Origin of the sequence: Aquimarina litoralis (assembly GCF_039523995.1) — a bacterium.
Taxonomy (GTDB): domain Bacteria; phylum Bacteroidota; class Bacteroidia; order Flavobacteriales; family Flavobacteriaceae; genus Aquimarina; species Aquimarina litoralis.
Genome location: NZ_BAAAGE010000001.1, coordinates 1,886,767 through 1,944,437 on the forward strand (window position 1 = coordinate 1,886,767; position 57,671 = coordinate 1,944,437).

Here is a 57,671-nt window from a genome sequence, read left to right on the forward strand (position 1 = left end):
GATCTGAGATACCTTTTAGAGGTGTCTTTACATCAATCAATGATCCTTTAGATCCAACATCCGATACTTTCGATCCGCTAGAAGAATCAGACCGATACAATATCAATCAGCAAAAAACTGTACAAACCAATAAACTAGATGCCAAACTAGATTATTATTATGTTTTGAATAAAAAGAGCAACTTAAACTTTACCTTAGGATCTACACTAAGTACACAGAATTTTGATTCCTCTATTTTTCAAATCTTAGATAATGGAGACCAGAATACTTTTGATGCTGAAGAGTTTACCAACGATGTTACGTATAACTTTAGAGATGTTTTTGCGAGTGTACATTATAAGTTTATTACTGGTATTTTTACCTTCAATCCAGGCGTGAGTCTTCATAATTATAATCTTAGAGACGAACAATTAGGTACCACCATTGATCAAAATGAATGGTTGGTGTTACCTGACTTTTTTGCCTTGGTACAGTTTAAGAAAAGTGAAAGTCTACGTTTTAATTACTCTATTACTGCTAATTATACGGATATCAATAATCTGTCAGAAGGCTATGTGTTTAATAATTATAACTCCTTATCACAAGGAAATAGAAATCTGGAAAATGCATTGTATGATAACTACTCTTTGAATTACTTTAGTTTCAATATGTTTAATTACACCAATATTTTTGCCAGATTGAGTTATAGCAACAGAAGAAATCCGATTAAAAATACAAGTGTAATTACTGGAATTAATAGAGTAAACACACCTATTAATTCTAATCTTGCTGATCAGATTCTAACAGCCAATGGTAATTTTACCAGAACTTTTGGTAAGATCAAAGGGAATCTGAGTGCGGTTCTAAGTTGGTCTAGTTTTAATAATATTGTAAATACGTTGCCTAGTGAGAGTATTAGTCTCACTCAAACCTATCAAACAGAATGGTCTACCAACTTCAGAAAGGGGCCTAATTTTGATTTGGGATATAGTATTACCGTAAATGATTATGACAACAATGGAGCCGAAAGTACTTTCTATACGAGTCGACCATTTGCTCGATTAGATTGGACTTTTGCCAAAGGATTTTTACTAAAATCATCCTACAGTTATTACAATTATAGTGATACACAAACTACCTTAAATGAATATAGCTTTTGGGATGCAGAATTGTTCTATCAAAAACCCGATAGCAAATGGGAATATAAGTTTTGGGTAACAAATATTCTTAATACTGAAAGTATCAACCGTGATAGTTTCAACGAACTGTTTAACAGTACTTCTAGCTACGTTGTGCAACCTAGATATTGGTTGCTTAGCGTAAAATATAATTTGTAATCAAATTACATTAATCATTGTATATGTTGTGCTATGGGTTATCTATAACCTGTAGTGCTTCGTATATGTATAACACCATTAGTATCATCATCAAAAAACACAAAATCATGAATTTACAAGCATGCACATTACTTCTGTTTTTAGGAGTTACAATAGTAGGTTTTGCTCAACAAACAGCCACTATGACGATTGAACCAGGATTTGAAAATACGGATTTGCAAGGACTGGTTAGCTTTGAAAATCTCTTTTTGGATAAACTTATTTTTGAAGGGAAAGCTATTAAAGGTAAATCGTATAGTATCGAAATTATTGAGTATATCAATGGTAAAGAAAGTTCCAGAGAAATACTTTTTGACGGAAGAGAATCTGATATTTTCAATATAAGATCAGAGAAAGAGACAATGAGCTTTTATGCGAAGCTAGATCAAGGAAAACTCAAAATACAAATGCATGGGAATAGATTTAGAAGTAAAAAAATGTATTATGACCTGACGGGCAGTGCAGACATCTATACGCTTAAGGATTTTTTAGGGAGTAAAGAAAAAACGACTATAGACTTAGAAAAGAAACATCCTGTATTGGCTATAATCACTCCAACAGTTCATAAAGATGGTTCTAGTTCCTATTGCGAAGTAGTGCAGTGTGATATTGCTACAGATCAATTGGGGAAGCGTTTTAAAATCCCTCATTATTTTATTGTAAGTATACAGTTTAGATAGCATTTTGATCTTACTAAACATGTAGAGGGTAAAAGTCAAAACAGTTAGATTGAATGTTTTTTGACATGTAAAGGAAGAAAATGTATTGAGATTTTTTGAATCAAAAGAAATTTACGTTTCTTTAAAAAGTGTTTACATAAACATATCTAAGATCACTAAAATCATCATCTCATAAACCATCAACAACATGAAAAAAAATCACAGCTTATATCCAAATATATTTTGGGTAGCTATTTTGTTTAGTATCTCATTTTTTTTCTCTTGCTCTACTAATAATAACAATACTGATATTACTGCAGCAGAGATTCAGGTTTCTTTTACTTCAGAACAGTATGAAGAGGGATTGGACGGTAGGCTAATTGTTTTGATTTCAGAACAGATAGAAAAAGAGCCTCGATTTCAGCTAAGAGATGATTCCAAAACCTGTCAAGCTTTTGGGATGGATGTGACCAATTGGAAAGCAGGTGAACCAATGTCTTTTGATATGAAAGCTTTTGGATATCCAATTCGTAGCTTTGAAGAATTACCGTCTGGAGAGTTTTATGTGCAAGTATTATTTCATAAATACGAAACTTTTAACCGGGCAGATGGTCATACGGTTAAATTACCAATGGATAGAGGAGAAGGACAGCAATGGAATAAAGCGCCAGGAAATCTCTATTCCACTCCTCAGAAAATTACGATTACCGATGGGCAATTTCCTGCAATCAATATACAATTAGATCAAAAGATACCACCAATTACAGCACCAGAGGATACCAAGTATGTAAAACATATAAAAATTAAGAGCAAATTATTAAGTGATTTTTGGGGCAGAGATATGTATCTGGGAGCACATGTATTATTACCTGAAGGATGGGAAACACATCCTGATGTAAAATATCCACTGGCGATCATGCACGGCCATTTTCCGAATGATTTTGGAGGATTTCGAATGACTCCTCCCGATGCTGATTTAAAACCAGAATATAGCGAGCGTTTCGATGTGGAAGGTTATAATGTGATGGTACAGCAAGAAGCCTATGATTTTTATAAAACCTGGACAGGCCCTGATTTTCCTAGAGTTATTGCTATTAAAATACAGCATCCTACACCATATTATGATGATTCATACGCAGTGAATAGTGAAGCACAAGGTCCTTACGGAGATGCGATTACCTACGAATTGATCCCATATATCGAAAAACAATTTAGAGGAATCGGAGAAGGTTGGTCTCGATTTGTGTATGGCGGAAGTACAGGAGGATGGGAATCGCTGGCAGTACAGGTAAAATATCCTAAAGAATATGGAATGTGCTTTGCTGCTTGTCCAGATCCTATCGATTTTAGAGCGTATTGTTTGGTAAATATCTATGAAGACAAAAATGCATATTATAAAGAAGGTGCTTTCAGAAAAACATTAGTGCCCGGTCATCGTGATTATTTGGGTAATGTAGATGCAAGTCTTCGTGATATGAATTATCGCGAACTGGTATTAGGAACCAAAGGTAGATCGGGGCAGCAATGGGATATTTGGGAAGCTACCTATTCGCCAATTGATGAGGAAGGCTATCCGAAAAGAATCTGGGATCGTCTCACCGGTGAAATTGATGCTGAAGTAGCTGCGTTTTGGAAAGAAAACTATGATCTGGCGTATATTCTGAAACGAGATTGGGCAAAACATGGTAAAGATTGGGAGAACAAAATTCATTTGTACTGCGGAGATATGGATAATTATTATCTCAACAATGCTGTATATCTAGCTGAAGAAATCCTATCAGAAACTACTGCTCCCTATTATAACGGCGTGGTAGATTATGGAGATAGAGCCGAACACTGCTGGAACGGCGATCACGAAAATGGTAATCATATTAGTAGACTTAGATACCACCGCATGTTTATTAAAAAATATGTAGAGAAAGTTACCAAAGTGGCTCCCAAAGATGCTGATCTAAAAAGTTGGAGGTATTAACTTCGGCTTTAGTGTCGAATTTTGTACTTAAATACTTATAGAAATGTATTGTATAACTAAATAGAGAGGGGATGTTTATTATCAATCTTACCTATATGGTGGAACTCAAAAAAGTAGACCAATTTTTGAATGACCATGTCGAGTTTCTTAACGAACAATATTCGTTAGGAAATTTCTTAGCATCTGGTCGAAAAGTTCCGAGAACAGGTGGAATTATTTTATCCAATGTACCATCTAAATCCGAATTGGAAAATATTATATCTAAAGACCCTTTCCATAAAAATGAATTAGCTAATTATGAGTTGATAGAATTTATACCTAGTAAGACTTCTGAAGCATTGCAGTTTTTGATAAAGTAAAAATTTTATGTCTACTTCACGGAAAACAGGGTATAGGAGATTATGATAAAGGTATAATTTAGTAGTTAAAAATGGGCAACCAAATTACAGACCAGATAAAAGCCGACCTTTTAAAATCCTTTGAATTTTATGCCAATCCTTAATATACCGGTTATGACCCTGCTCGTCCGGTAGCGAAAATTATTTTTTCGGCTCAAGGCGAAATTACATCACCACCAGACTTAGAGTTTATGGGGTATGGTGGTGGTTCCGAAGGAGAAGCTTTTGATGCTTGCGGAGGATTTAATTTAGAACCATTTTTCCCATTAGATGCAGATGGAGAATATTTTGAAGATGATGATGAAGAATTTATTAGTGAATGTCTGCAAAAAGCAGGTGAAGCAGTGTTGGAAAGTTTACAATCTGTAGCAATAAGCGAGGCATTTTTGAATATTCCTAAAGAAGGTCCTATTGTATTTGTACTGAATATAGTAGATCAAAAAAGCAAGGTGATTTGTAGAATCCATCCAGATGGACAAGTAGAATTACCTCCAAAAAAGGACTAAGCTCTTAGGATCTAGTGTTATAGTATACAAAACATTTAACCTAAATATGCGAAGGAATGTTTTGAAATCTTTTTTACTAGCCTATACCTTTGTTCTGTCATTCTATTTCGATAGCTATTAGGAGTCGAAACATTAACAATGAAAAAAAAAGAACTTATAGCAAAGAAAATCTAATAAAACTTTAGTTAGTAGTTTTTTTATTTCTTAGCTTCTCAATACATCAAAAGTAAGATCCTTTAAATAGTTAAGTAAGTTACAATTAACTAGATGTTAACGTATTGTTTTGGATGGCCCGTATACATTTGGATGTGTAATATTAAATGTATTTTAAATGATTTCAAAAGCAACTTCCATATTTCAATTGATACTTTTGTTATTGGTTACATCTGCCATGCATAGTCAAGAGGCTACAAAAGCTCATAAAGATTCCTTGGATGCGGTAGTAAAAAAATACTATGAATTAAACGTTAAAATTTTTCAGTCCAATTCGACTCCAAAAGATATTGATAATGTATTCGAGCTTTTTACCGAGGATTTTACCTATGTACATCCAAAATATGGAGGCACCTATACACGCCAAAAACTCTATGACGGATACATTAAGAATCAAAAAAGCGGGAGATATTTAGGAACCATAGAAGATATAGAAATCATAAATGAAATTATTGGACTTAATGCTGTAGTTACCCAAAAGAGATTTGTTGAAAATAAAGATGGTGAAATAAAAAAGGGAAAGCCAGAAATGACGCTTTTTGAATTTAAGAACGGAAAAATTTCTCGAATCTTTGAATACTGGTGATTGAAAAATATTTGATAACAAATGGTATTGTTAGATCTAGTATTTTCTAAAATATTAAAATACACAAACCCATATTGTTTTTTTATTTGGGAAATTTGCGTTTCTTTAAACCTTTTGTATATGGGAAATTTGTGACTATTTAGTTTTTGGTAATGTTTACAAATACTTTTAAATAGGAGTACATTCACTAATGTATGTACACCTATGTTATAACGTATTTAGGTTGAACCTCAAATCTTAATCAAAATTTGAAGTCGCTGAATTCTTGAGCAATCAACGGATTTATATTTACATATTTATATTTATTATAAACTTTGTTTGCTAGAACTCTTTCAATTCTTATTTGTTGAAACTTCATCATTTTTCCATCAATTAAAAAACTAGAATCATAAGTAATATATTGGTTGTCCTCATTGATTTTATTAGCAATAGTCGAATACGATTTCACAGTTTTTCGTTCAAACTGATCATAAATCTCTTTTAGGTTTGTATAAAAACCTATAAAACTATTTATTTTTTTACTTGTACTGCTTGAGTTTACCCTATCAATTTCAATTCCTTTAACTATATACAATTTCATAATAATTGAAGTTATTAACAAAAACCAATAATATAATCATCATATTCAAATTTTTGAATAAAAAATATAGATTTTACAAAGCTTTATAAATTAAAATCCTAAAATATAACAGCATATTCTAAAAAATATCAAAAAATACGTTAATAACTGACGATTAAACCTGTTAAAGGTCAAGTGTTTATAATTTATCTTTGTAAGGAGATAATATAACCGGATGTCTAAAAAAAATGAAATAAAAAAGAATATCAAATTCTATAAAAAGGAAATGAAGAAATGGGAATTCAGAATTCTTATATCTTTAATTCTCATATTCTTAGGAATTAGCATTTTCTATTTTTTGTATTTAAAAGCTTATAACTGGGATATCAAAAATATTGAATTTGTAACTTTAGAATACTCGAAATTAAGTCTATTAACACCATTTCTTTTCGGCTTAGGTTTTTCTGCAAAACAGTTTAATTATTATAAGAGGCAATTAGACATGTACAAACTAAAATATACGGAACCATAATTGAAATAGGATAAAACATGTTATAACAATATATGTGTCATAGCAACTTTAAGTTTGATCGATAGTTCACTGTATATTTTTAGTGACCCAGTAATCGCGAAAAAGAAAAATTAGCAATCGCTACGCATAAAAATCCAATAGCAGGGTAACATTTTGCGCTCCTAAGGCACATATATAAAACATTAATCACAATTCTTAGACTCTATGAAAATAACTTACATTTTTCTTTTGATATCGTTGTTAAGCTGTTCAGAAAATAAAAATGAATTTGAACAGTATAGTGAATTTGAACAGAAAGCAATGCTCCAATTTAAAGACAAAGGATATGAAAAGGCTCTGTCTAATTTTGAAAAAGCCATTGATTTAAAACCAAAAGAAAATGTTTCGGTATACTTTTATGCAGCAGCTTCTGCTTTAAAAGCTGGAGATATTGATAAAGCTAAAGAATTACTTATAGCATCCATTCACAACACAAATGCTTCAAAAAACTATTTCTTAAACTTTGATGAGTTTGATAGCTTTAGGAACGAAAAATTGTTTTCTGAGATTGAGAATGATTATCAAAGTCACATATCCGAATTCTACAAAAATTTAGAATATCCAGAAATTTATCACGAAGTAGATAGTCTAGTAAAATTAGATCAAGAAATCCGTAGTAATGGAATGGAACCAAAAGAAATGGTAAAGATTGATTCGTTAAATATCAATAGGTTAATTGAGATAACGAAAAAATATGGTTGGCAAAATAGAGGTTGGTTAATTCTATGGCACCAGCGAAATACTTACGGACAGGATAATTATGTTTGGAACTTTTTTAAGCCGTACATAGATGAACAAATACAAAAAGGGAATATCAAAAAAAGCTTTTGGACAATATTCGAGGAAGAAAGATCCATAATAAAAAATAAGGAACAAGTTTATGGACTATATCACAATCAATTTGACCAATTTCCAGTAAAAGACATCGAAAATATTGATAAAAGAAGAATTGAAAACGGATTACCTCCTCTTTGGTATATGGAAAAAGTTTATGAGATTACTGTACCAGTTGAATATAAAAAACTTGAGTAAGCAAGAATCAATATTTGATTTTCTTAGATGCCTGTACAGAAGACTATTAAAAACAATTAAAACTAAAAATGAGCGTTCTGGATGTATACAGCAGCTTTAATGAAATCTACGCTTTTTGGTTTTTTCGTTATTAAAAAATATTACACCAATCTTCAGTTTTTTCTAATTATCTTTTTACTCACTTCTTATATGACCAACGCACAGGTTACATTAAGAATAGAACCAGGTATACTTTTAGATACCGATTCTAATAATTTGGGATTGTTACTAAACGCGGAACCAAACGTAAAAGCTTCCGAAAAATCCACCATTGGATTACGATTTGGAATTTCAATAAATCCTCATAAAATTAGATTGGATTGTAGTTTACCATATTTCATAGATGAATTAGATGATAATGGTGTAATTTCTTTTGTTCCGACCTATGATTATAATATTAATAACAAATACTATAGCCCCTATATAGGAGTTGGCCTTGGCTATTATTTATTTAATAATGTGGATGTGTCTAACAGAAATAGTAGCACTTCAGACGTGTTGGAAGGAAGTGTGAAAAATCAACTAGGTTTTCTATTGCGAGGAGGATTAGATATTGGAAATGTAAGATGCGGATTAGAATACAATTTTATGCCTAATGCTGATATCAAAATTCAAAGCGAACAAAAAATCGGGATTATAAATAATAGTTATCTAGGACTATTTATTGGAATAAAAATAGGTGGAAGGAAAATTAAAACTAATTATTCTGGAAATATTTAATAGCAAAATAATTTTCAAAAAACGAATCACTGATAACAATTATGATGCTAAACACTATTGCATAAGCATGTTAATCAGTGCTGATATTTCTAACAAGCAAGACTAGGTAGAAACTATCTGGTTTTTAGTAAAAAATACTCGATACAATATTTTCGTTACTTAAAGTTTTATTTCAATTATATGTACATTACAAAATTTAAAAAATTATGGGTAACATATGGATCAGATCTGATACTTTTAGTCTCTAATTTTTTGCTTATCTAGTGTTTGTATTATTCACAAATAACTTTAATCTCACTAATTCATGAAAAAGAATTATTTAATCTTAACGTTCTTCCTTTGGATGTCGTTTCATCTAAGAGCTCAAACACTTAATATAGAAGCAAGACTGCTTAATCTGCCAGATGTTACGTTTGAAAAGGTTATATCTTCACGTAATTCGAAGATTACCTATAAATTAAAAGTCAAGCAGCCTATTGACCATGCTGACCCCAAAAAAGGATTTTTCTTCCAGAAGGTATTCCTTACTCATAAAGGATTCGATAGCCCAACTGTGCTTATAATCCAAGGATATCAGGCAAACAGAAATCGTATACATGAAGTTACAAAACTATTAAATGCGAATCAGCTGAATGTAGAACATCGGTTTTTTGGAGAAAGTAAGCCAGACTCTTTAAATTATAAATATTTAAACTTACAACAAGTAACTTCTGATTTGCATCATATAAGAATGTTATTTGATAAAATATATCCCACAAAATGGATCAGTACAGGAATTAGTAAAGGAGGATCCACAACAATATTTTACAAATATTTTTATCCTAATGATGTGGATGCTAGTATATCCTATGTAGCCCCATTAACCAACTCGTTTGAGGACAAAAGGATTTATAAGTTTTTAGATTCTATAGGTACAAAAGAGTGTCGTGAAAAAATCAAAAAACTGCAATTTCGATTGCTTAAAAGTAGAGAAGAAGTCGTTCCCATACTGCGCCAGTATAGTGAGAGAGCAGGTTGGACATTTACGTATCTTTCAATAGAAAAGGCTTTTGAGTTTGCTGTTCTAGAATATCCATTTGCTTTTTGGCAATGGGGGCATAGTTGTGACAAAATACCCAATGAAGAAAGCTCGTTAGAAGAAACTTTAACATACTTTTTACGAGTCGATCCTATATCATTATTTAATGATCAATTAATCGAGAGATATGGATCGCATTATTATCAAGCAGCAACAGAGATGGGATATTATGGGTACGAAATAAAAGATTTTAAAAATTTACTTTTTTCATTACCAGTTGATACCAATCCGCATGCGACTTTTCTGCCTAATAAAATGACCGTAACTTTTGATGGTGAGCTTTTAGGGAAAGTACATGATTGGGTTCAATCTAAAGGAAATAATTTCATTTTTATTTATGGAGAAAATGATACTTGGACTTCATGTGCTGTTCCTGAGAACGATACTATGGATGCAGAGTGGTTTATAATGAAAGGGAAGCATCATGGAAATGCTCGAATAAAGAATATGAATGATTCGGACTATAAAAGAATATGCTCAACTTTAGAGAGATGGCTCAATTTAAACATAGATCGGTAATTTGTCCAATTACAAGTATAGATGATCAGGTAATGGCTATGTTACTTCCAATAAAAAAAATGCTATATAGTATCCTTTCCACTTAAAGTTATACTTGTTTATTCGTTGCGCATCATCATTTTAAAATTTAAGGGTAACATATCGGTTAGAATTGACACTTATATAGGACGCCTAGATTATGCGTAAGCAAAACAACAAAATCATACTTTTAAAAAGAAAGAATAATTAATTATGAAAAAAACAATTCAAATTTTAATCTTAACATTGACTTTCTCAATTGCCAGTTATGGTCAATCTACAGAAAGATTTATTCGTATCATTGGAAATGCAAAAAAAGAAATAACCGCGAACAAAGTTAAAATTCAACTCGCTATTAGTGAACAAAAAGCTAATAAATATGATAGCAATTCAAAAGATATTTCTTACGAAGATGCTTATAAAGCCACTGTTTCAGAATTAGAAAAGATAGGTGTTAAGGAAAATAAATTACAATTGTTTATCCAAAATAGAAGTTACTCCTTAGGTAAGAGCAAGAATTATTTTTTAATTACTGACCTTGGTAAACTAGAAAAAGTCTCAAATATTAAGGTAGACGGATTAAAAATCTCCGAAATAAAATATCTGTTTGATTCATCGGATGAAAATTTAGAAACAGAACTAAGTTTAAAAGCAATAAATGATGCTAAACGGAAAGCAAAAGCCATTTGCAAGGAAATCAATATGAAAGTTGGAAAAATTCTAAATATAGAAGTAAAAGAATCTGGTTACGGAGCTGAAAGGAATGAGGGAGTCAAGGATAAAATGATAAGATCTTACAGGGTTGCAATTATGTTTAAACTTATTGATTAGATGAAATTTTATATTCTATTTTTATTTTCCGGCTTTTTTATAGCTTCTGTTTTTGCTCAGGATCAGGATATTACTCTACGAGTTCTGGGGCAATCAAACTACGTTGAGTATGCTGAAAGTAACGTGGCAATGATATCGATAAATGAATCTGATATAGATAAAATAGATACTTTAAATGATTCTATTGCCAACTTAGGTTTCAATAGTAAACTGAGTAAGATTGAAGAATTTAAAAATCCAAATAAAGTTCAATTTAAAATTGAGGATGAGGATATATCCAGATTTGACCAACTGTTAGTATGGTTTAGTGATCTACAAATTAATGTAGAGAAAATATATTTTAGAATTCCGGAACATCGTTTTGAAGAAGAAGATAAAAATGCAATTTTAGCATTAAATAATGCGAATTCGCAAGCTAAAATCATAGCGAACCATTTGGGGTATAAAGTTTATAAAATTTTAAATATAGATGATGAAACTACTTATGCCCATCCTGTATATGACGATTTTGATTTTGATAGTGAAACAGGAGTTTTGATGTTAAGACTTCTAGAATTATTGGGAGGTAACTCATTATTTAAAACGGAAAGTTTGGATCCTATTCGAAATGGAGGGTATAGCTTATGGGTAACCTATAGGCTAACAATGAAATGAAATAAGTGAATATATTTTATAAACGGATAGAACCAAAATTCCAATTCTTTATTCTGTTTAAATTTTTAAAAATTAAACTCATCTAAATCTTATCACCTTGGGAGAAATTGAATATCTTTTCCTTAAAAAAGGTTAGGAAGTTTGTTTGATAAAATTTGACACAATAAACTAGTAACATTAAGAGAAAAAATGATACAAATAAAAAATACCATTACTATTTGATATTATTGAAATAACCTTGATAACATAAATCAATGAAAAAAATACTCATTACATCACTTACAATTCTGTCCTTACACTTTTCATACGCTCAGATCAAGGAGAAGTATAATCTTGGATTTGAATATCAGGCTAAAGACAAATCACTCTCTGATGGATGGATGAAATGGGGTAATTATGAGTTGATCATTGATGCGGATGCCCATTCCGGAAAAAAATCAGGTAAAATTATATCCGATGAATCGGGTAGTTCATTTGGTAGTATAGCATATAGAATTCCTGCAAATTATAGAGGTAAGAAGATAAAGTTGGAAGGCTTTATGAAAATTAGAAATGTGGAAAAAGGATTTGCTGGATTATTGTTACGAGTTGATGGAGATGTATCTTCGTTGGCATTTGATAATATGCAAAATCAGCAAATAACAGGAACAAAAGATTGGGCGAAATATAGCATAACTCTTGATTATTCGAAAGAGGCTGAAAAAATATTCATTGCAGGAATTCTTTCTGGAAAAGGAGAGGCTTGGTTCGATGATTTTACGCTGTCTATAGATGGAAAAAATGTTCAAACACTAAAAGAAGTAGAAAAAGAGTTGCCAAAAGCTAAGCTCGATAAGGAGTTTGATAAAGGTTCCTTGATAGATATCTCTGATGTATCTCCAAAGAAGGTCGATGATTTAGCATTATTAGGAAGAGTTTGGGGGTTTCTAAAATATCATCACCCAGAAATAGCCAAAGGAAACTATAATTGGGATTATGAGCTGTTCAGGTTTTTACCTGAATATATCAAAGCACAAAACAATTCCGAAAGAGATCAACTTATAATTGACTGGATAAAGTCATTAGGAAAAATAGAAACGTGCAAAAAATGCAAGCCTACAAATGAAATAGCAGCACTAAAGCCAGATTTAAAATGGGTGTATAATCAAAGCGATGCCTTAAAAGAAAAACTGCTTTATGTGTATAACAATCGTACTCAAGGTAAACAGTACTATGTACAGGTGGATCCGAATATTGGGAATGCTATTTTTAAAAATGAAGACCCATATACAAAAATGACATACCCAGATCAGGGTTTTAGGTTGTTATCTGTATATAGATATTGGAATATGATCCATTACTTCTTTCCATACAAACATTTAATGGATGATGATTGGAATACAAAGCTAGCAGCTTATATTCCTAAATTTCTAAATGCAAAAGATGAGTTAGCGTATGAGTTTGCAGCCATTCAATTAATAGGGGATATACAAGATACTCATGCAAATATCTGGAGAGGCGCGGATAAGATTAAAGAATGGAAAGGAAAGAATTTTTCACCTGTAGCTGTACGTTTTATAGAGGATAAATTAGTGGTAACTGATTATTATAATCCAGAGTTAAAAGAAGAAGCTGGGTTACAAATAGGAGATGTTATTAATAAAATTAATGGTAAGTCGATAAAAGAACTAATTAAAGAGAAATCGAAATATTATCCAGCATCTAATGTTGCCAGTATGCTTAGAGATCTTTCTACAGATTTATTACGTTCTAATAAGAATCAGTTCAAGATTGAATTTACAACCGCAGATTCTAAAACGATTAAAAAATCAATGAAACTATATCCAAGCGATAGTCTTAATCTCTATCACTGGTATAAACCTAGTAAAGAGAAATCCTATAAAATGCTCGAAAATAATATAGGTTACATAACACTTCAGAATATAAAAGAAGAGGATATACCAGTGATTAAAAGTGAATTCATTGATACAAAAGGAATTATTATAGATATTAGAAACTATCCTTCCACCTTTGTTCCGTTTAGTTTAGGATCTTATTTTGTTTCTTCTCCTACACCTTTTGTGAAATTTACAAGTGTAAATATTGATAATCCTGGAGAATTTACTTTCACAGATAATTTAAAAGTGGCTAATAGCGGAAAAGCATATAAAGGGAAATTGATAGTGTTGGTAAATGAATTATCACAGAGTCAAGCTGAGTATACTTCAATGGCATTTAGGGCTGGAGATAATACTACAGTTATGGGAAGTACAACAGCGGGAGCTGATGGAAATGTATCTTCGACATTTCTTCCTGGAGGTTTAAGAACAATGATTTCGGGTATCGGAATTCTCTACCCAGATGGAAAAGAAACACAGAGAATTGGGATTGTTCCTGATATAGAGGTAAAACCAACTATCAAAGGGATTAGAGCAGGCAAGGATGAATTGCTAGAAAAAGCGATCGAAGTAATATTAGAACAATAAGTTTATTACTCTATGTAGATAATAACAGCTATTTATATAGTATCAAAAATGTAATGGGAAGTTTGTTTGAAGAAAATAAAAAAGCACCGGAAAAGACCGTTATTTATTTTTCAAGATCACGCAGTCTATTTATAATTATCTTTTGTGTTTTGCTTATTTGTTTCGGTATCTATGTTTTTTTTAAAATCAATTACTTTCTTACAATAGCACTTTTTATAGGAGCAGCAATAGGAATTCATAGAAATCTTAAATTATATAAAGACCAAACACCTCAACTGATTATTTCAGATAAAGGAATATAGGATAATAAAGGGAGGTTTAGAAGCTGGTCGGATATTAAAAATGTAGACATAGTTTCTAAAGCTCATTCCAATGATAAAAAAGGTATTTATCTTGGTTATGATTATGATGATAAGAATGAGAAAATATCAATATCTAATCTAGATATTAGCGTTCGAAAGCTAAATTATTTACTAAGGATTTATAGAAAAAGAAGTCAGAAAAGCTAAACGCATTATTGATTAATGATGCCAGGTGCTTTTGATGCTTATAATTAAATAATCAGAAACCCTAAAGAGAAGTAGAGGAAACAGAATTACCATTGGCGATATCCTGTTCTGCAAAATCTGAAACTAGTCGTAATACGTGATTGCGCCATTGCTTTTTTTAAATAGTGATTTTTAGAAAAGTATCCCAAGTTAAAATAATTGCAAATAATAATAGTACGAGTGCTTTAATTAATTTGAAATATTTTAATTCTTTATAATCTTGGTTACTTAAGGTATAAATCGCATTCTTCCTACTATTACAGCTTACTTTTTTATTATAAATGATATCTATAGAATCTCCTTCTTTTTTAGTGGTACCAATTAATAGTAAATAAGGCAGTTGTACCACATTTTCTGTAAAACAATCTTGATAAGTATTATTGTATTTTACATTTGCAAGTATTCGATTAGATTGACCTTTTATTCCATGTATTTTGTTGATCATACCAATTTCGACAGACGTGATAGTGTAATTAAGAGAATCCTTCTTTTCGTCATCTACCAAAATTGATCTTGCAGAGAATTTTGAATATGGTTGAAAAACATAAAAAAAATCATTACCAGCAAAATAAAGTAATAATATTATACTACCTGCTAACATTGCCTTCTTCATGTAAGGTTAACTTTTATTTGGTTTTTCATACCTAATAAGTTTGTTGTATTTTATTTATTTGAAATGATTTAATTAAAAGATAAATTAAGAAGAAGGTAATAAATCATTGTTTTTCTCAGCTTCTAATGAGAAGTAGAAGAAACAGAATTACCATTGGCAATATCCTGTTCTGCAAATTGCGAAACCCAAACAATTGTATATTCGTCTAATGGAGTCACTACCAACGGCAACAATAATGCTATTCCGTTATATGCCACACCATTAGTATATCCCTTGTTTTTTGTTCCCCAGATAGCTTCAGAGCGAGCAGCTCGAGCATTATTTCTATGTGCTGTAGTTACTCGATTTCCTTTATTTTGTGTTTTATTTCTAATAATAATTTCCCCACTACCTTTTCTTCTCATGTTTTGTACTGCTTCTGCACCAGACTTAGTTTTACTCATTTCTTTAGCAATGGCTTCTATAGCAGCTTGTTTTTCTGCTTTGGTTCCTTCTACATTCATCATCCTTTCGATATAGGCATCATTTTGGTTGATTCTAAAAAGTTCTACGGACCTATCAAAAGTTTTGGAGGAGGCATCTCTAAATCCATTCGGATTATAATCGTCATCTGCGGAGTCGTAGCCAAAATCATTTACTTTTGGGGCCTTTACTTTAGGAGCTTCCAGTTCTGATATATTCAAATTTTCAAGATCGTATTCTGGGATTTCTATACTGCCCGGTTCAAATTCGAACCAGTCTTTTGCTTCCGTATTTTCCCTATTGGCAATCATCCGATCATAGGTAGTATTTCCATTATCGCTTTTATACAAATTACGAATACCTTTTTTCTCTCCATAGGATAAGGGAGCATAAATGAGATAAGCTCCTAGCATTCCAATACCAACTTCTTTTCCTCCGGCTAAAAATCCACTTCCAACAGAAGATATTAAAGAACCACCAGCGCCTCTTAATGCACCATAAGCTGCTCCTCCAGCGTACCCAGTTGCTGCCCCAAACATAAATGAGATCACACCTGTCAATGCTATCTCTCCTCGATTTGCCCAAGCTACACGTTTAGCAGCAGCATTGGCGGCAGAGGGACTGATAAAAGGCTGTAGCATACCACCTGCATTGCAAGTCATAAAAGAAGTTTGAGTAACAGCTGATACTTGATTAAATTTTACCGTAGGATGAGGATTTTGCCAAGCATTTAATTGAGGGTTACATTTTTTGCTATTTGATTTGACAGCAGCATAGGTATAAACAGCTGCGGCGATTGCGCATGCTCCAATTATGGCTGCTCCAACACCAAAGGTTGCTACAGAAAATACTGCTATTGCCAAACCTGCTGCAAATCCTCCCCAAAACCCTGCAGAGGTAACAGGTCCTTGCCATTTTTGCTGACAACCGAAATCATTCATTAGTATTAAATCATCCTTAGTAAGAAGAGCAACATCCTTTTTGGAATGTAGGACACTAATATCACGTTTGTCTGGATCAGCAAGCAACTGACCTTTTGTTGGGCTCATTTGCATGGTACATACTACAAATGTTTTTTCTGGTAAATAACTGCTCATAATAACTAAGTGTAAATTTCGGTTTTAAGTCTTTCATTACCGATTGTTTTTTCCTTCTTAGAGAAATCCGAATCTTTTAATTCTTCTGTTATATGGTTATATAATTTTAAAAATTCAACATACTCTGGATTATTATCATTCCCCATCATAATGCTTCTTATAATAATATTTCTTTTATTAATAGATCGAATTCTTAATATTATTGCCTTATTTGTTTTATTTTGTTTTTTATTGATAAACTTGATTTGTTTTACATCAGAAAGGTTAGTTTCGAAAATAGTTTTGAATTTTTTCTTCAGGGATATAGTAGCTTCTGCTTTATCGAAACTAATAATTATCTTGGATAAAAAAACTTTTTCAAATAAATACAATGCAATAAAGGTTAACGGTATGGATACTAAAGCCAGCCTTTTTAAATCAAGAAAAAGCATTGAATCAGAGTCTTCTTGCCAGATTATTTTTGTAATTATCTGTCCTGGAACTATGATCAAGAATAATATCCAAATAATAAAAATAAGTGCAGGCTGCCAACTATAGGTATACACAAAAGCTTTAAATTCAAATTCTTTTTGTTTCATCTGTTTATATTTTATTGTTTTAGAGGTCAGATGGAATCGCCAATAATCATATTGGAGGCTATCAACAATTGTTATGGCTTATTTCATAATTACAACTTTCTTAGACTGTACTTACAAGTACTTTGAATATTATGCTCCACATCTTCTATAATAGTTAACTCTGCATCATTAATAATTCTGCTAGTTTTATCGATAGTATAACGGGTTCTAAACGTAAGTGCATATGTTGTAAAACTATATTTTATCAAAGGCTTATGCAAAGTATCATATTGCGTTTCTATTTCTTGTAATAAACTATCATCTAAAATACTATCCGCCACTTTTCTAATTGTAATGGATTTTTCATTTTCTTCTATTACATCATATCTTATTTCCATAGGGACTTTTACCTGTGGAAATAATTGAGAGGTATACATATATTCTTCTCCTGGTATCTTATTCAGATCCTTTGCAGTAAGATGTTTGTCAAATAGTACTAGATATAATAAATCTCGATGATAGTCCTGCTCCATCATGCTATTGGATGGGGAAAATTGTTGTTCTCCCTCTTTTAAAATATTCTGATACTGACCAGGATTATCTTTTTTAAGACTTTTAATAAATTCAATATCTTTTAGTTCATTCTTTTTAAAAGCTAACCAATTTTCAAATATTTCTTCTCTGTTAAGTATTTTACTCAATCGACCATCGTTATCTAGGCTGAATTGTATATTATTTCTAATCTCTTCAGTTTTAGAAACAAACTCATATACCTTTCCCATTACCGGCGGCATGAACTCATAATGCAGATCATTTAGAAGTGCAGATGCTTGTTTGTTCTGGAGCTCTAATTGAATTTTGTATTGTTTCTTTAATTCTGAGTGACTTCTAACTTCATCTTCTATTTTAGTAGCGTTCGTTTGAACAGTTCTATAGAGTAGATTTTCTCCTGATATCGTGACTTTTTTTACTGGACGAATCGTTGTTTGTTCATCCTCCTCATCTAGTAAAAAACTTCTTCTTTTTTTGGGTGTTGACATTACAATAAGTAGTATAAATTAGTTGATATCCACTTTGCTACCAGTTACTTTAGCATTTTTGTTAAGAAGCACTTGACTTCCGCTAGATCGGTTATCCAAACTTTCTTCACCATTGATAAGAATGTTTTTTCCTTTTAAAATAATATTACCATCTTTATTTAGAATCAAAGAACTATCTCCAATAACAATTTGAAATTGTGTTTTTCCTTCAAAAACGATATTTCCATCTTTATCCATTACAAACAAGGTAGACTTATCTGCTACATTTACCTCATTTCGCTCTTGGGCGTTAATAAGTGCAATTCCGTTTCCATCTAATTTAATTCCAGAAGTACCTTTATCTGTAATTGTTGTGGATCCTTCATTATCATCAAACACCAATTGATTTCCACTTCTTGTTTTTAGAGCTTTGATATCGTTTTTTTCTGTTTTCCAATCAGAAGCATTTTTAGATCCGTTGTATAAAGCTCCAAGAACATAAGGCTTTTCGGCATTTCCTCCTTCAAAACCAACCAATACTTCTTCTTCAATTTCAGGAGTAAAATGGAATCCTTTTTCACCTCCAGAATGTGGAGTCATCATTCGTAACCATGGAGTAATGTCTCCTGTCGGTTTTTGCCAAGGAAACTGTACTTTAATTCTACTTAAACCCTCTGGATCATGATTTTCCATTACTGTAGCAATTTGGATTTCACTTTTTGGAAATCTACTAATATCCATCTTTGGATATGCTTTAAAATTTGCATCTACAGCTTCAAATGTATTTGTGTAAGCACCTCCTTCGATATTGGTATGGGTGATTTTAATAATTCTATAGCTTCCATATCCTTTAATAGTAACTATTTCACCTAAGTTTACTCCTGGATTATCAGAGGAACCTTTGGCGATCACCTGTCTCATCGCTCTAGATTTAGTAAAGTTCTCCACTTGTTTGTCTAACCTAGATTTTAGACTAGTATCTGTATATAGGTTATTATATACCTGCGTTTGCTTATTAAATAGTTCTTTGGATTTTTTATCGGTAAAACCGTGATATCCATCACTTGGAATAGAGACGTCTTTACTGCTTTTTTGATGTATTTCATCAGTTAGATAATCGTTGGTGAAATAGTCAAATGAATTAGGAACCGAACTAAGTTCTACCGTAAATTTCTGTAAGTCCACTCCGTATTTTAACTCTGTTTCGGCAGTACTAGGGCTACCAAATACTAGTTTCTGTCCATCATAATAGAACCATTCATTATAATACGCAGCTAATCTACTCGCAAAACTAAATGCACTTTGATCATGTTGTACAGAATAATGGATGTTGTCTGCTAAGGTAGGTTTGAAATCTGTTTCTAATTTTCCTTTATCATAGCCCTTAAAGGTTTTCTCTAATATTTCTGACAGACTCATATCGTTAAAAGAGGCATGATGTCCTCCATCATCTGATAAAATAGAAGTGCTCTTGGCTTCTAAAGTGACTAAATCTCCAGAGGATTGCTGAAAACCTTTGGTAGCTTTTACTTTAGTTACGACGCCTTTAAATTCTAATTCTTTATATCCTCCAAAATCTGAAATAGAGCTAATTTTTACCGTGATAGTCCCTCCAAGGTATTCCTTGCTATCTCCAATTAACTCTTCGGATAGTTTTTCTACCACATCCGTTCTACAAACCAATGCTAAACTATGATGCGCATCTATTTCCTGATCTATTTTTAAACTTACATAGGAAGTAATGGGAACTCCTGAAATAAAAATTTGAGTAATAGTTTGTAAAGCCATACAGAATGATTTGAGGTTTTAAATTAATATCTTTTTGTCGGTATTTGTTACTATAAAATTTGATCTTTTTCCTAACGCTAAAAATATGATTGTTATTGGAGGGTTTTTCCCCTTTGTTTAGGGTTTTCGATGATGCGCAGTTAAATCGGATTAATTGTAGGATATATTTTTAAACTTAGAATTATACATTACACTAATTTGACTAAGAAAAACCGGTTTGACCTTCTCAAAATTTTCTTCAAAATGATTTTTAGAAATTTTGATCTTTAGGGTTATGATAAAATTATAATTTGACCAATTTCTGTTTTAACAATATGTTAATCTCCTTACAAATTAGAAAATGTTTTGGTTTTCTAGTATCTTAGTATAAAAAGTAAGGAATGCTTAGAAATATCGTAGTATTATTTCTGGTAGTAATATGTAGCTCTTGTAATCGGGGAAAACAACAAGAAGAACCTACAAATGAATTAAAGGGATGGCAAGTCGTGTATGTAAATGACGATCAAGGAAATCCTCTATCCGGAAATATTAATGACCTAAAGCAAGCCGTTCGGCAAGGATGTGTTGTTCGTGTGGGTTGGGGAATAAAAAATGAGTACAAAAAAGATCGTTTGCGTAGAACTTTTGAGGTGGAACACACTGCAGAAGTGCAATTTTTAACAATTAGCGAAGGTCATGTATTTGGGCAATTAGGTAGAATTATGGGACAAGCACCTTCTCGAGAGCGTCCTAAAATTAATCTTGTTAAGACTCATTATTGGCATTCTGTACTTGGAACCACAGGAGAAATGATTCAGGTATACCAAGATCACCATGATATAGATAAAAGTGATGAATTTATTGAAGATGTAAAAATGACTTGGTATGTAAATGCAAATGATTGCGACTATAAAGGTAATCCTGATCAACCTTTATATTAAAATCAAAATCCTATGAAATGCGCTATAACCATTAGGTGGTGCCTAAAGAGTTAATAGTTAGTGAGTTCTGTCTGAAAATTGAAGAAAAAATGAAATATAAGCAGATGAAACAATCGATTGTTTTTACACTTTGTGCTTTGATACTATTTTCGTGTAATCAAGCAGCAAAAGATACGTCTAATACTAGCAAAAATATAGTAGAAGAACGTATGAAAATCACTTCAAAACAAGGTTTAATTATTAAGAAAAGTAGTCAAAGTTTTGATGAAACCTATTCGAAATTAGTGGACATCATAGATAATAATCCTAATCTTAAGATTATTGCACAATTAGATCATCAGGCAAATGCTGCGTCTGTGGGCTTAACTCTAAATCCAACTAAAATTATCATGTTTGGCAATCCAAAACTAGGTACTCCTCTGATGCAAAGTGCGCAATCTACTGGATTAGATCTTCCGCAGAAAATATTAGTATCGCAAGATAATGATGGTATTGTACAGATATTGTATAACGATCCTAAATATCTACAACAACGTCATGGAATAGAACAGAGAGATGAGGTGCTTACTAAAATAAGCGGAGCACTGGATAAAATAACGTCTACGGCAGCAGGATTATAATTTAATTCTGAAGTTTTACTTTAATAGGACCTCCGCTAGAAACGTAGCTTCCTCCAACTTCATCTAGGTTGATATTTAGCTCTTCGCTTGTACTTATTTTGTTAATATCTACTCGCAATTGATCATAAGTACTCACTCCTTTGATGTTTACATCAATTTCGTCAGATGTATCTAGTTTTACAGTAATGGTTCCGTCATCATTAAGAGGTACTAGTCCATAATTTGATGATATAGAAGACTCACCAGCATATGCTTTTGGGATAATGTTGGTGTCTTTGATGACAATTATAGATAAGGCAATGGCAATAATAGTAAGCACTACTTTGGTATAAGTATCAGTTTTCATAATTGATATATTTTGTAAAGAAATCATCAAAAACCACACCGAGATGTAGTTTTTGATGGTTTACAATACGGTTAGATTAGTAATATACTATTCTCGTAGTAATTTTTTGTCCAAAGATTCGGTTTGTTCTTTAAAATACCACCCTTCTTGTCCATTCGATAGTTTTTGTAAATCAATTTCTAATATTGGATTTACATGATAATTAATGTTTTTCAATGAATAATGTAAAGAGGTGTTTTTATCATTAATAGACGGTTTTATCAATGGAAGATTGAATCTATCCAATCTCATTTCGATGATGATATCTTTATAATTGTTTTCGATAGCAATACGTTTACGTTTAGGGTATAAATTACCGTCAATGTCGTTGGGCATTTGTACTTTATCTGATAGTGATAAACCAAGTCGATCGATTTCTAGGGAGTCTATTTTTAGGAAATCTGCGTTTTGTGAAGTAGCATTGGTTCTTAAGATATTTTTCTGTTTTATATATTCTAAAAGTGATACCTGAAAATAGTACTGATACCTCTTTTTGTTTCCCGAAGTATTAATAATATGCTCAACTGCTTTTCCCTTTTTTATAGTATCATCTGAACAACGAAACATAAGCTTTTTATTGAGCTGTATATCACTTAGAATAGAAATAGTAACCGGTTCCAAGGGCATAAAATTTATTTGATCAACTCCTTTACGTATAAGGTTTTTTAAAATATTCGATCCTCGCCAAGGTGATTTTTTAAAAATCGAAGAAACAAACAATCCAGCGGATACAATAGGCATTGCTATAGTACCTAATAATGATGTCGCTACAAATGGTATTTTTAATAAAATAAATTTCAAATATTTATTACTTAAAAGTACTCCCTTTAATCGTGTAACAGAATGATTGAAAAGGTTTTGTTCTAGTGCTGTCGCATAAGTACCTTTATTGTTGAAAAAGTCAATTTCTTCGATTTGATCGGTGAGTTTTTTTTCAAAAAACGGAAAGCTATCATTGTTTATAAAGGGACTGTTGGGTCTAAAACCACCGACTCTCTCTTTTAAAGAGAGTAAAGTACTTAAACGTGCAAAGGCGAAGGAATAATTTCTGGCTTTCTCCGAAGCAAATCCTCCAAAAGCTTCAATTTCGCTTCCTGGGAGTTCTATTGTGTTAAGAGTTTTGTTAATAGGAAGGATGGCAGCACGATATGCATTCTCATTTTTACCATCTGTATTTAATGCAAAATCAGCGATCACTTTAAAAACGGTCTGCGCAAATACATTTTGATCCTCTTTTTTAGTAAGTTTTAAGGTGTTGTATACAGTAGCAATATCTAAGGATTTGGATGTTGTTATGGTATCATCGATCATTTTTTTCAGTTTTTCCAGATCATCCAGTTCCAGATGGATACAAGCCTCGTGATCTGTAGTGATATCTTTGCAATTTTTTTCAATCTCTGCAAGAAAATAGATCATAGGATCTCGAGTTCCTAGGGATATCATACCGTTCTGAAGATTTTTGGTGATTTTATTAAAAGCGGTTGCAATAATATCTACTGTAAGGTTGTGACTCATATCTGTATTAGCATCCAGATATTTGAAGATGGTTTTTCTGAGTTCAAAATTTTCCTGTATATCAATTATTTTATGCTCTTCTTTAATGCTTCCCTGATTGGTAAGTACTCCTAATATGCTAGATACATTACCAAAAAGCTTGCCCAATTCTTTCTTAAAAGAAACTTCGTTTCCCGATTTTTTTACCGGTGAAAAGGCAGATATTTTAAAAGAATGATATTGTTCTTTTCTTACAATAGGATCTACAAATAAAATTAGTCTTTCCTCATTGTTTGTTACTCGTCCAAAATCCTGAAAAGTTCCTATTTTAAAGGCTTCTCGAATGGGTTCGTTATTAAAAGTACCTCCGTCAATATATGGGAAATTGAAAGATTCATAGTCCAAAATCCTATTGTCTTCTTCTGCAAAATAGCTATTCTGTGTAAAGGTGTTGTTGTTCGTATGCTGATGACTTATGATTTCTTGCTGTATTTTACTAAAAGAAGAAGGCCAATTAGTATGTTTTTTGGAATCTCCAAATTCTGCTTTATATCTTTTTAAGATTACCGGTTCAAAGGCTATAGGAAAGGCACCACAACCAAGTGCCGAAGCAGATATAGTAGCCCACGCACTCCTGTCTGTAATTTTGAAGTGTGTGGGCTGGTTTGGTTTTGGGTTACTGCAAAATTTTAGCCAACGGGAATCGGTCTCTTTGCCGTCTTTTTCAATTGCTGTTTCATCGAAAACAAAATCTATAACTCGTAGTTCTGAGTGATTTTCTGATCCTACAGATTTTAAAAAGTTCTGTTGTAATCGATCTTTATCAGAATTCTCACCGATATTATCGTTAGAAAAGTCAATTTCAATTGGCAATAAGTTGGTAAGAGAACAAGCAAAAATGACTCTCTTAGGGTCTAATAATTGCCTTCTTGAAATATCTACTCCGTCAGAGGTCATTAAATAGGTCTTAGTAAGATCTTCTAATAATTTTCGGTCTAATAGAGAGAAAGAGTCGTTGGGTTTTATAGGGTTTTTAGAGCGATTTTCATTATTATATAGTTTTACAGAATCCACTTCTTTAACCCATAGTTTATGCTGGATTTTTTGTGCTAGTTGAAGCGCTTTTAAGGTTTCAAACTTGCTTTGGTGTTTTTCTGCTTTAGTGATTTCGTTAGAGAAATATTCTTTAATAATTTCATTTAGTAAATCCTGTTCAGTAAGCTGGTTATTTACCAATGGAATCATAGAGCGATAATCTATAAGGCATTTAAGCATTATGGTTAAAGCAATAGCGCCTGCACTTGCGCCACTCATACCATCTACGATTACCTGATCGTAGTCATTATTGTCATTATCTTTACCGTAAAGAACTAATAGTTTTAGAGCTTCGGTTAACGCCGCACCAGAAAAAGAGCCTAATGAAACTCCTCCTCCCATCGCCAAACATACACGAAGTGTTTTTCCCATGATTTTTTATGTTATTTGTTATACAAACATTCTATTTTATCACCGATTCAGTGACAAAATTTTCTAGGGGACGTTTAGCAAAAAAACTTACTTAATCGCGATTCATATATCTCGATTTACTAATCTTTTGTTGCATTTGCGTAGCAGGTGGGGTTGTAGGGATATTTACTGGGGATGTTTCAGAGGTGTCTTCATTTGAGGGTATATCTGTGCTTACATCATCATTATCATTTAGATTGCTTGGATCAGAAGCTGTATCTGGTACTTCGGGACTAACAGGAGTACCTGATTTTCCTGAAGTTTCGGTAGGAGTAATGCCAAATAGCGTACCTGCTGCAGCTTTTAATCTTTCAGTAAATTCCTGAGAGGCAAAACCAGAAATAATAGCAAGACTCATAAAAGATACCATTCCTCTAAATGAAATATATTCATTGTCATAGGTTGGATTAGCAGTAGAAGAAATGATAAGATGTGATATAAAAAAGATTAATAATCCAGAAATGGCTGCCGTTAAAGGTCTAATAAGATATGGGATGAATAAATTATCTGGAAAGTATTGTTCTTCTCGGTAAAATTCAAAAATACCTCTTAGATTCGCTAATACACCTCCAAGCATTCCTGCTAGAAACATTACAACAAGCATGTCTAGAAAATTAACATGTTCAACATCTTTCGCTATCTCTTCTTCTTGTTCTTCTGGTGTAAGTTTATTCTTTTTTGCATCGGTAGCAACTGCTAAATTCACTCTTGTTTTAGAAATTGCTGTTTTTGTAGTATCTCTAATAATGGTATCTATTTCAATCGGTTTCGATGGCATAGGTTGCACGGCAACGGTAGAGGAATCCACAGGATTGTTATTCGCATTTATTACTTCTTGTTTAACCGCTTTCTTATCTTCTTCCTCATCAAAAAAATCTTTATCATATACCAGAACATAAAAGTAGCTATACAAAAGCAAAACTGAGGTAATTGCTAGAAGAACATTGTATAGGATGGTTATCGTCGGTTTCATGAGTATCGGATCAGTATTGAATTTTTAATTAGATTATTTTTGTCTTTTAAACTTCATTTTTTTGCTTGACTAAAATTCCATTTAATTCCTGGTTTTAGAATGACATCTTCGTCACCAGTAATGGCATTAGTTTCTTTCTTTAGGGATACAAAAAGAGTAATACTCGGAATTAAATATGCCTCAGCATATCCACCAAAATCTATACTTTCTGTTATACTATTATGATACGCTTCTGCAGATAAAATTAGTTTTTGTCCATATTTTCTAAGTGCAATTCCACTAATGAATCCGTCATTATCCGTAGCTTGCGGTGTTTGTTCATAACGATACATAATCATTCCATTAATACTCATTCCACTTTTACCGAAATCATATTGACCTACAAGCCAAGCTTGATGTCTATAGGTAACAATGCTGTCGGTTTTAAAAGAGTTATCTCTTGCTCTACCAGCAATAGCATATCCTAGGGCTAGAGAACCTCCAGCTTTTTCCATGTAGCGAGTTTTTGCATTTATGTATGCTTGTTTTAGAGCAGGATTATCAACAACGGTTCCCGCATCATCAGAATTCATAGGTCCTGGATCTGTATCGGGGAGTAGGGCATTATCAATATCTTTTCCTAGTTCTTCATCGAATATAAGATCTTTACTGTCAAATAGTGTAGCTCTTAGTCCTCCAGAAAATAACAAATCGTCAGGGAAATCCATAGAATTTATAGTAGCGATAGATAATTGGAGATTTGCAAGAAATCTTTTCCCGTAACTATTTCTGTATTCTTTTACACTTTTTAGTCTGCCACCAAAAGCGAAATATGGATTGAAATCAAAAGCCAATCCAGGGCTTACTTCATTACCGCTTAAAAAATTACTAGCCAGTTGTGTAATTATTTCTTGAGGAGTGCTAGCTCTCATGATAGTAGTAGGATTGGCATCTAGTACTGCAAAAGCAGGACTCTCAGGAACATTGTAATCCAGTTTAAAAGCGTAGGCACCTTGATTATCAACAGGTAATTCTGAATCCTGCGAATACCCAATAAGTGTAATAAAACTTATTAGTAGTAGATAACTTATTCTGTGTCTTTCCATAAGTCAGAAGTTGAAAAGTTATCATTGATAAGATGTTTGAAAATCACATGATTTCCAAATTTTAATTGTTTTCCATCGGAACATTTAGGAACAAGACGCGATGATTGTTTTGTCCATCGATTTTTTCCATCTTGTATCACGGTAATACTAAATTCTCCTCGTAATACATTTGGTATAGAAGAACAAGCATTAATAGACCAAGCAAGAGAATCATTCTCTATCTCGTTCGGTTTTTCTAATAGAATAAATTCATCTACGCCATCATCACCAGTAATGACATTAAATTTCTCTTTTTTTTCCCATTTCCCGTTTTGAAGTTCCCACAGGACAAAAATTGATCCGGATCTAATCCCATTATTAGCGGTTACTCTAACTTTTAAAGGACCACCGTCTGGATCAATTAAACAATAATTTGATTTCGGCATGATGGGTATGGTTTTAAGTTGTTGATATTTTTAAGCGTATTTAGATTTTAAAAAGAAAGAATGCTATCAATAGTTTTGGTTAAGATAGCTATTTCTGTGTATCCGAATAGGATAAAGTTATCTTTATAAATCTTACTCTAAAAATACATTAAAACCTTGATATCAGTTATAGGTTAATACCCCTTTTTTTGGTAAAATGCCGTTTTTAATAGTAAAGTTAATTTTGAAGTCAATTAGGTAGATAATTGCTACCACTCAGTGATCTGAGTATTGACTTTTGATACCTTTATTTCCACGAATATTGTATCTACAGTTTTATAACTATGAATACCGTCTTTGCTCTTAGCTATTCTTCTTTTATTTCGTCTAATTTCTCTTTTTATTTTTCTCCATTCTCTATCAGCATCCTTCAATGCTTTCTTGTTGTGATCTTTCTTGTTTTTGTCATTTTCAGTGTTAGAAGAATACGTTGATGTAGTATTTGTATTCTCCATAATAGTAGCTTGTCCGATAAGATTTTGACCAGACCAAATCAAAGCGATAGTTAATAATATTCTCAATTTCATAATAGATGGGTTTTTAATTACTTGATTTACAGTTGCTAAATTAGTTTTTATTCTCATTCCAAAACAGAGGGAAAATGTCCCTTTTTGATCAGGAATTATCCCCTTGAATTAAAAAACATCTTTAATTTATGTGTATAAATAAAAAAGGATGTCAACTTCTTGACATCCTTTTTTAACTATAATTAATAATTTTTTACCAACCTGATAGTTGTGATTTGTCACCTGTTGCAGGAGGGATTAATACAAAAACTGTATCTACTAATTTAGAAGCAAAGATTTCTTTATGGTCTTTCATTCTTTTTTTAGTTGTTAGCATCTGCTTTTTGATATCTGCCCATTCTTCATCAGAATACGGTTCTGATGAAACATCTTTTGATGCTGATTCAGACTCCTCTGGAGTTTTTATAATAAGTCTATCTGCAGAAACAGAGTTGTCTTCATTATAAGAACCTTCTTCAATTTTAAGATCAACCTCTTTAATTGATTTTGTGTTGTTTTTGTAATCTTGTCCAAAAGAAAAACCAAAAACACAAAGCATTATAAAAGTAACAGCAATTTTTATTTTCATTTTAATACTTTTTGAAAAATTGATTATCTAGATTAAATATATTTTAAAATGATAACCCTTATTTTAATAATTTAGTATTCGTAGGTCTTCTTATAGTATCCGAAAATATGATCAACTAACAAAAAACATATTCTCAAACATATAAAGCATTGGAGGCTATAAAGTTACGTGAAAATTGCGATATAGTTATATCTGAAAAACTTTTTTTACCTGATCTACATAATCAAGCTTTTCCCAAGTAAATAATTCTACCTCTTTTTCAACCTTCCCAGAATAAGGACTTTCAAATATCTTTGTTACAAGCTTAGGTTGCTTACCCATATGTCCGTATGCTGCAGTTTCTTTATAAATTGGATTACGTAGTTTTAAGCGTTCTTCAATAGCAGCCGGTCTCATATCAAAAATGTTAGCTACTTTTTCAGCGATTTCTCCATCAGTAATACCTAAAGTACTAGTTCCGTAGGTGTCAACAAAAATCGAAGTTGGTTCCACCACACCAATAGCATAAGAAACCTGTACTAATACTTCACTAGCTACGCCTGCTGCTACTAAGTTTTTTGCAATATGTCTAGAAGCATACGCTGCAGAACGATCTACTTTACTAGGGTCCTTTCCAGAAAAAGCACCTCCACCATGAGCTCCTTTTCCACCATAGGTATCTACTATGATTTTTCTTCCAGTAAGACCAGTATCTCCGTGTGGTCCACCAATTACGAACTTACCTGTTGGATTTATATGATATGTGATCTGATCATTAAATAAATCTTGAACATATTTTGGTAGTTGAGCGATTACTCTAGGAATCAAAATAGATACAATATCATTTTTAATTTTTGCTAGCATCACTTCATCGTCAATATCAAAATCATCGTGTTGAGTAGATACAACAATTGCTACAATACGTTGAGGTACATTGTCATCACTATACTCTATAGTAACCTGACTTTTGGAGTCTGGTCGCAGATAAGGAATTTCAGTGCCTTCTCTTCTTAATTTTGCTAGTTCGATTAAGATTTTGTGTGAAATATCTAAAGCCAACGGCATATAATTTTCCGTTTCCTTAGTAGCGTATCCAAACATCATTCCTTGATCACCTGCACCTTGCTCTTCTTTCGTTTCTCTATCTACTCCTTGGTTAATATCCTGCGATTGTTCATGTATTAAAGAAATAACACCACAAGAATCACCGCTGAACTGATATGCTCCTTTAGTGTATCCTATATCATTAATTACTTCTCTTGCTATTTGTTGTACATCGAGATATGTTTTAGATTTTACCTCTCCAGCAAGAACTACTTGTCCAGTTGTTACTAAAGTTTCACAAGCTACCTTGGAATCCTTATCAAAAGCTAGAAAATTATCTAATAAAGCATCACTAATTTGATCTGCTACTTTATCCGGATGTCCTTCAGATACACTTTCTGAAGTAAATAAATACGCCATTTTTTGTTGTTTTTATAGAATAAACTATAATAAATAAGAAGGATTGCAAGTAAAGAAGCTTTCGATTTGAAATTATATTATATCGAACTGCTTTAGCATTTATTCACTGAATTGATCTAGTCATAGTACAATGTCAGCTCTTTAGGGTTGCAATCAGTCAAATCTATCCCTTTTTTTATTAATTCGGCAAAGGTAAAAAAAATGATAATATTCGAAAGTATTTAACGTATCATTAATTTATTTACAATAAGAAAAACTTTTAGAGGGTGTTTTTTTAGATCAAAATAATTTTTAAGACAAATTGTTTCTAGTTGAAAAATAATTCTTAGTTTTGTTTCGAAGTTTCTTATACATGTTAGTAAGTTATTAAGAAAGGTGGAGGGAATAGACCCTATGAAACCTTAGCAACCCTTTAGTCATAAAGAAGGTGCTAAATTCTATTCGTCATTTGACGAAAAAGATAACTCAATGCAATTACTATTCTTGTAATTGTTATTTCCTTTCTTTTTAATTTTCTATGCAGCCACTTTAAGTGACTGATGTATTTGAATTTTATCAATTATTTAAAATTTAAAAATAGAAAATTATGAGTGCACAAAAATTTGCAACAGAAGCTTTACACGCAGGTCACGATGTTAAAACTAACGGCGGAACCAGAGCAGTTCCGATCTACCAAACAACATCTTACGTTTTTAATGATGCAGATCATGCTGCTAATTTATTTAACTTATCAGAGCCAGGATTTATTTATACAAGACTAAATAATCCTACAAATGATATTTTAGAACAACGATTGGCAGCTTTAGAAGGAGGTATCGCAGCAGTTGTTACTGCATCAGGAACCGCTGCCATAAATACTACCTTACTTACGCTTCTTAAATCAGGAGATCATATAGTAGCTTCTAGTAGTCTATATGGAGGAACCTATAATCTATTAAATGTAACATTACCAAGATTTGGAATTACTACCACTTTTGTGGATCCTTCGGATGCTGAAAACTTTAAAAATGCTGTTCAGGAAAATACAAGAGTATTCTTTGTAGAGTCATTAGGTAATCCTAAACTAGATGTTCTGGATCTTAAAGCTATTTCTAAAGAAGCAAAAGCTTACAAAGTGCCTTTAATTGTGGATAACACAGTGGCTACACCAGCATTATTAAATCCAATTGAACACGGTGCTAATATTGTAATCCATTCGTTAACAAAATATATCAGTGGTAATGGAACTTCTCTTGGAGGTGTTGTCATAGATGCAGGAACTTTTGATTGGTCAAGTGGGAAATTTCCAGAATTTACCGAGCCTTCCGCAGGATATCATGGTTTAGTGTATCATGATGTATTGGGAGCGGCTGCATTTATTGCTAAAATTAGAATAGAAGGTTTGAGGGATCATGGTGCTGCTTTAAGTCCTTTTAACGCATTCCAAATTTTACAAGGTTTAGAAACACTTGAGATTAGAATTAAAAAGCACAGCGAAAATGCATTAGCATTAGCTAAATGGTTACAAGAGCAAGATGAAGTGACTTGGGTAAAATATCCAGGATTGGAGAGCGATACCTATCATGAGCTTGCTAATAAATATCTTCCAAAAGGACAGAGTGGTATTATTACTTTTGGTGTAAAAGGAGGGTTTGATTCTGCTAAAACTGTAGCGAATGAGACTGAGATTTTCTCTTTATTGGCAAATATTGGAGATTCTAAATCTTTAATTATCCATCCAGCAAGCACTACACATCAACAGCTTACTCCAGAACAGCAAGAATCAACAGGAGTTACACAGGATTTGATTAGACTTTCTGTAGGGTTAGAAAATGTAGAAGATTTAAAAACAGATTTAAAAGGAGCCTTTACAAAAGTAGCTCAAAAAGTTAATTAAGAATCATATATCAGGTTGATGGTTAATTCTTATTCTTTTGAAGATGAATAAGGTTAGCCATATCAGATGAAGTTACATAATTCTATGCTTCAAAAAGTTCAAATAACGGATTTTATAACAGTAAATGGGCAAAAAGTAGCACAATTTCCTTTGTTCTATGAAGTGTTTGGAAAACCATTGAATACAGCTCCTATAGTTTTAGTAAATCATGCTTTGACTGGGAATTCTAATGTTTGTGGAACAAATGGTTGGTGGAATGGGCTTATAGGATCTGGTAAATCTATCGATATCAATCAATATACAATAATTGCTTTTAATATTCCGGGTAATGGTTATGATGGGGATGAAGATAATTTGATTTCCGATTATCAATTGTTTACTGCGAGAGATATCGCCAGGATTTTTGCTGAAGGGTTAGAACAATTAGATATAAAAACATTGTACGCTGCCATTGGTGGGTCTGTCGGTGGAGGAATAGCATGGGAATTAGCAGCATTGGAGCCAAAGCTGATTAAACATTTAATCCCAGTAGCTACGGATTGGAAATCTACGGATTGGTTAAAAGCAAATTGCTTGGTACAACAACAAATTTTGCAGAATTCTAAGAATCCTGTTTATGATGCTAGATTACATGCCATGTTGATTTATAGATCTCCGGAATCTTTTAAACAGAAATTTGATAGAAGTTTTAATGATGAACAGAAGATGTATAATGTAGAAAGTTGGCTGTTACATCATGGAGAAAAATTAAAGGAACGGTTTACACTTTCTGCGTATAAACAACTCAATTATGTACTTGCGAATATTGATATAACAGAGGGAAGAGGAAGCTTTAGCGATGTGGTAGCTACAATAGCATCTGATATTCATATCATAAGTGTGAATTCAGATGGTTTTTTTACTGCTAGTGAAGATATGGCCACTTTTGAAGAACTTAAAAAGGTGAAAACAAATATTGCACATCACATGATAGATTCAGTGCATGGACATGATGCTTTTTTAATAGAATTTGATCAGCTGGGTGAATTGTTATCTGATGTATTTTAAAATGAATTAGAAAATGAAAATTCTAAAATTTGGAGGAAAATCACTTGCTAATGGAAAAGGAATCCATAAAGTGGTAGATATAATAGAAGATAAGGCAAAGAGTGGAGAAGTTTTGGCTGTTGTACTTTCTGCTAGAGGGAAGTCCACTGATGAGTTAGAAGAAATTTTGGAAAAGGCAGTAAATAATGAAAGCTACCAAGAGCAGCTCACTGCATTCAAAAAATATCAATTGGCAGAGTATGTTAATTTCAATGCAGATATAGAATTTGAAACCTTGGATAAATTATTTGAAGGAGTTTCTTTATTAGGTGATTATAGTAAAAGAATCAAGGATCAAGTATTATCTCAAGGAGAAGTGATTTCTGCTAAATTGCTTACCCATTTGCTGCAGGAAAGAGGTGTAAATGCTAATTTTACAGATAGTAGAGCTTTAATTAAAACGGATGCTACGTTTGGAGAAGCACAACCGCTAGAGAAGTTATCTAAAGAAAATGTTGTGAATCATTTTAAAAAGTATAACGGAGATACAGTAAATATAGTAACTGGTTTTATAGCTTCAAATACCAAGAATGAAACAACTACTTTGGGTAGAAATGGAAGTAATTATACGGCTGCATTATTAGCAAACTATTTAGATGCAGAGGAGTTGCAAAACTTCACCCACGTAAATGGTATTTATACAGCGAACCCAGATCTGGTAGCTGATGCCAAAAAAATAGAAAAGCTATCTTTTACAGAGGCTAATGAATTAGCTTATTTTGGAGCTAATATTTTACATGCAAAAACCATTATTCCTTTAATCGAGAAAGATATTCCTTTACGAATTTTAAACACCTTTGATCATAATGATAATGGTACATTAATTACGTCTGAAGCAAGTAAAAAAGGAATTAAATCTTTGTCTGTTTTAGAAAATGTGTCTTTAATTAATTTAGAAGGAAGGGGACTTCTTGGAAAAGTAGGAGTAGATGCTAGAATATTTAAAGCACTTGCTTACAAGAATATAAGTGTAAGTATTATTTCCCAAGGTTCTTCAGAAAGAGGAATAGGATTAGTGGTAGCTTCAGAAAAAGCAAATGAAGCCAAAAAAGTCTTGGAACAAGAATTTGAAGTGGATTTTCAGACAAAAGATGTAAATACAATTACGGTAGAGGATGAGGTTTCTGTAATTTCTATTATCGGACAGGACTTAAGTACGTTTCATAGACCGTATAATGCACTCATTAAAAATCAGGTTATTCCGTTACTTTTTAATAATACTGTTTCTGGCAATAATGTGAGTCTGGTCGTTTATAAAAAGCAGCTTCATAAGGCTTTAAATGTAATTCATGGAGAGATTTTTGGAGTGACGAAAAAAATTAATATTGCCATTTTTGGTCATGGATTGGTTGGAGGAACCTTAATCAATCAAATTTTAGAGTCTGCTGAGAAAATTAAAAAAAGAAAAAAAATCGACCTTAATGTTTTTGCAGTAGCGAATTCCAGAAAAGTACTTTTGAATCCAAAAGGAGTGGATGCCAATTGGCAATCAAATATAAATGAAGGGATAGCTTATAGTATTCAGGATATAATTGATTTTGCCAACCAATACCATTTAGAAAACTTAATTGCAGTGGATAATACAGCAAGCAAGGAGTTTACTGATAATTACCTGAAGTTAGTAGAGAATGGTTTTGATATCGTGTCTTCTAATAAGATTGCGAATACTTTAAGTTTTGATTTTTATAAAGATTTACGAAGTAAATTAGAACAGTATCAGAAACAATATTTATACGAAACTAATGTCGGTGCAGGTTTGCCTTTAATTGATACGATAAAACTACTACATTTATCTGGTGAAAATATTACCAGAATTAAAGGTGTTTTTTCGGGATCTCTTAGTTATTTGTTTAATACGTTTTCTAAGGAGGACAGGTTATTCAGTGAAGTATTACGGGAGGCAATGGATAAAGGGTTTACAGAGCCAGATCCAAGAGAAGATTTATGTGGAAATGATGTAGGTAGAAAGCTATTGATTTTGGCAAGAGAGTTAGACCTAAGTAATGAGTTTGTAGATATCAATATTCATAATTTGATTCCTGAAAACTTACGAGGCGGCGATGCGAGCAGTTTTTTGAATAAGATAGAAGAGTTAAACCCTGTTTATCAAAAAATAAAAGACGAGCAGCAGCCTAACCATGTCTTACGCTATATTGGTGATTTACATGGTGATTTATTCGAAGAGAAAGGAATTTTAGATGTTACGTTAGTATCCGTACCAGAAAGTAGCGCGTTAGGTCAGGTAAAAGGATCCGACTCTATATTCGAAATTTACACAGAATCTTATGGAGATCAACCGATCGTAATTCAGGGAGCAGGAGCGGGAGCAGCTGTTACTGCTAGAGGAGTTTTTGGTGATATTTTGAGATTAACAGAAAAAGGATAAACTTAGCGAATAAAGAAACTTAAAAATAAAATGAAAATACAACTCAAAAGAATAGATAGCGATTACCATTTCGAATTAAAGAATGAAAGAGGTCATGTGACCTATATTGATAGTAAAGCCGAAGTGGGTGGACATGATCTTGCGCCAAGCCCAATGGAATATGTGTTGATGGGAGTAGCAGGATGTAGTGCTATTGATGTGATTTCTATATTAAAAAAACAACGACAAGAGATTACAGAGTACAGGGCAGAAGTAGATGGAACACGTGTAGCAATAGACGGTGCAAAACCTTTTAAAGAAATTTCGGTAACTGTATTTTTAGAAGGAGAAATCTCGCCAGAAAAGGCAAAAAGAGCTGCTCAGTTATCATTTGAAAAATATTGTTCAGTTTCTAAAACACTAGAACCAACAGCTACAATTAATTATAAAGTTGTAGTGAATAACGAAGAAGTATGAGCTTAAAAAGCCACAATTTTGAAACCCAAGCAATAAGGACTCAAACTGAAAAAACTCAGTTCTTAGAGCATTCTACTCCAATGTATATGACATCGGGATTTGTTTTTGAAGATTCCGAAGAAATGAGAGCGGCATTTGCTGAAGAAAAAGATAGAAACCTATATAGTAGATTTAGTAATCCTAACACAACAGAATTTGTAGATAAAATTTGCAAGCTGGAAGGAGCAGAAGATGGATATGCATTTGCAACTGGAATGGCAGCTGTATTTTCTACGTTTGCAGCATTATTAAATGCTGGCGATCATATCATTTCAGCAAGATCAGTATTTGGGTCTACCCATTCTCTTTTTACAAAATATCTTCCTAAATGGAATATAGAAACTAGTTATTTTAAGGTTAATGAAGTAAATACGATAGAGGGTCTGATACAGTCTAATACCAAGATTATTTATGCAGAATCTCCAACGAATCCAGGAGTGGACGTTTTGGATTTAGAAGCTTTAGGGGTAATTGCAAAAAAGCATAATTTATTATTGATAATTGATAATTGCTTTGCAACACCTTACTTACAAAACCCAATAAAATTTGGAGCGGATTTAGTAATTCATTCTGCCACAAAATTGATTGATGGTCAAGGTAGAGTTTTAGGTGGTGTAACTGTTGGTAAAAAGGAATTGATTCGGGAGATCTATCTTTTTTCGAGGAATACAGGACCTGCTTTATCTCCTTTTAATGCTTGGGTGTTATCTAAAAGTCTAGAAACGCTTGCGGTTAGAGCGGATCGTCATTGCGATAACGCATTAAAACTGGCAGAATTCTTAGAATCACATCCAAAGGTAAATTGGGTGAAGTACCCTTTCTTGAAATCTCATCCGCAATATGAAGTAGCCAAAAAACAAATGAAACTTGGAGGAAATATCGTAGCCTTTGAAGTTACGAATGGAGTAGAAGGAGGGAAAACTTTTTTCGACAGTATTCAAATGTGTTCGTTATCTGCGAATTTAGGAGATACTAGAACCATTGTTACCCATCCGGCATCTACTACACATAGTAAATTAGCAACGGAGGATAAGCTTTCTGTAGGAATAACAGATGGAATGGTAAGGTGTTCGGTTGGTTTAGAACATATTGATGATATTATCGCAGATATAGAACAAGCCTTGGAAAAGATATAATGGTATAATATTTGGATATTCCAACACTAAAAATATAGTACATTTAACAGATGCTTTTGTGTAATTTAATTTGTTTTCAAAAGAACTTAGTTGGTGTAATTAATTTAGTATGAATAGACTAAATGTTATTAGTTTTTGCTTCCTTGCAGTTCATTTTGTTGCATTCTGCACCGGAAGGATGGATGCATTAGCACATGCGAATCTGCAACAACCTTCATTTCAAGAAGCATCTAAAATTCCATTATCGAACTCTGTTTTAACAACAGGAAATTGGTATAAGTTTTATGTGGCTAAGACAGGAGTTCATAAAATCTCATATCAATTTTTGAAACATTTAGGGTTGGATGTTTCTAATATAGATCCAGCCACTATTAAAGTTTATGGTAATGGAGGCGCCATGTTACCCTTAAGAAACAAAGAGAATACTACTTTTGATTTAATAGAGAATCCAATAAAAATTGTTGGAATTAAAGATGGTAAATTATCTAAAGATACTTACATCTTATTTTATGGTCGTGGTACTGAGGGATATAATTCTGATAGTAAAACCCACATAAATTTATATGATGATAGATCGTTTTATTTTATCACTTCAGATGGTAAAAAAGGAAAGCGTATTTCTGAAGCTAAGGATTCAATTAAAAAAGGTGATACGCTCATTACATCTTTTATAGACTACCAGTTTCATGAAACTGATGATTTTAATCTTGGTTTAATGGGACGAAGATGGTTTGGTAATAAAATGAAGGAAAATGAAGGAAAAAACTTTTCTTTCCATTTCCCTAATAAAGTAGATACAGCATCTGTTCACTATACGTTGATTGCTGCTAACCAGTCCTCTAAGTCCTCTAAACTAGAAATTGAAATTAATGAGAGAGATCTGGAGAAGATTAGTTTTCCACCATCTTCTAATAATGTATTTGCTAGAGAAGGTCGGTTGCAAAAAACCTTTAGAACAAACTCAGATTCTATACGTTTTGGTTTAAAGTACTTTATTAATGAAAAAGCTTTAGGAAAGGCTTTTATAGACTATATAAGTGTGTCTACAGAAAGACTATTGATAAATACGGATAAACCTTTAGAATTTGGAACGCCGCTTTCTCGAAATATAGATAAAATAGCAACATTACAGCTATCGAATGCTGGTAAGATTGAAGAAGTGTGGGATGTTACAAATCCTTCGGAGCTTACTACCTATAAAAATCATTCGCTAAATAATACATTTGATTTTAATATTCGAATGAATCAAGAAAGAAAGTTCGTCTCTGTCTCTTTTAATCATTTTTACACTCCTTTGCTACTAAAAGAATCGAAAGTAGAAAATCAGAATTTAAAAGGGACCATTTTTTTGGATGATACAGGTAAGTTCTTAGATATTGATTATTTGATTATTACCACACACGAGATGTTAGGAGCAGCAAACAAATTAGCAAATTTTCATAGAGTTCATAATGGTCTTAATGTGAAAACGGTTTCATTACAAAAAATTTATAATGAGTTTAGTAGTGGAAAAAAAGACATAGGTGCCATTAGGAATTTTATTAGGTACGTGTATAGTAATGCTTCTGAAGAAAATAAAAGAGTTTCTTATGTATGCCTTATTGGTAATGCTACGATAGATTACAAAAATAAGTTAGAAGGAGTTTCAACTCTTGGAACTTTTAAAAAAAATGATGTTCCTAGTTTTATAAGCTACAATAGTTTTTCTAATACAAGATCATATATTTCAGATGATTTTTTTGTGATGATGGATCCCGAAGAAGGAACGATGCAGTTAAAAGATGACTTAGATATTGTGGTAGGTAGAATATTGGTAAACGATGCAAAGGAAGCAGATGAGTTTGTAAATAAATTTATAGGATACCATCAAAAGAGTTCTTTAGGGGATTGGCGAAATGATATACTATTACTTTCTGATGATATCGATAAAAGATGGGAAAGAGGAATTCAGGAAAATCTGGATAAATTGTCGGATTCAATGGTTGTGAAATATCCTTTTTTGAATATTTCGAAGATGTATAGTGATTCATATCTACAACATACCTCTTTCAGTGGTCAAAAATATCCTAAAGTCACTTCAGATCTAGTGAAAAGAATTCACAGAGGTGCAGCAGTAGTTGATTATTTCGGACATGCAGAAGAAGAAGGCTTTGGAATTGAATTCTTTTTTACTAAAAAAGAAGCCAGGGAATTAAGAAATATCAATCGACTTCCTTTGTTTATTACTGTTACTTGCTTGGCTACCCGTTTTGATAATCCGCATACAACTTCTGTGGGAGAGTATCTTTTTAAGAATCCGGAAGGAGGAGCAATAGGTTTAATTGCAACAACAAGAGAGATTTTTTTGAGTAGTGGGATTAGAATAAATAATAAAGTTATAAGGTCTTTGTTTTCAGAGAATGAAGCATCATTAAAACCAGCAGAAGCAGTCTTGAAGTTAAAAAATAGTTCACGATTTCATGATAAAAGAAATGTGTTTTTTATTGGTGATCCGGCCATGTCGCTTCAATTGCCTTCTGCTGGAGCTCAAATAACACATATTAATAACATACCGATCGATAAGTTTAAAGATACATTGAAGGTGTTAGATAAAGTAAAAATATCCGGGCAATTGATAAATGATAAAGGAAGAGTTGAGAAAGATTTTAAAGGTGATATACAACTTACAGTTTTCGATAGAGAAAAAGATAGAGAAACATTGGCAAATGATCGAATTAAAGATACAAAAGGGGATTTGATAAGGATGAATTATAAGATTCAAGATGAGATTGTTGTTCGAAGTAATGCAAGGGTTAAAAAAGGACAGTTTGATATCAGTTTTGTGTTGCCAAAAGATATGGATGTTGCTGTGGGAAGTAGAAAAATAAGTTTATATGTTCAAGAGGATAATACTACAAAAGATTTGTTTGGTGCACATGGCAAAGTTTTAATGGGAGGTATAAATGATGCTGTAGCAAAAGATGTCAAAAGCCCTAAGGTTAAAATGCTTTTAGGAGGTAAAGAGATTAAAGATATTAATGTTATTACTTCTAATACGAAAATGGAAGTATTCATTAGTGATGAAAGTGGTATAAATCTTTCAGAAGGTCTTGGGCATCAGATAGAATTGATCATTAATGGTGACGAAGAAAAAAGGGTTATTCTTAATAATTCTTTCAAAAATCAAAACGACACTTATAAAAACGGCGTAATAGAATACGCGTTAAAAGATATAAATCCTGGATATCATAGTCTTTGTTTTAAAATATGGGACAACTTCAACAATAGTACCACCGTAAAAACAAATATTATTATGATTGATTCAGAGGATTTAAGATAATTTGGTTAATAATCTACTAATCTACTAGGGTTTTTATTAATAATATCATAATTATTTCATTTCTAGTAATTTTTTAAAGTTTTTTGGACTTAATAATAGAATTTTATATCTACATTTGTTTAATAATCTACTATTCCGATAGGGTAATAGGTTTTAATTGAAAAATGATTGTAGATCAAATGATATTAGATAAAGTAGCTACGAAAAAAACATCGTACGAAACTGATAGAGCTTCAGAAAAGCCTTTGCGTAGTGTTGCAAAAGCTATTAGCTGGAGAATCGTTGGTACGTTGGATACATTGATAGTTTCTTATGTGTTAACAGGAGAGATCGCTCTAGCTACATCTATCGCATCGATTGATTTTGTGACAAAGATGATACTGTATTTCTTTCATGAAAGAATTTGGAATCGAATCAAATGGGGAAAATAATTGCTATTACAGGAAAAGAGAAATTAAAGATGAACTTTACAGAAAAAGACATAGAAAGATTGAATAATACTTTAAAGGATAAGAGTCCTTTAGAAATTGTTCAATGGGCTGTTTTAAATGCAAAAACACCTGTGGTAACAACTAACTTTAGACCTTATGAAGCCGCAATATTAAATGTATGTGCTCAGGCTTTATCAGATATTCCAGTGATTTGGTGTGATTCAGGTTATAATACACCTAATACATATAGACATGCTGAGGAAGTTATTGAGTTATTGAAATTAAACATTAAGCTGTATGTTCCTAAGCAAACTTCTTCTCATAGAGATGTGGTGATGGGGATTCCTGATATCGAGGACCCTAAGCATAAGTTGTTTACCGAACAAGTAAAGCTTGAACCTTTTAAGAGAGCAATGGCAGATTTTAAACCAGATGTTTGGTTTACTAACCTGAGAAAAGGACAAACAGCGTTAAGAGATTCACTAGATATTTTGAGTTTGAGTGGTGATGGAGTGCTTAAAGTAAGTCCATTCTATTATTACAGTGATGCAGAGTTAGATATGTATTTAGAACAGCATAATTTGCCAAATGAATTTAAATATTTTGATCCTACCAAAGTGTTAGGAAACAGAGAGTGTGGATTACATACTAGTTAGTCTGGTGTAGTAGTGTAGGGTTAAAAAAAAGAAGATTTTAAAAAACACATTATATGGAAGTGATTGAACATATAACAGAACAAGTTTTGGATAAAAAAGTACTAGAAGTAAATCCTTTGGAAAGTGAAGCAATTTATATTTTTAGAGAAGTAGTTGCTCAGTTCGAGAAGCCTGTATTACTTTTTTCGGGTGGGAAAGATTCTATCACATTAGTGCGACTGGCACAGAAAGCATTTTATCCTGCTAAAATCCCATTTCCTTTATTGCATATTGATACGGGACATAATTTTCCAGAAACTATCGAATTTAGAGATCGCCTGGCAGAAGAGCTAGGAGTAGAGTTAATTGTGCGTAATGTTCAGGATTCTATTGATCAGGGTAAGGTAGTCGAAGAAAAAGGAAAATACGCTAGCCGCAATAGTTTACAAACTACAACACTTTTAGATGCTTTAGAAGAATTCAAGTTCGATGCTGCAATCGGTGGTGCTAGGCGTGATGAAGAAAAAGCTAGAGCCAAAGAACGTATTTTTTCTGTAAGAGATGATTTTGGTCAATGGGATGAGAAAAATCAGAGGCCAGAATTGTTCGATCACCTCAATGGCAAAATAGATTTAGGACAAAACGTGAGAGTATTTCCTATAAGTAACTGGACCGAATTAGATGTTTGGAGTTATATCCAGAAGGAAGGAATAGAAATTCCATCGATTTATTTTGCACACAAACGTAAAACGTTTGTTAGAGATGGTATGATATGGTCTGCAGAAGATGATATCGTGCATAGAGAAGAGGATGAACTGGTAGAAGAAAGATTGGTTAGATTTCGTACAGTTGGTGATATGTCATGTACTGCAGCAGTGCTTTCTGATGCAATTACCATCGATAAAGTAGTTGCGGAAATAAGAGAATCAACAATTTCAGAAAGAGGAGCTCGTATCGATGATAAAAGATCGGAAGCAGCAATGGAAAAAAGAAAACAACAAGGATATTTTTAAAATTTTGTCATCCTAGCGTAGGCTAGAATCCAAAATAAAATAATAAATAAAAAAGAATACTCTACTCTTAGAGAATAATTAATAAATAGCTATGGACGTACTAAAGATTGCAACAGCAGGAAGTGTAGATGATGGGAAGAGTACTTTGATAGGTCGTATTTTATACGATACAAAATCATTGACTACCGATAAGTTAGAGGCTATAGAAACTAGAAGTAAAGCAAACGGATTTGATTATCTTGATTTTTCTTTGGCTACAGATGGATTGGTAGCAGAAAGAGAGCAGGGAATCACTATTGACGTAGCTCATATTTACTTTTCAACAAAAACCAAAAGTTATATTATAGCGGATACTCCTGGGCATATAGAATATACCAGAAATATGGTTACTGGAGCTTCTACCTCTCAGGCTTCTATTATTTTGGTAGATGCTAGAAAAGGAGTAATCGAACAAACATACCGTCACTTTTTTATCAATAATCTGTTAAGGGTTAAAGATGTTATTGTGGCAATTAATAAAATGGATTTGGTTGATTTTTCAAAAGAGAAATATGATGCTGTTAAGTCTGATTTTGAGAAGCTAATTGCTAAAAGTGATTACAAAGAGCAAAATGTTACATTTATTCCTGTTAGTGCTTTACAAGGGGATAATGTTGTTACTAAATCTGAAAATACGCCTTGGTATGATGGTCAAACTTTGTTAGAGCATCTAGAAGAATTAGATGCGCAAGACGTATTTGAAAAAGCAGAGGTGCGTTTCCCTGTGCAAACAGTGATTAGACCTAAGAAAGATGAATTCCATGATTTTAGAGGATATGCAGGTAAGTTGTATGGAGGTGACCTTTCGGTTGGAGATGAGGTTACTATTTTACCGTCTTTAACAACGTCCAAAATAAAAGAAATATTCTTCTTTGATCAGCAATTTGACACAGCAGGTAGAGGTAGTTCTTGTACATTAACCTTAGAAGATGATGTAAATGTTAGTCGTGGAGATATGATTGTAAAATCATCAGAACAACCAAAAGTAGAAAAGCAATTATCAGCTACTGTTTGTTGGATGGATAATAAGAATTTGAACCCAGGAACTAATTATTTGATTCAGAGTGGGAGTAGTAGAATTTTGGCAAAAGTGAAGAATATTAGTGGTACAATTGCTACAGATTTTTCTGGAGAAGATACAGAGCAAAATTCATTAAGTCTTAATGAAATTGGAAAAGTTCAGATACAATTAAGTAAGCCTTTGGCTATAGATTCTTATAGCAAGAATAAAGCCTCGGGATCATTTGTATTAATTGATTCTCAAACAAACAATACCGCAGGAGTTGGTTTTATAGACTAGTTAAATGGCCAACATTTTGAAATAAAGAAACAAGAATTTTTAAGAATTAAAAATCGAATACAAAAGTCATAGGTACGTCTTTTTTTAAGCTTTAAACACGAAAAAAAAATGCAAAGTTTTAGAACAGAAATAGAAAACCCAGTTGTCGAAAAAGACATTATAGAATTAGCAAATAAAATTGAGCAATTCCATAAAGGGAAAATCGATGAGGAAAAATTTCGTAGCCTTCGTTTAGCAAGAGGTGTATATGGGCAGCGTCAGGAAGGAGTGCAAATGATTCGTATAAAACTACCTTATGGTAAGGTTTTAAGTAATCAGCTACGAAGAATTTGTGAGGTTTCTGATGAGTATTCTAGAGGTAGATTGCATATTACGACTAGACAAGATATACAAATACATTATGTAGATTTAAATAGGACTCCAGAACTTTGGGCAGAACTAGAAAAAGATGATGTGACTCTTAGAGAAGCTTGCGGTAACACAGTGCGTAATGTTACAGCTTCCGAAACGGCAGGGATTGATCCAAGAGAGCCTTTCGACGTGTCACCGTATGCAGATACATTGTTTCGTTTCTTTTTAAGAAATCCTATTTGTCAGGAAATGGGGCGTAAATTCAAGGTGTCTTTTTCTGGAACAGAAGAAGATACAGGATTATCATATATGCATGATTTAGGATTTATTGCCAAGATAGAAAATGGTGTAAGAGGTTTTAAAGTAATGTTGGCAGGTGGATTAGGGTCACAACCAAGACATGCAGATGAGTTGTATAGCTTTTTACCAGCTAACAAAATAATTCCTTTGATGGAAGGAGTGTTAAGAATTTTTGATCGTCATGGTGAGCGTAAAAGTAGAGCCAAAGCGAGAATGAAGTTTTTAGTTAAGAATATTGGCTTAGATGCCTTTAAAGATTTATTGGAAGCCGAGCAAAATGCAATAGCGCAAAAGACTGTAGCGATAGATGCTGAAAAATATGTAGCATCCGTTCCAGTTGATGTTGAAGCACCGGTGGTAGAAATTAAAGATCAAAAAGCTTTTGATTTATGGAAATCTACTAATGTAATTGAACAAAAACAGGATGGATATGTTGCTATTGGAATCAAGGTTTTATTAGGAGATTTCTACACTGATAAGGCAAGATTATTAGCAGGTTTAGTAGAAAAATACGCAGCAGGAGAATTAAGGCTATCACTACGTCAAAATATTTTAATTCCTTTTGTGAAAGAAAATTTAGTGCCTTTTTTCTATCAAGAATTAGAAAAGTTAGGATTTGTTGAAGCAGGTTATAATAAAGCAATTGATATTACTGCATGTCCAGGAACAGACACTTGTAATCTAGGAATAGCAAGTAGTACCGGTATTGCAGAAGAATTAGAAAGAGTTATAAAAACGGAATATCCTCAATATTTAGAAAAAGAGGATCTTGTAATTAAGATCAGTGGATGTATGAATGCCTGTGGACAGCATAATATGGCAAATATTGGTTTCCAAGGGATGTCTGTTAGAACCAAAGACAAGTTAGTAGCACCAGCGCTTCAAATATTATTGGGTGGAGGAAATCTAGGAGATGGTAAAGGTCGATTTGCAGATAAAGTGGTAAAAGTGCCAAGTAGAAGAGGACCAGAAGCTTTACGTAGAATATTAGATGATTTTGAAACAAATTCAAATGGAAGAAAATTTGTAGAATATTATGCAGACCAAGGAGAAAAATATTTCTATGATTTTCTAACAGACTTATCCAATGTGGATAATCTTACCCAAGAAGATTTTATCGATTGGGGAAATGAAGAGGAATATGTAAAAGCTATTGGAATTGGAGAGTGTGCAGGTGTAGTCATAGACTTAATTGCTACTTTGTTCTTGGAAAGTGAAGAAAAAATTGAAAATGCAAAAGTATCTTTTGAAAATGAAGTGTATTCAGACGCAGTTTACCATGCTTATAGTTCTCTTGTTAACTCTGCAAAAGCCCTATTGTTAGCGGAAAATAAGAAGACAAATACACATGCTGGTATTATCAATCAGTTTGATGAAGAATTTGTGTCAACTGGCAAAATAAATCTAGATGGAACATTCGCAGATTTGATATATCAGATTCAAAGAAATGCACCAAGTAAGGATTTTGCAGTGGATTATATTAAAAATGCAGGGCAATTTTTGCAAAAAGTGCAAGCCTTTAGAGCACTTGAAGTGGAAAATGTATAATATCTTTACATCATACGAATTTGGGATAATAAATTATGTAAGTAGATGAAAATGAGTAGCAAGACGCCAAAGTTAACAGTTGTAGGAGCAGGTCCTGGTGATCCAGATTTAATTACATTAAAAGCTATCAAAGCATTAGCATCAGCAGATGTTGTATTGTACGATGCATTGATTAATGAATCTCTATTAGAATATGCTCCGAATGCCGAAAAAATATTTGTAGGGAAACGAAAAGGGTGTTACGCTTACCAACAAGAACAGATTAATGAATTAATTGTTAATAGAGCAAAAAGTCATGGTCATGTCGTTCGATTAAAAGGAGGAGACCCTTTTATTTTCGGACGTGGAGCAGAAGAAATTGATTATGTGCAAGAATTTGGAATTGAAACAAATATGGTTCCAGGGATATCATCATCTCTAGCTGTACCAGCATATCAAGGAATTCCACTGACAAAACGAGGTTCATCCGAGAGTTTTTGGGTGATCACTGGAACAACAAAATCTCATAAATTATCACAGGACGTTTGCCTGGCAGCTAAATATAATGCGACTGTGGTAATTTTAATGGGAATGAGCAAGTTAAGCGAAATTGTTAGTATCTTTGCAGCCGAAAATAAAGAAGAGGTTCCTGTAGCTGTTATCCAGAACGGAACAACTGATAATGAGAGGTTTGGATATGGTTCGATTGAAACTATAGAACAAGTAGTTTCAGAACAAAAATTGTCTTCACCTGCCATTATTGTAATTGGTGAAGTAGTGAAACAAAGAGCTAAATTAGCTTCTATTTGTAAGAATATAAAAGAAGAAATCGTATCTTGATAGTTCAGGATAGCTATAAAGATGAAACGAGTATTGAAAAATTTAATATTTGTTTGAAAAAAGAAAAGTTTAAATTTTTAATACGAGAACAGAGTGGTTACACAGGTTCTCAATTTTATAATTAATTTATTATTGAAATAATTAATAAAATTTAAGCGTGTGAAAGAAAGAAATAATTTATATCCCGTTTTTCTAAAGGTTAGAAATCTCGAAATCCTAATTGTAGGGGGAGGAAATGTAGCCGAAGAAAAACTAACATTCTTATTAAAATCAAGCCCGGATGCTAAAGTAACAATGGTGTCTCCAATGTATAGAGAAGATACTGTGGTTCTGGCAAATAAGTTCGGAGTAAAAATGATAAAAAAGAAATATCACAGACGTTTTCTTAAAGGAAAACATATAGCAATTGCTACTACAGATGTTCCAAAAGTTAATGTACAAGTGTATAAAGATTGTAGGAAAAGAAGTAAATTGGTGAATGTAGCAGACAATCCTCCATACTGTGATTTTTATATGGGAGGTATTGTTACCAAAGGTAATGTGAAAGTGGCTATTTCGACTAACGGAAAGTCACCAACCACTGCCAAAAGATTACGTCAGTTTTTTGAAGAAGTAATTCCAGAAAATATTGATGACTTAGTCAAAAATTTAAACGAATATAGAAAAACAATAAAAGGTGATTTCGAGGAAAAAGTGGAAACACTCAATGAATTTACCAAAGGATTAATAGGAAAAAAAGAAGTTGAACATGATCAAGACTGATATTCTAATCATCGGAGCAGGACCAACAGGTTTATTCACTGTTTTTGAAGCAGGATTATTAAAATTAAAAACACATCTTATCGATGCGTTGCCACAACCAGGTGGACAATGCTCGGAAATATATCCTAAAAAACCAATTTATGATATTCCTGGATTTCCAGAAATTCTAGCTGGAGATTTAGTGAATAATTTAATGGAGCAGATAAAACCTTTTGAACCAGGTTTTACACTAGGAGAAAGAGCTGAGACTATAGAAAAGTTAGAAGATGATACCTTTTTGGTGACTACCAACAAAGGAACGAAACACAATGCTCCTGTAGTAGCGATTGCTGGAGGATTAGGTTCTTTCGAGCCTCGTAAACCACCAATTCCTAATATTGCGGATTTCGAGGATAAAGGAGTGGCATACATTATCAGAGATCCTGAGGTTTATAGAGACAAAAGAGTAGTAATCGCAGGAGGTGGAGATTCTGCTTTGGATTGGACTATTTTCCTTGCAGATGTGGCCAGTGAGGTTACTTTGGTACATAGAAGGAATGAATTTAGAGGAGCTTTAGATTCTGTAGAAAGAGTAGGTGAATTAACTAAACTGGGTAAAGTAAACTTAATTACCGAAGCCGAAGTAAAAGAAATTAAAGGAGAAGATCACGTTACAGGTGTTGGAATCAAACACAAGACACAAGGAGATATTAATGTAGATACAGATTACTTTATTCCATTATTCGGATTATCACCAAAATTAGGTCCAATTGCAAATTGGGGATTAGAAATAGAAAAGAATGCTATTAAAGTTGATAATTCGTATGATTATCAAACAAATATTCCAGGTATCTATGCTATAGGTGATGTAAATACCTACAGGGGAAAGCTTAAATTAATACTTTCTGGATTCCATGAAGCCGCCATTATGTGTCAGAGTGCTTATCAGAGAATCTTCCCTGATAAAAAATATGTGATGAAATATACTACAGTAGGTGGAGTAGAAGGATTTGATGGATCTAAAAAAGAAGCCAAAAAAGAGGTAGTAAAAGCAATTGTATAAGACTTATAAATTTCTTCCCTCGTAAGTAATACTGATCATTTTCGGTATATTTACGAGGATTTTTATACCCTTAAAGCAATAGTATGTCAGACGTTACTATAAAGATAAAAGATAGAGAAGGAGAAATTCATGAAGTACAAGCTCCTACTGATATGGCAATGAACCTAATGGAGGTGTGTAAAGCTTATGAACTTCCGGTAGAAGGTACTTGTGGCGGAATGGCTATGTGTGCATCTTGTCAATGTTATATCTTATCAGATCATGAGCTTCCAGAAATGGGACAGGATGAGGACTTAATGTTAGCAGAAGCTTTTTATGTGGAGGATAATAGTAGACTTGGCTGCCAAATTCCAATCACTCCAGAATTAGATGGATTGGAGATTGAACTAGCTCCAGAATCCTAAAAAAATAGATTAAACTTGCAAAATAAAAGGCTATGCCTTTTATTTGTAAACGTTTTACGTAGATAATGTCTACGCAGTTCATAAATTTAATTATGTTATCAAGAAAGGTGGAGGGAATAGACCCTATGAAACCTTAGCAACCCTTTATCTGTTAAAGAAGGTGCTACATTCTATTCGTTTCATACGAAATAGATAACAATGATGTATGGCTCAGCCTATTTCCATTTATTTTTCTTGATATGTAGTAATCGTATGATTGATAAGTTATGTCTAGTACTGTTATTTTAGTATTAGACAGAATGTTTTCATATGTGGAGATCTTTTTATTGATCAAATTATATATGTAATTATCGGATTTTTAAATGAAGGATATACAAAAAATATTAGAGGAAAGAATTCTTGTGTTGGATGGAGCAATGGGGACTATGCTACAACGTCATAAGTTTACTGAAGAAGATTTTAGAGGCGAACGGTTTAAGGATTGGAAAGTTCCAGTTCAAGGGAATAATGATTTATTGAGTATTACACAACCCAAAGCAATTAAAGAAGTACATCGCTTGTATTTTGAAGCAGGCGCGGATATTGTGGAAACCAATACTTTCTCTGGAACAACTATTGCCATGGCAGATTACGAAATGGAAGAATTAGTATATGAATTAAACTTTCAATCTGCTAAGATAGCTAAAGAGGTTGCAGATGAATTTACTGCTAACGAACCTAATAAGCCACGTTTTGTTGCTGGATCTATTGGGCCTACCAATAGAACTGCAAGCATGTCACCAGATGTAAATGATCCTGGTTTTAGAGCGGTCACTTTCGATGAGTTAAGGATAGCATATAAACTACAAGTGGAAGCATTATTAGATGGAGGATCTGATATACTTTTGGTAGAAACTGTTTTTGATACATTGAATGCAAAAGCTGCTCTTTTTGCAATAGAAGAAGTAAAAGACGAAAGAAATATAGAGGTGCCAATTATGGTAAGTGGAACCATAACAGATGCAAGTGGGAGAACACTATCTGGCCAGACAGCGGAGGCATTTTTAATTTCTGTTTCGCATATTCCTTTATTGTCTATAGGATTTAATTGTGCCTTGGGAGCAAATCAGTTAACTCCACATTTAGAGGTGCTATCACAGAAAGCTAATTTTTGGGTGTCAGCACATCCCAATGCAGGATTGCCAAATGCTTTTGGAGAGTATGATGAAACTCCGGAGCAAATGGCAGATCAAATAAAAGAATATTTAGACAAAAATTTGGTAAATATTGTTGGTGGATGTTGTGGAACTACTCCAGAGCATATCAAGGCAATTGCAGATATAGCCAAAAAGTATCAACCAAGATCATTAGAAGCAGTGATTTAGATTATGGCGGTAAAGGAAAAAAGAAAATACTTAAAGTTATCCGGACTTGAGCCGATGATTGTTTCGGCTGATACGAACTTTATAAATGTTGGTGAGCGTACTAATGTAGCGGGATCTAGAAAATTTCTTCGTCTCATCAAGGAAGAGAAATTTGATGAAGCACTTGATATTGCCAGACATCAGGTAGAGGGAGGAGCTCAAGTGATCGATATCAATATGGATGATGGTTTGATAGATGGAAAAGAAGCGATGGTAAGGTTCTTGAATCTTATTATGGCAGAACCCGATATTGCAAGAGTGCCGATTATGATTGATAGCTCTAAATGGGATATTTTAGAGGCAGGATTACAAGTTGTGCAAGGGAAGTGTGTAGTAAATTCTATCAGTCTTAAAGAAGGAGAAAAAGAGTTTATAACGCATGCTAAAAAAATCAAAAGATACGGAGCTGCAGTAATTATAATGGCTTTTGATGAGGTTGGTCAGGCAGATAATTATGAACGTCGTATTGAGATCTCTAAAAGATCCTATGATATCCTAGTAAATCAGGTTAATTTTCCTCCAGAGGATATCATATTTGATCTAAATATATTCCCGGTAGCTACTGGAATGGAGGAACATCGTAAAAATGCAATAGACTTTATTGAAGCTACTAGATGGGTTAGAGAAAATTTACCTCATTGTAGTGTCAGTGGTGGAGTTAGTAATGTTTCTTTTTCGTTTAGAGGAAACAATGTGGTTAGAGAAGCCATGCATTCTGTGTTTTTATATCATGCTATTCAGGCAGGAATGAATATGGGAATTGTAAACCCTACAATGCTCGAGGTATATGATGATATTCCTAAAGATCTATTGGAATATGTAGAAGATGTGATCTTAGATCGAAGAGAGGATGCAACTGAACGTTTACTTGATTTTGCCGAAACCGTAAAAGGAACTAAAAAAGAACAAACAGTTGATCTTTCCTGGAGAGAAGAGCCTTTGCAAGACCGGATAACCAGAGCATTGGTAAAAGGAATTGATCAGTACATAGAAGAAGATGTAGAAGAGGCGAGACAAGCAGCCGATAAACCTATTGAGGTAATTGAAGGTAATCTAATGACCGGAATGAACGTGGTTGGAGATTTATTCGGTTCGGGAAAGATGTTTTTACCGCAAGTTGTTAAATCAGCTAGGGTTATGAAAAAAGCAGTTGCTTACTTATTACCGTATATCGAAGAAGAAAAGAAAAACAATCCAAGTTCAGCCGAAGGAAATGGTTCTGCTGGAAAAGTATTAATGGCTACTGTAAAAGGAGATGTTCATGATATTGGTAAGAATATAGTGTCTGTTGTATTAGGGTGTAATAATTATGAGATTGTAGATCTGGGAGTTATGGTACCGCCGGAGAAAATTATTCAGACCGCAATAGATGAAAGTGTTGATATTATTGGATTGAGTGGATTGATTACTCCGTCTCTGGATGAAATGGTCTTTTTAGCCAAAGAAATGGAACGTAGAAATTTTAAAATTCCATTATTGATTGGGGGAGCAACTACTTCTAAGGCACATACCGCGGTAAAAATAGATCCGCAATATCAAAATGCTGTGGTGCATGTAAATGACGCATCAAGAGCAGTGACAGTGGTAGGAGATCTTTTGAATAAAAGAAGTAATCAAAAATATGTAGGTGCATTAAAAGAAGACTATGAGAAATTTAGAGAGAGCTTTTTAAAAAGAACAAAAAAGAAGGAGTACCTATCGATTGAAGATGCAAGAAAAAATAAATATACTATCGACTGGAACACTTCCGAAATTACAGAACCAAATGAATTAGGGATTCAGATTATCGAAGAGTTGGATTTAAAAAAGCTAGAGCCATATATTGATTGGACTCCATTTTTTAGGTCTTGGGATCTTCATGGGAAATATCCAGCTATTCTAAATGATGAAATTGTAGGAGAACAAGCTACTTCCTTATTTGCAGACGCGAAGGAATTACTGGGCAAAGTACTTAATGAAAGATTACTAAGTGCAAAAGCAATATTTGGTTTATTCGAAGCAAATACCGTTAATGATGATGATATAGAGGTTAAAAGTAATTCTGGAAATTTTGAATTTAGAACTCTTAGACAGCAATTAAAAAAACATGCAGGTAAGCCTAATTTTGCGTTAGCCGACTTTGTCGCTCCAAAAGAATCTAAAAGACAAGATTATATCGGATGTTTCTGCGTTACCACAGGATTTGGAACCAAAGAACTGGCAGAGGATTTTGAAAAAGAACATGATGATTATAATTCAATTATGATTAAAGCTTTAGCAGATCGTTTAGCCGAAGCTTTCGCAGAATATCTACATGAAAAAGTAAGAAAAGAACATTGGGGATATGCTAAAGAAGAAAAACTGTCTAATGATGAGTTGATTAAAGAAGCTTATAAAGGAATTAGACCTGCACCAGGATATCCCGCTTGTCCGGATCATCTCGAGAAACTAACAATCTGGGAACTATTAAAGGTAAAAGAAAATATAGGAGTCGAACTTACTGAAGGCTTAGCCATGTGGCCGGCAGCTTCGGTTTCGGGATATTACTTTGCTAACCCTGAAGCAAGATATTTTGGTTTGGGAAAAATAAAAGAAGATCAAGTGCAAGATTTTGCTTCAAGAAAAAATATCGACTTCGAATTGGCAAAAAAGTGGTTAAGTCCTAACCTAGTCGAATAAAAAATATCAAGTAAACAACTAAAACTAAATGAAGGTTACCGATCATATAAAAAAGGCTAAAGGAAAAACATTATTTTCATTTGAATTAATTCCTCCACAAAAAGGAAAAAGTATCCAAGAATTATATGATAATATAGATCCCTTAATGGAATTTAATCCTCCATTCATAGATGTGACTACATCTAGAGAGGAATTTATCTATATTGATCGCGAAGGTCTCTTGGATAAAAAATTAACAAGGATGCGTCCAGGAACAGTTGGTATTTGTGCATCTATTACACATAAATATAATGTTGATACAATTCCCCATGTACTATGTGGAGGATTTACAAAAGAGGAAACAGAATATCTTTTGGTGGATTGTCATTATTTAGGGATTGATAATGTAATGGCATTACGTGGTGATGCGATGAAAGAAGAAAAATATTTTAGTCCAACAAAAGGAGGTCATTGTTACGCTAATGAATTGGTAGAGCAGATTGTAAACATGAACAATGGTCGATTTCTGCATGAAGTTATAGAAAGTGATAACCAATCTGATTTTTGTATCGGAGTTGCCGGATATCCAGAAAAACATATGGAAGCTCCGTCTATGAATGCTGATATAAGAAGATTGAAGGATAAAGTTAATGCTGGTGCTGATTATGTGGTAACCCAAATGTTTTTTGATAATAAAAGATATTTTACTTTTGTAGAAAAAGCAAGAGAAGCTGGGATTGATGTACCTATAATACCAGGGATAAAACCCGTAGCCGTGAAAAGACATCTGCAATTGCTACCTCAAGTTTTTAAGCTAGATATGCCCGATGAGTTAGTGAGTGCTGTAGAAAGTTGTAAGACTAATAAGCAAGTTCGTGAAGTAGGGATAGAATTCGCAATCCAACAATCGAAAGAATTAATGGAATACGGAGTACCTGTATTGCACTATTATTCAATGGGAAAATCAGACAATATCAAAAAAATAGCAGAAAGCGTATTCTAAAACTAACAAGATTTTGGAAACCTAAAAGTGCTATCTTACATTTGCCATAATGATAAAGCGCATTTGTATAGTATTGATAATGTTGGTGCACTCTGTGCAATCTCAAGAGGATAAGAAGTATTATAGTTTTGATGTAAACAACTTCTATGGTACCATCTTAAAGCATAATCCAGACATATCTCATTTAATAACAGGACATCCTTCAGGAGTCCTACTTTCGGTAAACAGAAAGACTTTTGGTATTAAAGAATGGGAAAGATTATATAACTCACCCGATTATGGATTCTCATTCATATATCAAGATATGGATAATGAGTTTTTGGGTCAAAACTTTGGGGTCTATTTACATTATAATTTTTATTTTTTTAAACGTCTTTTGATGTTTAGATTAGGACAAGGATTAGCCTATACGAATAGTCCATATGATGAAGATGATAATTTTAGAAATGTGGCATATGGATCACATTTCATGAGTTCTACCTTTGCGATGCTTAATCTAAAAAAAGAAAACATCTTAGGAGGACTTGGTTTTCAAATGGGATTGGGGGTTATTCATTATTCTAATGCGAATTTTAAAGCACCCAATAAAAGTACGAACACACTAGTGTTTAATGCAGGTTTTAATTATGTATTGGATTCGCAATATCCTGAATATATAAAAAAAGAAAAGGGAGAGGTAAGGGGATCAGAACCATTTGGATTGGGTTTTATATTTAGGAGTGGAATCAATGAAAGTGATGTGGTGGGATCTGGTCAATTTCCGTTTTATACCTTTGCTGTTTTTGCGGATAAACGTTTAAATAAAAAAAGTAGCGTCCAGCTTGGAGCTGAATTATTTTTTTCAAAAGCTTTGAAGCGTTTTATAGAATTTAGATCTACTGGTGATTTTGAAGATGGAACTACAGGAGAGGAAGATTCCAAAAGAGTTGGGATATCTATTGGTCACGAATTAAGAATTAACAAAGTATCTTTATTAACTCAGTTGGGATACTATATTTATTACCCATATGATTTTGAAGGGCAATTGTATAATCGTTTTGGGTTAAGATATTATGCAAGTAAAAATATATTTGGTTCTGTTACGGTAAGGTCTCATGCGGCCAAAGCTGAGGCAGTTGAATTTTCTATAGGTTACCGATTATGAAAAACGTAATGATAATATTATCAATGTTATTCATTATTTCTTGTGATACCGAAAATGCTTTAGATTGTTTTCAGAGAACAGGAGATATAGTGAGACAAGAAGTCGAGGTTTCCGATTTTTCTAGAATTTTAGTAAATGAAAATGTTGAAATGGTTTTGAAGCAGGAAGAACAAACTTCTGTAGTTATAGAAAGTGGTGATAACCTGTTGAATGAAGTTTCAGCTATTGTAGAAGGAGATCAATTAATTTTGAGTAATACTAATAATTGTAGTCTTGTTAGAGATTTTAATCAAACTAAAATCTACGTAACTGCTCCCAATATTACTGAAATTAGAAGTGCTACTCAATTTGATATTTCCTCTAATGGAGTTCTAAACTACCCTAGGCTTACCTTATCGTCAGAAGAAGTTAATGATGGAAATATAAACGGAACCTTCACTATAGATCTAAATAGCACTGACCTTTTAATTAGAGGTAATAATATAGGGTCATATTTTATAAAAGGAAACGTTGTAAATTTAAAAATTGGTTTTTTCTCAGGAACTGGAAGGTTTGAAGGAGATGATCTTATTGCAGAAAATATAGATGTTTTTCACAGAGGAACAAACAAAATTATTATAAATCCTCAGCAATCAGTAATAGGAGAAATTCGAAGTACTGGAGATGTCATTTCCTTAAATCGGCCTCCAGTGGTAGATGTGCAAGAATTTTTCACAGGAAGACTAATATTTAATTAAAATTTGTCTGAAAAAGGGATTTTTCCCTTTAATTTTTTTTAATAATTTTTGTTAAATTTTGTGATTTTCACTTTGTTTTTTTCTTTTTTATGTATCTTTATTTTCTTTTCAAGAAATTGTAAATCATGTATTTACCTTTGTTTTTATTGCGTTTTTTTATCATAACTGTATTACGGTTTTGTAATACAAAATAAATGGTTTTACTGGTTTATAAAATTGATAATATTGCGTAAATTTAATTACCCCGCAGAGCAAACAGTTGAATCTTAACAAAATTGTATGGCCTATAGCGAGGAAACTACTTTTAGAAATTACGTTCATTTACGAGAGAATTATTTACAAAGAGAACTTTACGAAATTGTAAAGAAAGACGAAAAAGTTTTTGATTTTATTCAAGATACTATACTAGATGGTGTTTGGTTTTGGGATTTAAAAGATCCTGACCAAAAATGGATGGATGAAAAATTTTGGAGTATTCTTGGATATACTGCCACCGAAATTCCAAAAGAAAAATCTTTTTGGAAAAAAATAATAATTCAGGAAGATTTAGAAAAGATATTGAAAAGTTTGGATGAGCATCTCGATCAACCAAATAAACAATATGATCTAGTGGTTAGGTTTACTCATAAGTTAGGACATATAGTTTGGTTGAGATGTAGAGGTATTACTATTTCGGATATCAATGGTGAGCCTTTATGGATGATCGGGGTATATGCAGATGTTACTAAATTAGTAAATACAGAATACGAATTACAGCAGCAAGTTGAAAAGTATAGAGATACTATTGAGAGTACTAATTCAGGTTCTTGGGAATGGAATTTACGAACGGGAAAGGTAGTTTTTGATGAGAGATGGGCTAATACCATGGGATATTCACTCTCAGAATTACAACCAGTTTCTTTAAACACCTGGGTAGATTTGATGCATCCTTCTGATCATATAAAATCGACAAAGGTATTGCAACAACATTATGAAAAGTTGATACCCTACTATGAGTGCGAAACAAGGTTAAAACATAAGAATGGAGATTGGATTTGGGCATTGATAAAAGGAAAAATAGTTAGTTGGGATGAAGAAGGTAATCCTGAATTATTAGTAGGAACTCAAGTTGATATCACTGAGAACAAAAAAGCTTTAGAAAAGAATAGATTATTTGTAAGTCAAGCACCAAGTGCAATAGCCATGTTTGACACCAATATGAGATATCTTGCAGCATCTAGCAGGTGGTTTGAAGATTATAATATAGTTGGACAAGATATTATAGGAAAATCTCAATACGAAGTTTTTCCAGAGATGAAAGAAAAATGGGAAAGTATTTATAATAAATGCTTAAATGGGGAAACGATCAGAAAAGACGAAGATTGTTTAGAGAGAAGTGAAGGTTGTAATCAATGGATTTCTTGGGAATTGCGGCCATGGTACAATAAACAAGGACAGATAGGAGGTTTGTTAAAACATACCTCAGATATATCCAAATTAAAAAAAGCGGAAGAGCTTAGCGAAGAACGAAAAGTTTTTTTAGAAGCAATTTTAGATAGTATTGATGTAGGTGTTGTATCCT

The 57,671-nt window shown here is 32.8% G+C and carries 50 protein-coding genes and 2 riboswitches (2 of these 52 only partly in view); of the genes, 36 read left to right on the forward strand and 14 right to left on the reverse strand.

The annotated features are described in order from the left end of the window. The 6 genes from ABD077_RS07595 to ABD077_RS07620 form a co-directional block, all read left to right on the forward strand. On the forward strand, nt 1-1,316 hold the 3' end of the coding sequence (locus ABD077_RS07595) for a carboxypeptidase regulatory-like domain-containing protein (protein WP_343911730.1). 1,423 nt of this gene lie to the left of the window's left edge; 1,316 of the gene's 2,739 nt are visible here — the last part of the coding sequence; its start codon lies beyond the left edge, outside the window; the stop codon is at nt 1,314-1,316. A gap of 107 nt (nt 1,317-1,423) precedes the next feature. After that, nucleotides 1,424-2,035, forward strand: a complete 612-nt coding sequence (locus tag ABD077_RS07600; protein ID WP_343911731.1) for a hypothetical protein — start codon at nt 1,424-1,426, stop codon at nt 2,033-2,035. A 187-nt stretch (nt 2,036-2,222) separates the two neighbouring features. Next, nucleotides 2,223-3,986, forward strand: a complete 1,764-nt coding sequence (locus tag ABD077_RS07605) for an alpha/beta hydrolase-fold protein (RefSeq protein WP_343911732.1) — start codon at nt 2,223-2,225, stop codon at nt 3,984-3,986. 71 nt (nt 3,987-4,057) lie between these two features. Continuing rightward, the gene (locus tag ABD077_RS07610) at nt 4,058-4,345 is read left to right on the forward strand and encodes a YciI family protein (protein ID WP_343911733.1); all 288 of its coding nucleotides are present in this window, start codon (nt 4,058-4,060) and stop codon (nt 4,343-4,345) included. 230 nt (nt 4,346-4,575) lie between these two features. Then, nucleotides 4,576-4,890 carry a hypothetical protein gene (locus ABD077_RS07615; RefSeq protein ID WP_343911734.1) on the forward strand — a complete coding sequence of 105 codons (315 nt, stop codon included), beginning with the start codon at nt 4,576-4,578 and terminating at the stop codon, nt 4,888-4,890. A gap of 331 nt (nt 4,891-5,221) precedes the next feature. Then, nucleotides 5,222-5,689 (forward strand): nuclear transport factor 2-like protein, encoded by a 468-nt coding sequence (locus ABD077_RS07620; protein WP_343911735.1) that lies wholly within the window; start codon nt 5,222-5,224, stop codon nt 5,687-5,689. A gap of 241 nt (nt 5,690-5,930) precedes the next feature. On the opposite strand, the gene ABD077_RS07625 is transcribed toward ABD077_RS07620, so the two are convergent. Next, nucleotides 5,931-6,269 (reverse strand): hypothetical protein, encoded by a 339-nt coding sequence (locus tag ABD077_RS07625; protein WP_343911736.1) that lies wholly within the window; start codon nt 6,267-6,269, stop codon nt 5,931-5,933. A 214-nt stretch (nt 6,270-6,483) separates the two neighbouring features. Here ABD077_RS07625 and ABD077_RS07630 point away from each other — a divergent pair, with 214 nt between their 5' ends. From ABD077_RS07630 to ABD077_RS07660, 7 genes are all read left to right on the forward strand, one after another. Beyond that, on the forward strand, nt 6,484-6,780 hold the full coding sequence (locus ABD077_RS07630) for a hypothetical protein (RefSeq protein WP_343911737.1): 297 nt from the start codon (nt 6,484-6,486) through the stop codon (nt 6,778-6,780). A 204-nt stretch (nt 6,781-6,984) separates the two neighbouring features. Further along, nucleotides 6,985-7,851 (forward strand): hypothetical protein, encoded by an 867-nt coding sequence (locus ABD077_RS07635; RefSeq protein WP_343911738.1) that lies wholly within the window; start codon nt 6,985-6,987, stop codon nt 7,849-7,851. Between the two features lie 81 nt (nt 7,852-7,932). Then, nucleotides 7,933-8,610, forward strand: a complete 678-nt coding sequence (locus ABD077_RS07640) for a hypothetical protein (RefSeq protein ID WP_343911739.1) — start codon at nt 7,933-7,935, stop codon at nt 8,608-8,610. Between the two features lie 304 nt (nt 8,611-8,914). Further along, nucleotides 8,915-10,207: a S28 family serine protease gene (locus ABD077_RS07645; protein WP_343911740.1), complete on the forward strand. Its 1,293-nt coding sequence runs from the start codon at nt 8,915-8,917 to the stop codon at nt 10,205-10,207. A 231-nt stretch (nt 10,208-10,438) separates the two neighbouring features. After that, entirely contained in the window at nt 10,439-11,056 is a 618-nt protein-coding gene (locus ABD077_RS07650; RefSeq protein ID WP_343911741.1) for an SIMPL domain-containing protein, read from the forward strand. Next, complete coding sequence (locus ABD077_RS07655; protein WP_343911742.1) at nt 11,057-11,710, forward strand: hypothetical protein; 654 nt, start codon at nt 11,057-11,059, stop codon at nt 11,708-11,710. A gap of 254 nt (nt 11,711-11,964) precedes the next feature. Then, nucleotides 11,965-14,175, forward strand: coding sequence for a S41 family peptidase (locus ABD077_RS07660; protein ID WP_343911743.1), 2,211 nt, complete (start codon nt 11,965-11,967; stop codon nt 14,173-14,175). A 666-nt stretch (nt 14,176-14,841) separates the two neighbouring features. Here ABD077_RS07660 and ABD077_RS07665 read toward each other — a convergent pair. The 5 genes from ABD077_RS07665 to ABD077_RS07685 all read right to left on the reverse strand — a co-directional run bounded on the left by ABD077_RS07665 (nt 14,842) and on the right by ABD077_RS07685 (nt 20,259). Beyond that, nucleotides 14,842-15,336 (reverse strand): hypothetical protein, encoded by a 495-nt coding sequence (locus ABD077_RS07665; RefSeq protein WP_343911744.1) that lies wholly within the window; start codon nt 15,334-15,336, stop codon nt 14,842-14,844. 122 nt (nt 15,337-15,458) lie between these two features. After that, complete coding sequence (locus ABD077_RS07670; RefSeq protein WP_343911745.1) at nt 15,459-16,895, reverse strand: hypothetical protein; 1,437 nt, start codon at nt 16,893-16,895, stop codon at nt 15,459-15,461. A gap of 5 nt (nt 16,896-16,900) precedes the next feature. Further along, on the reverse strand, nt 16,901-17,473 hold the full coding sequence (locus ABD077_RS07675; protein WP_343911746.1) for a hypothetical protein: 573 nt from the start codon (nt 17,471-17,473) through the stop codon (nt 16,901-16,903). 89 nt (nt 17,474-17,562) lie between these two features. Further along, on the reverse strand, nt 17,563-18,492 hold the full coding sequence (locus ABD077_RS07680) for a hypothetical protein (RefSeq protein WP_343911747.1): 930 nt from the start codon (nt 18,490-18,492) through the stop codon (nt 17,563-17,565). An 18-nt stretch (nt 18,493-18,510) separates the two neighbouring features. Next, nucleotides 18,511-20,259, reverse strand: coding sequence for a type VI secretion system Vgr family protein (locus tag ABD077_RS07685; RefSeq protein ID WP_343911748.1), 1,749 nt, complete (start codon nt 20,257-20,259; stop codon nt 18,511-18,513). Between the two features lie 380 nt (nt 20,260-20,639). Here ABD077_RS07685 and ABD077_RS07690 point away from each other — a divergent pair, with 380 nt between their 5' ends. Continuing rightward, nucleotides 20,640-21,179, forward strand: coding sequence for a hypothetical protein (locus tag ABD077_RS07690; protein ID WP_343911749.1), 540 nt, complete (start codon nt 20,640-20,642; stop codon nt 21,177-21,179). An 89-nt stretch (nt 21,180-21,268) separates the two neighbouring features. Next, complete coding sequence (locus ABD077_RS07695; protein ID WP_343911750.1) at nt 21,269-21,799, forward strand: DUF302 domain-containing protein; 531 nt, start codon at nt 21,269-21,271, stop codon at nt 21,797-21,799. Nucleotide 21,800: 1 nt separating this feature from the next. Here the strand turns inward: ABD077_RS07695 and ABD077_RS07700 are convergent, their stop codons facing one another. The 8 genes from ABD077_RS07700 to metK all read right to left on the reverse strand — a co-directional run bounded on the left by ABD077_RS07700 (nt 21,801) and on the right by metK (nt 30,244). Next, nucleotides 21,801-22,145, reverse strand: coding sequence for a hypothetical protein (locus tag ABD077_RS07700; RefSeq protein ID WP_343911751.1), 345 nt, complete (start codon nt 22,143-22,145; stop codon nt 21,801-21,803). Between the two features lie 87 nt (nt 22,146-22,232). Next, complete coding sequence (locus ABD077_RS07705) at nt 22,233-25,145, reverse strand: patatin-like phospholipase family protein (RefSeq protein WP_343911752.1); 2,913 nt, start codon at nt 25,143-25,145, stop codon at nt 22,233-22,235. 91 nt (nt 25,146-25,236) lie between these two features. Next, a complete protein-coding gene (locus ABD077_RS07710; RefSeq protein WP_343911753.1) occupies nt 25,237-26,157 on the reverse strand; it encodes a hypothetical protein in 921 nt (306 codons plus the stop codon). 53 nt (nt 26,158-26,210) lie between these two features. Beyond that, entirely contained in the window at nt 26,211-27,242 is a 1,032-nt protein-coding gene (locus tag ABD077_RS07715) for a hypothetical protein (protein ID WP_343911754.1), read from the reverse strand. After that, nucleotides 27,224-27,667 (reverse strand): hypothetical protein, encoded by a 444-nt coding sequence (locus ABD077_RS07720; RefSeq protein WP_343911755.1) that lies wholly within the window; start codon nt 27,665-27,667, stop codon nt 27,224-27,226. Before ABD077_RS07720 ends, ABD077_RS07715 begins: the two co-directional genes overlap by 19 nt. Nucleotides 27,668-27,915: 248 nt before the next feature. Next, on the reverse strand, nt 27,916-28,233 hold the full coding sequence (locus ABD077_RS07725; protein WP_343911756.1) for a hypothetical protein: 318 nt from the start codon (nt 28,231-28,233) through the stop codon (nt 27,916-27,918). A gap of 193 nt (nt 28,234-28,426) precedes the next feature. After that, nucleotides 28,427-28,801, reverse strand: coding sequence for a hypothetical protein (locus ABD077_RS07730; RefSeq protein ID WP_343911757.1), 375 nt, complete (start codon nt 28,799-28,801; stop codon nt 28,427-28,429). 186 nt (nt 28,802-28,987) lie between these two features. Next, on the reverse strand, nt 28,988-30,244 hold the full coding sequence (metK, locus tag ABD077_RS07735) for a methionine adenosyltransferase (protein WP_343911758.1): 1,257 nt from the start codon (nt 30,242-30,244) through the stop codon (nt 28,988-28,990). A gap of 360 nt (nt 30,245-30,604) precedes the next feature. After that, nucleotides 30,605-30,711: riboswitch (SAM riboswitch) on the forward strand. 119 nt (nt 30,712-30,830) lie between these two features. On the opposite strand from metK, the gene ABD077_RS07740 reads away from it, so the two are divergent. From ABD077_RS07740 to ABD077_RS07840, 21 genes are all read left to right on the forward strand, one after another. Continuing rightward, on the forward strand, nt 30,831-32,120 hold the full coding sequence (locus ABD077_RS07740; RefSeq protein ID WP_343911759.1) for an O-acetylhomoserine aminocarboxypropyltransferase/cysteine synthase family protein: 1,290 nt from the start codon (nt 30,831-30,833) through the stop codon (nt 32,118-32,120). A gap of 66 nt (nt 32,121-32,186) precedes the next feature. Continuing rightward, entirely contained in the window at nt 32,187-33,167 is a 981-nt protein-coding gene (locus tag ABD077_RS07745) for an alpha/beta fold hydrolase (RefSeq protein ID WP_343911760.1), read from the forward strand. A gap of 13 nt (nt 33,168-33,180) precedes the next feature. Further along, nucleotides 33,181-35,592 (forward strand): bifunctional aspartate kinase/homoserine dehydrogenase I, encoded by a 2,412-nt coding sequence (thrA, locus tag ABD077_RS07750; protein WP_343911761.1) that lies wholly within the window; start codon nt 33,181-33,183, stop codon nt 35,590-35,592. Between the two features lie 30 nt (nt 35,593-35,622). Further along, nucleotides 35,623-36,048 (forward strand): OsmC family protein, encoded by a 426-nt coding sequence (locus tag ABD077_RS07755; protein ID WP_299603157.1) that lies wholly within the window; start codon nt 35,623-35,625, stop codon nt 36,046-36,048. Then, a complete protein-coding gene (locus ABD077_RS07760) occupies nt 36,045-37,223 on the forward strand; it encodes a trans-sulfuration enzyme family protein (RefSeq protein ID WP_343911762.1) in 1,179 nt (392 codons plus the stop codon). Before ABD077_RS07755 ends, ABD077_RS07760 begins: the two co-directional genes overlap by 4 nt. A gap of 109 nt (nt 37,224-37,332) precedes the next feature. Beyond that, nucleotides 37,333-40,542 carry a type IX secretion system sortase PorU gene (gene porU / locus ABD077_RS07765; RefSeq protein ID WP_343911763.1) on the forward strand — a complete coding sequence of 1,070 codons (3,210 nt, stop codon included), beginning with the start codon at nt 37,333-37,335 and terminating at the stop codon, nt 40,540-40,542. 179 nt (nt 40,543-40,721) lie between these two features. Then, entirely contained in the window at nt 40,722-40,973 is a 252-nt protein-coding gene (locus ABD077_RS07770; protein ID WP_425545855.1) for a DUF2061 domain-containing protein, read from the forward strand. Between the two features lie 29 nt (nt 40,974-41,002). Further along, entirely contained in the window at nt 41,003-41,629 is a 627-nt protein-coding gene (locus ABD077_RS07775; RefSeq protein WP_343911974.1) for a phosphoadenosine phosphosulfate reductase domain-containing protein, read from the forward strand. Between the two features lie 53 nt (nt 41,630-41,682). Continuing rightward, complete coding sequence (gene cysD / locus ABD077_RS07780) at nt 41,683-42,621, forward strand: sulfate adenylyltransferase subunit CysD (RefSeq protein WP_343911765.1); 939 nt, start codon at nt 41,683-41,685, stop codon at nt 42,619-42,621. 91 nt (nt 42,622-42,712) lie between these two features. Next, nucleotides 42,713-43,960: a sulfate adenylyltransferase subunit 1 gene (locus tag ABD077_RS07785; protein WP_343911766.1), complete on the forward strand. Its 1,248-nt coding sequence runs from the start codon at nt 42,713-42,715 to the stop codon at nt 43,958-43,960. A 108-nt stretch (nt 43,961-44,068) separates the two neighbouring features. Further along, nucleotides 44,069-46,159 carry a HEPN domain-containing protein gene (locus ABD077_RS07790; protein WP_343911767.1) on the forward strand — a complete coding sequence of 697 codons (2,091 nt, stop codon included), beginning with the start codon at nt 44,069-44,071 and terminating at the stop codon, nt 46,157-46,159. Nucleotides 46,160-46,210: 51 nt separating this feature from the next. After that, the gene (gene cobA, locus ABD077_RS07795) at nt 46,211-46,978 is read left to right on the forward strand and encodes a uroporphyrinogen-III C-methyltransferase (protein ID WP_343911768.1); all 768 of its coding nucleotides are present in this window, start codon (nt 46,211-46,213) and stop codon (nt 46,976-46,978) included. A gap of 159 nt (nt 46,979-47,137) precedes the next feature. Further along, nucleotides 47,138-47,740, forward strand: a complete 603-nt coding sequence (locus tag ABD077_RS07800; RefSeq protein WP_343911769.1) for a precorrin-2 dehydrogenase/sirohydrochlorin ferrochelatase family protein — start codon at nt 47,138-47,140, stop codon at nt 47,738-47,740. Next, a complete protein-coding gene (locus ABD077_RS07805) occupies nt 47,727-48,782 on the forward strand; it encodes an NAD(P)/FAD-dependent oxidoreductase (protein WP_299603136.1) in 1,056 nt (351 codons plus the stop codon). Before ABD077_RS07800 ends, ABD077_RS07805 begins: the two co-directional genes overlap by 14 nt. Before the next feature lie 83 nt (nt 48,783-48,865). After that, a complete protein-coding gene (locus tag ABD077_RS07810; RefSeq protein ID WP_219006710.1) occupies nt 48,866-49,186 on the forward strand; it encodes a 2Fe-2S iron-sulfur cluster-binding protein in 321 nt (106 codons plus the stop codon). Nucleotides 49,187-49,278: 92 nt separating this feature from the next. Then, nucleotides 49,279-49,385, forward strand: a riboswitch (SAM riboswitch). 163 nt (nt 49,386-49,548) lie between these two features. Continuing rightward, nucleotides 49,549-50,550 (forward strand): homocysteine S-methyltransferase family protein, encoded by a 1,002-nt coding sequence (locus ABD077_RS07815; RefSeq protein WP_343911770.1) that lies wholly within the window; start codon nt 49,549-49,551, stop codon nt 50,548-50,550. 3 nt (nt 50,551-50,553) lie between these two features. After that, nucleotides 50,554-53,247 (forward strand): methionine synthase, encoded by a 2,694-nt coding sequence (gene metH, locus ABD077_RS07820; RefSeq protein ID WP_343911771.1) that lies wholly within the window; start codon nt 50,554-50,556, stop codon nt 53,245-53,247. A gap of 28 nt (nt 53,248-53,275) precedes the next feature. Continuing rightward, nucleotides 53,276-54,229, forward strand: a complete 954-nt coding sequence (gene metF, locus ABD077_RS07825) for a methylenetetrahydrofolate reductase [NAD(P)H] (RefSeq protein WP_343911772.1) — start codon at nt 53,276-53,278, stop codon at nt 54,227-54,229. A gap of 49 nt (nt 54,230-54,278) precedes the next feature. Then, nucleotides 54,279-55,373: an acyloxyacyl hydrolase gene (locus tag ABD077_RS07830; RefSeq protein WP_343911773.1), complete on the forward strand. Its 1,095-nt coding sequence runs from the start codon at nt 54,279-54,281 to the stop codon at nt 55,371-55,373. An 8-nt stretch (nt 55,374-55,381) separates the two neighbouring features. After that, complete coding sequence (locus tag ABD077_RS07835; protein ID WP_343911774.1) at nt 55,382-56,110, forward strand: head GIN domain-containing protein; 729 nt, start codon at nt 55,382-55,384, stop codon at nt 56,108-56,110. 279 nt (nt 56,111-56,389) lie between these two features. Then, nucleotides 56,390-57,671, forward strand: partial view of a PAS domain S-box protein gene (locus ABD077_RS07840; RefSeq protein WP_343911775.1) — the beginning only. 1,847 nt of this gene lie beyond the right edge of the window; 1,282 of the gene's 3,129 nt are visible here — the first part of the coding sequence; the start codon lies at nt 56,390-56,392; its stop codon lies beyond the right edge, outside the window.

Bases quoted from the DNA above. Each gene is read 5' to 3' on its own strand.
- metF (WP_343911772.1), top strand. From the start codon at position 53,276: ATGAAGGTTACCGATCATATAAAAAAGGCTAAAGGAAAAACATTATTT.
- ABD077_RS07615 (WP_343911734.1), top strand. From the start codon at position 4,576: ATGGGGTATGGTGGTGGTTCCGAAGGAGAAGCTTTTGATGCTTGCGGA.
- ABD077_RS07725 (WP_343911756.1), bottom strand. From the start codon at position 28,233: ATGAAATTGAGAATATTATTAACTATCGCTTTGATTTGGTCTGGTCAA.
- ABD077_RS07810 (WP_219006710.1), top strand. From the start codon at position 48,866: ATGTCAGACGTTACTATAAAGATAAAAGATAGAGAAGGAGAAATTCAT.
- ABD077_RS07675 (WP_343911746.1), bottom strand. From the start codon at position 17,473: ATGAAACAAAAAGAATTTGAATTTAAAGCTTTTGTGTATACCTATAGT.
- ABD077_RS07665 (WP_343911744.1), bottom strand. From the start codon at position 15,336: ATGAAGAAGGCAATGTTAGCAGGTAGTATAATATTATTACTTTATTTT.
- ABD077_RS07695 (WP_343911750.1), top strand. From the start codon at position 21,269: ATGAAATATAAGCAGATGAAACAATCGATTGTTTTTACACTTTGTGCT.
- ABD077_RS07745 (WP_343911760.1), top strand. From the start codon at position 32,187: ATGAAGTTACATAATTCTATGCTTCAAAAAGTTCAAATAACGGATTTT.
- ABD077_RS07720 (WP_343911755.1), bottom strand. From the start codon at position 27,667: ATGCCGAAATCAAATTATTGTTTAATTGATCCAGACGGTGGTCCTTTA.
- ABD077_RS07610 (WP_343911733.1), top strand. From the start codon at position 4,058: ATGTTTATTATCAATCTTACCTATATGGTGGAACTCAAAAAAGTAGAC.
- ABD077_RS07830 (WP_343911773.1), top strand. From the start codon at position 54,279: ATGATAAAGCGCATTTGTATAGTATTGATAATGTTGGTGCACTCTGTG.
- ABD077_RS07605 (WP_343911732.1), top strand. From the start codon at position 2,223: ATGAAAAAAAATCACAGCTTATATCCAAATATATTTTGGGTAGCTATT.
- cysD (WP_343911765.1), top strand. From the start codon at position 41,683: ATGGAAGTGATTGAACATATAACAGAACAAGTTTTGGATAAAAAAGTA.
- ABD077_RS07640 (WP_343911739.1), top strand. From the start codon at position 7,933: ATGTATACAGCAGCTTTAATGAAATCTACGCTTTTTGGTTTTTTCGTT.
- ABD077_RS07740 (WP_343911759.1), top strand. From the start codon at position 30,831: ATGAGTGCACAAAAATTTGCAACAGAAGCTTTACACGCAGGTCACGAT.
- ABD077_RS07600 (WP_343911731.1), top strand. From the start codon at position 1,424: ATGAATTTACAAGCATGCACATTACTTCTGTTTTTAGGAGTTACAATA.
- ABD077_RS07710 (WP_343911753.1), bottom strand. From the start codon at position 26,157: ATGAAACCGACGATAACCATCCTATACAATGTTCTTCTAGCAATTACC.
- ABD077_RS07700 (WP_343911751.1), bottom strand. From the start codon at position 22,145: ATGAAAACTGATACTTATACCAAAGTAGTGCTTACTATTATTGCCATT.
- ABD077_RS07835 (WP_343911774.1), top strand. From the start codon at position 55,382: ATGATAATATTATCAATGTTATTCATTATTTCTTGTGATACCGAAAAT.
- ABD077_RS07645 (WP_343911740.1), top strand. From the start codon at position 8,915: ATGAAAAAGAATTATTTAATCTTAACGTTCTTCCTTTGGATGTCGTTT.
- metH (WP_343911771.1), top strand. From the start codon at position 50,554: ATGGCGGTAAAGGAAAAAAGAAAATACTTAAAGTTATCCGGACTTGAG.
- ABD077_RS07635 (WP_343911738.1), top strand. From the start codon at position 6,985: ATGAAAATAACTTACATTTTTCTTTTGATATCGTTGTTAAGCTGTTCA.
- ABD077_RS07760 (WP_343911762.1), top strand. From the start codon at position 36,045: ATGAGCTTAAAAAGCCACAATTTTGAAACCCAAGCAATAAGGACTCAA.
- ABD077_RS07770 (WP_425545855.1), top strand. From the start codon at position 40,722: ATGATATTAGATAAAGTAGCTACGAAAAAAACATCGTACGAAACTGAT.
- metK (WP_343911758.1), bottom strand. From the start codon at position 30,244: ATGGCGTATTTATTTACTTCAGAAAGTGTATCTGAAGGACATCCGGAT.
- ABD077_RS07815 (WP_343911770.1), top strand. From the start codon at position 49,549: ATGAAGGATATACAAAAAATATTAGAGGAAAGAATTCTTGTGTTGGAT.
- ABD077_RS07785 (WP_343911766.1), top strand. From the start codon at position 42,713: ATGGACGTACTAAAGATTGCAACAGCAGGAAGTGTAGATGATGGGAAG.
- ABD077_RS07680 (WP_343911747.1), bottom strand. From the start codon at position 18,492: ATGTCAACACCCAAAAAAAGAAGAAGTTTTTTACTAGATGAGGAGGAT.
- ABD077_RS07715 (WP_343911754.1), bottom strand. From the start codon at position 27,242: ATGGAAAGACACAGAATAAGTTATCTACTACTAATAAGTTTTATTACA.
- ABD077_RS07620 (WP_343911735.1), top strand. From the start codon at position 5,222: ATGATTTCAAAAGCAACTTCCATATTTCAATTGATACTTTTGTTATTG.
- ABD077_RS07775 (WP_343911974.1), top strand. From the start codon at position 41,003: ATGAACTTTACAGAAAAAGACATAGAAAGATTGAATAATACTTTAAAG.
- porU (WP_343911763.1), top strand. From the start codon at position 37,333: ATGAATAGACTAAATGTTATTAGTTTTTGCTTCCTTGCAGTTCATTTT.
- ABD077_RS07655 (WP_343911742.1), top strand. From the start codon at position 11,057: ATGAAATTTTATATTCTATTTTTATTTTCCGGCTTTTTTATAGCTTCT.
- ABD077_RS07625 (WP_343911736.1), bottom strand. From the start codon at position 6,269: ATGAAATTGTATATAGTTAAAGGAATTGAAATTGATAGGGTAAACTCA.
- ABD077_RS07790 (WP_343911767.1), top strand. From the start codon at position 44,069: ATGCAAAGTTTTAGAACAGAAATAGAAAACCCAGTTGTCGAAAAAGAC.
- ABD077_RS07630 (WP_343911737.1), top strand. From the start codon at position 6,484: ATGTCTAAAAAAAATGAAATAAAAAAGAATATCAAATTCTATAAAAAG.
- ABD077_RS07730 (WP_343911757.1), bottom strand. From the start codon at position 28,801: ATGAAAATAAAAATTGCTGTTACTTTTATAATGCTTTGTGTTTTTGGT.
- thrA (WP_343911761.1), top strand. From the start codon at position 33,181: ATGAAAATTCTAAAATTTGGAGGAAAATCACTTGCTAATGGAAAAGGA.
- ABD077_RS07755 (WP_299603157.1), top strand. From the start codon at position 35,623: ATGAAAATACAACTCAAAAGAATAGATAGCGATTACCATTTCGAATTA.
- ABD077_RS07670 (WP_343911745.1), bottom strand. From the start codon at position 16,895: ATGAGCAGTTATTTACCAGAAAAAACATTTGTAGTATGTACCATGCAA.
- ABD077_RS07685 (WP_343911748.1), bottom strand. From the start codon at position 20,259: ATGGCTTTACAAACTATTACTCAAATTTTTATTTCAGGAGTTCCCATT.
- ABD077_RS07660 (WP_343911743.1), top strand. From the start codon at position 11,965: ATGAAAAAAATACTCATTACATCACTTACAATTCTGTCCTTACACTTT.
- ABD077_RS07690 (WP_343911749.1), top strand. From the start codon at position 20,640: ATGCTTAGAAATATCGTAGTATTATTTCTGGTAGTAATATGTAGCTCT.
- ABD077_RS07705 (WP_343911752.1), bottom strand. From the start codon at position 25,145: ATGGGAAAAACACTTCGTGTATGTTTGGCGATGGGAGGAGGAGTTTCA.
- cobA (WP_343911768.1), top strand. From the start codon at position 46,211: ATGAGTAGCAAGACGCCAAAGTTAACAGTTGTAGGAGCAGGTCCTGGT.
- ABD077_RS07650 (WP_343911741.1), top strand. From the start codon at position 10,439: ATGAAAAAAACAATTCAAATTTTAATCTTAACATTGACTTTCTCAATT.
- ABD077_RS07805 (WP_299603136.1), top strand. From the start codon at position 47,727: ATGATCAAGACTGATATTCTAATCATCGGAGCAGGACCAACAGGTTTA.